The sequence below is a fragment of the Streptomyces sp. NPDC046866 genome, assembly GCF_040704625.1.
GTDB lineage: Bacteria > Actinomycetota > Actinomycetes > Streptomycetales > Streptomycetaceae > Streptomyces.
This window is the reverse complement of sequence record NZ_JBEYXN010000022.1, coordinates 1-57156: the sequence shown is the minus strand read 5'-3', so window position 1 is coordinate 57156 and position 57156 is coordinate 1. Positions and strand designations below refer to the sequence as shown.

The 57156-nt window shown below is 72.8% G+C and carries 54 protein-coding genes and 1 riboswitch (1 of these 55 only partly in view); of the genes, 41 read left to right on the top strand and 13 right to left on the bottom strand.

Annotation, left to right across the window (positions count from 1 at the left end; translation table 11 throughout):
- The 26 genes from AB0953_RS27185 to AB0953_RS27060 all read left to right on the top strand — a co-directional run.
- A protein-coding gene (locus AB0953_RS27185; RefSeq protein ID WP_366862197.1) for a nuclear transport factor 2 family protein crosses the window boundary here: on the top strand, positions 1–336 show its 3' portion. The gene continues 99 nt to the left of window position 1, outside the view; the window shows 336 of its 435 coding nt (coding positions 100–435); the start codon falls outside the window, past its left edge; it ends in the stop codon at positions 334–336.
- A gap of 73 nt (positions 337–409) precedes the next feature.
- Entirely contained in the window at positions 410–865 is a 456-nt protein-coding gene (locus AB0953_RS27180; protein ID WP_366862196.1) for a nuclear transport factor 2 family protein, read from the top strand.
- A gap of 13 nt (positions 866–878) precedes the next feature.
- Positions 879–1259 (top strand): nuclear transport factor 2 family protein, encoded by a 381-nt coding sequence (locus tag AB0953_RS27175; RefSeq protein ID WP_366862195.1) that lies wholly within the window; start codon positions 879–881, stop codon positions 1257–1259.
- 12 nt (positions 1260–1271) lie between these two features.
- On the top strand, positions 1272–2876 hold the full coding sequence (locus tag AB0953_RS27170; protein WP_366862194.1) for a GMC oxidoreductase: 1605 nt from the start codon (positions 1272–1274) through the stop codon (positions 2874–2876).
- Positions 2869–3480, top strand: coding sequence for a DJ-1/PfpI family protein (locus tag AB0953_RS27165; protein WP_366862193.1), 612 nt, complete (start codon positions 2869–2871; stop codon positions 3478–3480). Before AB0953_RS27170 ends, AB0953_RS27165 begins: the two co-directional genes overlap by 8 nt.
- Positions 3480–3911 carry a VOC family protein gene (locus AB0953_RS27160; protein ID WP_366862192.1) on the top strand — a complete coding sequence of 144 codons (432 nt, stop codon included), beginning with the start codon at positions 3480–3482 and terminating at the stop codon, positions 3909–3911. Before AB0953_RS27165 ends, AB0953_RS27160 begins: the two co-directional genes overlap by 1 nt.
- A 1-nt stretch (position 3912) precedes the next feature.
- Complete coding sequence (locus AB0953_RS27155) at positions 3913–5733, top strand: AGE family epimerase/isomerase (protein ID WP_366862191.1); 1821 nt, start codon at positions 3913–3915, stop codon at positions 5731–5733.
- 41 nt (positions 5734–5774) lie between these two features.
- A complete protein-coding gene (locus tag AB0953_RS27150; RefSeq protein WP_366862190.1) occupies positions 5775–6149 on the top strand; it encodes an STAS domain-containing protein in 375 nt (124 codons plus the stop codon).
- Positions 6146–8287, top strand: coding sequence for a glycogen debranching protein GlgX (gene glgX / locus AB0953_RS27145; protein ID WP_366862189.1), 2142 nt, complete (start codon positions 6146–6148; stop codon positions 8285–8287). Before AB0953_RS27150 ends, glgX begins: the two co-directional genes overlap by 4 nt.
- Before the next feature lies 1 nt (position 8288).
- Positions 8289–8600: an STAS domain-containing protein gene (locus tag AB0953_RS27140; RefSeq protein WP_266668944.1), complete on the top strand. Its 312-nt coding sequence runs from the start codon at positions 8289–8291 to the stop codon at positions 8598–8600.
- 5 nt (positions 8601–8605) lie between these two features.
- The gene (locus tag AB0953_RS27135; RefSeq protein WP_366862188.1) at positions 8606–9097 is read left to right on the top strand and encodes an anti-sigma regulatory factor; all 492 of its coding nucleotides are present in this window, start codon (positions 8606–8608) and stop codon (positions 9095–9097) included.
- Positions 9079–10359: a PP2C family protein-serine/threonine phosphatase gene (locus AB0953_RS27130; RefSeq protein ID WP_366862187.1), complete on the top strand. Its 1281-nt coding sequence runs from the start codon at positions 9079–9081 to the stop codon at positions 10357–10359. The genes AB0953_RS27135 and AB0953_RS27130 overlap by 19 nt, the downstream gene beginning before the upstream one ends.
- Positions 10359–11102: a MinD/ParA family protein gene (locus AB0953_RS27125; protein WP_366862186.1), complete on the top strand. Its 744-nt coding sequence runs from the start codon at positions 10359–10361 to the stop codon at positions 11100–11102. Before AB0953_RS27130 ends, AB0953_RS27125 begins: the two co-directional genes overlap by 1 nt.
- A gap of 73 nt (positions 11103–11175) precedes the next feature.
- Positions 11176–11916, top strand: a complete 741-nt coding sequence (locus tag AB0953_RS27120; RefSeq protein WP_366862185.1) for a type 1 glutamine amidotransferase domain-containing protein — start codon at positions 11176–11178, stop codon at positions 11914–11916.
- 30 nt (positions 11917–11946) lie between these two features.
- Positions 11947–13431: an aldehyde dehydrogenase family protein gene (locus tag AB0953_RS27115; RefSeq protein ID WP_366862184.1), complete on the top strand. Its 1485-nt coding sequence runs from the start codon at positions 11947–11949 to the stop codon at positions 13429–13431.
- 71 nt (positions 13432–13502) lie between these two features.
- A complete protein-coding gene (locus AB0953_RS27110; RefSeq protein ID WP_366862183.1) occupies positions 13503–14117 on the top strand; it encodes an NAD(P)-binding domain-containing protein in 615 nt (204 codons plus the stop codon).
- Positions 14102–14599: a (2Fe-2S)-binding protein gene (locus AB0953_RS27105; protein ID WP_366862182.1), complete on the top strand. Its 498-nt coding sequence runs from the start codon at positions 14102–14104 to the stop codon at positions 14597–14599. Before AB0953_RS27110 ends, AB0953_RS27105 begins: the two co-directional genes overlap by 16 nt.
- Positions 14600–14603: 4 nt before the next feature.
- Positions 14604–17012, top strand: a complete 2409-nt coding sequence (locus AB0953_RS27100) for a xanthine dehydrogenase family protein molybdopterin-binding subunit (protein WP_366862181.1) — start codon at positions 14604–14606, stop codon at positions 17010–17012.
- Positions 17009–17836 (top strand): FAD binding domain-containing protein, encoded by an 828-nt coding sequence (locus tag AB0953_RS27095; RefSeq protein ID WP_366862180.1) that lies wholly within the window; start codon positions 17009–17011, stop codon positions 17834–17836. The genes AB0953_RS27100 and AB0953_RS27095 overlap by 4 nt, the downstream gene beginning before the upstream one ends.
- 33 nt (positions 17837–17869) lie before the next feature.
- Positions 17870–19162 carry an MFS transporter gene (locus tag AB0953_RS27090; RefSeq protein ID WP_366862179.1) on the top strand — a complete coding sequence of 431 codons (1293 nt, stop codon included), beginning with the start codon at positions 17870–17872 and terminating at the stop codon, positions 19160–19162.
- The gene (locus tag AB0953_RS27085) at positions 19159–20673 is read left to right on the top strand and encodes an ATP-binding protein (RefSeq protein ID WP_366862178.1); all 1515 of its coding nucleotides are present in this window, start codon (positions 19159–19161) and stop codon (positions 20671–20673) included. Before AB0953_RS27090 ends, AB0953_RS27085 begins: the two co-directional genes overlap by 4 nt.
- Positions 20674–20685: 12 nt before the next feature.
- Positions 20686–21027 (top strand): nuclear transport factor 2 family protein, encoded by a 342-nt coding sequence (locus AB0953_RS27080; RefSeq protein WP_366862177.1) that lies wholly within the window; start codon positions 20686–20688, stop codon positions 21025–21027.
- A gap of 82 nt (positions 21028–21109) precedes the next feature.
- Complete coding sequence (locus AB0953_RS27075; protein WP_366862176.1) at positions 21110–21757, top strand: TMEM175 family protein; 648 nt, start codon at positions 21110–21112, stop codon at positions 21755–21757.
- Between the two features lie 73 nt (positions 21758–21830).
- The gene (locus tag AB0953_RS27070) at positions 21831–23189 is read left to right on the top strand and encodes a transposase (protein WP_366862175.1); all 1359 of its coding nucleotides are present in this window, start codon (positions 21831–21833) and stop codon (positions 23187–23189) included.
- Positions 23189–24391 (top strand): XdhC family protein, encoded by a 1203-nt coding sequence (locus AB0953_RS27065; RefSeq protein WP_366862174.1) that lies wholly within the window; start codon positions 23189–23191, stop codon positions 24389–24391. The genes AB0953_RS27070 and AB0953_RS27065 overlap by 1 nt, the downstream gene beginning before the upstream one ends.
- 146 nt (positions 24392–24537) lie before the next feature.
- Positions 24538–25980, top strand: a complete 1443-nt coding sequence (locus tag AB0953_RS27060) for a GuaB1 family IMP dehydrogenase-related protein (RefSeq protein WP_366862173.1) — start codon at positions 24538–24540, stop codon at positions 25978–25980.
- 281 nt (positions 25981–26261) lie between these two features.
- On the opposite strand, the gene AB0953_RS27055 is transcribed toward AB0953_RS27060, so the two are convergent.
- The 6 genes from AB0953_RS27055 to AB0953_RS27030 all read right to left on the bottom strand — a co-directional run bounded on the left by AB0953_RS27055 (position 26262) and on the right by AB0953_RS27030 (position 33036).
- Positions 26262–27527: a histidine kinase gene (locus AB0953_RS27055; RefSeq protein WP_366862172.1), complete on the bottom strand. Its 1266-nt coding sequence runs from the start codon at positions 27525–27527 to the stop codon at positions 26262–26264.
- Complete coding sequence (locus AB0953_RS27050; RefSeq protein ID WP_366862170.1) at positions 27524–29254, bottom strand: cation acetate symporter; 1731 nt, start codon at positions 29252–29254, stop codon at positions 27524–27526. The genes AB0953_RS27055 and AB0953_RS27050 overlap by 4 nt, the downstream gene beginning before the upstream one ends.
- 194 nt (positions 29255–29448) lie before the next feature.
- Positions 29449–29724, bottom strand: a complete 276-nt coding sequence (locus AB0953_RS27045; protein ID WP_366862169.1) for a hypothetical protein — start codon at positions 29722–29724, stop codon at positions 29449–29451.
- A gap of 173 nt (positions 29725–29897) precedes the next feature.
- Positions 29898–30731: a LytTR family DNA-binding domain-containing protein gene (locus AB0953_RS27040; protein ID WP_366862168.1), complete on the bottom strand. Its 834-nt coding sequence runs from the start codon at positions 30729–30731 to the stop codon at positions 29898–29900.
- A 164-nt stretch (positions 30732–30895) separates the two neighbouring features.
- The gene (locus AB0953_RS27035) at positions 30896–31909 is read right to left on the bottom strand and encodes an SCO0930 family lipoprotein (RefSeq protein WP_366862167.1); all 1014 of its coding nucleotides are present in this window, start codon (positions 31907–31909) and stop codon (positions 30896–30898) included.
- 131 nt (positions 31910–32040) lie between these two features.
- On the bottom strand, positions 32041–33036 hold the full coding sequence (locus AB0953_RS27030; protein ID WP_366862255.1) for a GDSL-type esterase/lipase family protein: 996 nt from the start codon (positions 33034–33036) through the stop codon (positions 32041–32043).
- Positions 33037–33364: 328 nt separating this feature from the next.
- Here AB0953_RS27030 and AB0953_RS27025 point away from each other — a divergent pair, with 328 nt between their 5' ends.
- Positions 33365–34834, top strand: coding sequence for an amino acid permease (locus AB0953_RS27025; protein WP_366862166.1), 1470 nt, complete (start codon positions 33365–33367; stop codon positions 34832–34834).
- A gap of 10 nt (positions 34835–34844) precedes the next feature.
- Positions 34845–35300, top strand: a complete 456-nt coding sequence (locus AB0953_RS27020) for an Lrp/AsnC family transcriptional regulator (protein WP_007262967.1) — start codon at positions 34845–34847, stop codon at positions 35298–35300.
- 120 nt (positions 35301–35420) lie between these two features.
- Here AB0953_RS27020 and AB0953_RS27015 read toward each other — a convergent pair whose 3' ends face one another.
- Positions 35421–36137, bottom strand: coding sequence for a GNAT family N-acetyltransferase (locus AB0953_RS27015; protein WP_366862165.1), 717 nt, complete (start codon positions 36135–36137; stop codon positions 35421–35423).
- A 423-nt stretch (positions 36138–36560) separates the two neighbouring features.
- On the opposite strand from AB0953_RS27015, the gene AB0953_RS27010 reads away from it, so the two are divergent.
- From AB0953_RS27010 to AB0953_RS27000, 3 genes are all read left to right on the top strand, one after another.
- A complete protein-coding gene (locus AB0953_RS27010) occupies positions 36561–36935 on the top strand; it encodes a hypothetical protein (RefSeq protein WP_366862164.1) in 375 nt (124 codons plus the stop codon).
- A 192-nt stretch (positions 36936–37127) separates the two neighbouring features.
- Positions 37128–37928: a carbon-nitrogen hydrolase family protein gene (locus AB0953_RS27005; protein ID WP_366862163.1), complete on the top strand. Its 801-nt coding sequence runs from the start codon at positions 37128–37130 to the stop codon at positions 37926–37928.
- Between the two features lie 62 nt (positions 37929–37990).
- Positions 37991–39688, top strand: coding sequence for an NAD(P)/FAD-dependent oxidoreductase (locus AB0953_RS27000; protein WP_366862162.1), 1698 nt, complete (start codon positions 37991–37993; stop codon positions 39686–39688).
- A gap of 145 nt (positions 39689–39833) precedes the next feature.
- Here AB0953_RS27000 and AB0953_RS26995 read toward each other — a convergent pair whose 3' ends face one another.
- The 6 genes from AB0953_RS26995 to AB0953_RS26970 form a co-directional block, all read right to left on the bottom strand.
- On the bottom strand, positions 39834–40475 hold the full coding sequence (locus AB0953_RS26995) for a DUF5995 family protein (RefSeq protein ID WP_366862161.1): 642 nt from the start codon (positions 40473–40475) through the stop codon (positions 39834–39836).
- A 76-nt stretch (positions 40476–40551) separates the two neighbouring features.
- Positions 40552–41991 (bottom strand): solute carrier family 23 protein, encoded by a 1440-nt coding sequence (locus AB0953_RS26990; protein WP_366862254.1) that lies wholly within the window; start codon positions 41989–41991, stop codon positions 40552–40554.
- 100 nt (positions 41992–42091) lie between these two features.
- Positions 42092–43327 carry an MFS transporter gene (locus AB0953_RS26985; protein ID WP_366862160.1) on the bottom strand — a complete coding sequence of 412 codons (1236 nt, stop codon included), beginning with the start codon at positions 43325–43327 and terminating at the stop codon, positions 42092–42094.
- 190 nt (positions 43328–43517) lie between these two features.
- Positions 43518–44255 (bottom strand): SDR family oxidoreductase, encoded by a 738-nt coding sequence (locus tag AB0953_RS26980; RefSeq protein ID WP_366862252.1) that lies wholly within the window; start codon positions 44253–44255, stop codon positions 43518–43520.
- A 34-nt stretch (positions 44256–44289) separates the two neighbouring features.
- Positions 44290–45219 (bottom strand): RNA polymerase sigma factor SigJ, encoded by a 930-nt coding sequence (sigJ, locus tag AB0953_RS26975; protein WP_366862159.1) that lies wholly within the window; start codon positions 45217–45219, stop codon positions 44290–44292.
- A gap of 66 nt (positions 45220–45285) precedes the next feature.
- A complete protein-coding gene (locus AB0953_RS26970; protein WP_366862158.1) occupies positions 45286–47643 on the bottom strand; it encodes a chitinase C-terminal domain-containing protein in 2358 nt (785 codons plus the stop codon).
- A gap of 270 nt (positions 47644–47913) precedes the next feature.
- Positions 47914–48043, top strand: a riboswitch (FMN riboswitch).
- A gap of 229 nt (positions 48044–48272) precedes the next feature.
- On the opposite strand from AB0953_RS26970, the gene ribD reads away from it, so the two are divergent.
- The 10 genes from ribD (at position 48273) to AB0953_RS26920 (ending at position 57026) form a co-directional block, all read left to right on the top strand.
- Positions 48273–49337 carry a bifunctional diaminohydroxyphosphoribosylaminopyrimidine deaminase/5-amino-6-(5-phosphoribosylamino)uracil reductase RibD gene (gene ribD / locus AB0953_RS26965; RefSeq protein WP_366862251.1) on the top strand — a complete coding sequence of 355 codons (1065 nt, stop codon included), beginning with the start codon at positions 48273–48275 and terminating at the stop codon, positions 49335–49337.
- Positions 49338–49976, top strand: coding sequence for a riboflavin synthase (locus AB0953_RS26960; protein ID WP_366862157.1), 639 nt, complete (start codon positions 49338–49340; stop codon positions 49974–49976).
- Complete coding sequence (locus tag AB0953_RS26955) at positions 49973–50626, top strand: nicotinamide mononucleotide transporter family protein (RefSeq protein ID WP_366862156.1); 654 nt, start codon at positions 49973–49975, stop codon at positions 50624–50626. The genes AB0953_RS26960 and AB0953_RS26955 overlap by 4 nt, the downstream gene beginning before the upstream one ends.
- Positions 50623–51921, top strand: a complete 1299-nt coding sequence (locus tag AB0953_RS26950) for a bifunctional 3,4-dihydroxy-2-butanone-4-phosphate synthase/GTP cyclohydrolase II (protein ID WP_366862155.1) — start codon at positions 50623–50625, stop codon at positions 51919–51921. The genes AB0953_RS26955 and AB0953_RS26950 overlap by 4 nt, the downstream gene beginning before the upstream one ends.
- 112 nt (positions 51922–52033) lie before the next feature.
- Entirely contained in the window at positions 52034–52519 is a 486-nt protein-coding gene (gene ribH / locus AB0953_RS26945) for a 6,7-dimethyl-8-ribityllumazine synthase (protein ID WP_366862154.1), read from the top strand.
- A 35-nt stretch (positions 52520–52554) separates the two neighbouring features.
- Positions 52555–52836, top strand: coding sequence for a phosphoribosyl-ATP diphosphatase (locus AB0953_RS26940; protein ID WP_361919451.1), 282 nt, complete (start codon positions 52555–52557; stop codon positions 52834–52836).
- A 139-nt stretch (positions 52837–52975) separates the two neighbouring features.
- Positions 52976–53824: an ATP phosphoribosyltransferase gene (hisG, locus tag AB0953_RS26935; protein WP_366862153.1), complete on the top strand. Its 849-nt coding sequence runs from the start codon at positions 52976–52978 to the stop codon at positions 53822–53824.
- 101 nt (positions 53825–53925) lie between these two features.
- Positions 53926–54390, top strand: a complete 465-nt coding sequence (locus AB0953_RS26930; RefSeq protein ID WP_366862152.1) for a PH domain-containing protein — start codon at positions 53926–53928, stop codon at positions 54388–54390.
- Between the two features lie 219 nt (positions 54391–54609).
- A complete protein-coding gene (locus AB0953_RS26925; RefSeq protein ID WP_366862151.1) occupies positions 54610–55962 on the top strand; it encodes a hemolysin family protein in 1353 nt (450 codons plus the stop codon).
- Positions 55959–57026 carry a hemolysin family protein gene (locus AB0953_RS26920; protein WP_366862150.1) on the top strand — a complete coding sequence of 356 codons (1068 nt, stop codon included), beginning with the start codon at positions 55959–55961 and terminating at the stop codon, positions 57024–57026. The genes AB0953_RS26925 and AB0953_RS26920 overlap by 4 nt, the downstream gene beginning before the upstream one ends.
- The last annotated feature ends 130 nt before the right edge of the window (positions 57027–57156 follow it).

Sequence of the window (57156 nt, the reverse complement as noted above, 5' to 3'; positions counted from 1 at the left end):
GCCCTGATCACCGAGGACCTGGAGTTCAAGGTCCCCGAGGACACCTTCCTCGGCCGGGAGGGCTTCGGCCGCTGGTACGAGGCGGTCACCCACCGGTTCTTCGACGAGGTGCACACGGTGACCAAGGTGGAGCCGGTCATCGAGGGCGACCGGGCCGTCGTCCGGGTCCTCGTCAACTGGCAGGCGAAGGTCTGGGACCCGCCGGCCGCGCGCAGCGTGTGGCTGGGTTTCGAGGCCGACCAGACCTGGACGGTCGTGGCCGGCCCGGACGGCCCGCTGATCAAGCAGTACACCGTCAACGAGCTGGCCCCGATGCCCGGTTCGGGCTCCCTGTGAGACGCCTGCCCGTCAGACCGCTGCCCGTGGGACCGCTCCGCACGGGGGCGGACGAGCAAGGAGCGACGAGACCATGACCGAAGTGACACGGGAGCGCGTGCAGGCGGCCTACCGCGCCCTCGGCTCGGGGGACCGGGCCCGCATCCTGGAGTACTACGCGCAGGACCTGCGCTGGCTGGTGCCGGGCAACCACCCGCTGGCCGGCTGGTACGAGGGCCTGGACGCCTTCCTGGAGCTGATGGGCCAGACCCACAAGCTCACGGGCGGCACCTTCCGGATGGACATCGAGGCGGTCCTGGTCGGCGAGGACTGCAGCGCCGACGTGTGCCGCAACACCGCCGTGCGCGACGGCGCCGACCCGGCGAGCGCGTCCCCGTACGAGCGGATGGACTACCCGGTCTTCCACTTCATGAGGTGGCGGGGCGGCCGGATCGTCGAGGGCCGCGACGGCCTCTTCGGGGACTCGGCCAGTGCCTTCAGCCAGTTCTGGGCGCCGTTCGCGCCGGACGGAACCCGCCGGGACCGATAGGGGGAGGAGCGCGATGAGCGCTGTGGACGCACGACAGATCCTTCAGAAGTACTACGAGTACGCGAACGCGGGGGACTGGGACCGCTGGTGCGACCTGTTCGCCGACGACCAGGTCATGGACGAGCAGCTGGCCGGCCACATCGAGGGCCTGGAGACGCTCCGCTCGATGATGAAGGGCATGGGCACCATGTACCGGGTCTTCCGGAACGAGCCCGTGCACTTCCTCGTCGACGGGGAGAAGGCCGCGGCCGTCTCCCACCTCAGCGCCGTCAGCGCCTCGGGCGAGTCCATCGAGGCCGAGGTCATGAACTTCTTCCGGATCGCGGACGGAAAGATCGCCTACATGGCGAACTACCACGACACCGTCCCCTTCCAGGTGCTGAGCCGGGGATGAGGGGGAGACGTCATGGCCGCGGATGAGTACGACTACGTCGTCGTCGGCTCCGGCACCGCCGGCAGCGTCCTGGCGAACCGCCTCAGCGAGGACCCGGACACCACCGTCCTGGTGCTGGAGGCCGGCGGCGACCGGATCCCGCCCGAGGTGGACGACCCGTCCTCCTGGTACAAGCTGCTCGGCGGGCCCGTCGACTGGGGCTACACCTCCGTCCCGCAGCCCGGCCTGGACGGCCGGCGGACGTACGAGCCGCGCGGGAAGGCGCCCGGCGGCAGCAGCAACCTGTACATCATGATGCACATCCGGGGCCACGCCTCGGACTTCGACAACTGGGCCTACCAGGGCGCCGCGGGCTGGGCGTACGAGGACGTGCTGCCGTACTTCGCGCTTCTGGAGGCGCAGGAGGACGCCACCGCCCCCACCACGGGCACCAAGGGCCCGCAGCGCATCACCCACGCCGGGCGCCACGGGCCCAACCCGGTGTCGCGGGCCTTCATCGACGCGGCGGTGGAGCTCGGCCACCAGGAGATCGCCGACTTCAACACCGACGGCCCGCGGCGCGGCCTGTTCGGTACCGGCTGGCACCACATCGACGTGGCCGACGGCCGCCGCCAGGGCGCCCTCGCCGCCTACCTGGAGCCGGCGCTGACCCGCCCGAACCTGACCCTGCGCACCAGCGCCCAGAGCACCCGGCTCCTCTTCGACGGGGACGCCTGCACGGGCGTGGAGTACGTCCAGCTCGCCCCGCCCGCCCCCGTCCCCGGCCGGACGGTCGCGGACGGGCACAGCACCGCCCCCGGGCCCGGGCTGCACACCGTACGGGCCCGCCGGGAGGTGATCGTGGCGGCCGGGGCGATCGAGTCCCCGAAGCTGCTGCTGCTCTCCGGCATCGGCCACCCGGATCACCTGCGGGCGCACGGCATCGACGTCACCGCGGCCGTGCCCGGCGTCGGCGAGAACTTCCACAACCACGTGCTGACCGGGCTGATGGCGGAGGTGACCCAGGAGCTGCCGCCGCCGGCGCAGAACCTGTCGGAGAGTGCGCTGTTCCTCTCCTCGCGCCCCGGGCTGCCCGCCCCGGACCTGCAGATCGCGTTCGTGCACGTGCCGTTCGACGTGATCGTCGGCAAGGACCACCCCAACACGGTGTCGATCCTGCCGGGTGTCGTACGGCCCGTCTCCCGCGGCTGGATCCGCCTCGCGAGCGCCGACCCGCTGGCCCACCCGCTGATCAACCCGAACTACCTGGGCGACCGGTGGGACCTGGAGCGGATGGTCCAGGGCGTGAAGCTGGCCCGGGAGATCTTCGCGACCTCGGCGTTCTCGCCCTGGTACAAGCAGGAGCTCCAGCCCGGCCCCGGCCTGGCCACCGACGACGAGCTGCGCACGTTCGTCAAGCAGAAGTCGGAGAGCTACCACCACCAGTCCGGCTCCTGCCGGATGGGCATCGACGACCTCGCCGTGGTCGACCCGGAACTTCGGGTGCACGGCGTGCGCAACCTGCGCGTGGTCGACGCGAGCGTGATGCCGGCGGTGCCGTCGGGCAACTGCCACACCGCGATCGCGATGATCGCCGAGCGAGCCGCGGACTTCCTCAAGGGGGCCAGCCGTGTCTGACACCGTGCTGCGCGACGGCGCACTCACCGGGACCCGCATCGCGGTCCTGGTCGAGAGCGACTTCTACGAGCCGGAGATCTTCTACTACCAGCGCCGGTTCGCCGAGGAGGGCGCCGAGGTCGACTTCCTGACCCGGCTGTGGGGCAACGACTCCCTCACCTTCAGCGGCCACGAGTACCGGGCCCCGTTCACCGTCTCGAAGTCCCTGGAGGGGCTGGACGACGAGCAGCTGCGCCGGTACGCGGCGCTCGTCGTGCCCTCGGGCATGGTCGCCGACCGGCTGCGCTACACCGAGGACGTCGACGTCCTCGCCCCGGCGACGGAGCTGCTGCGCCGGGCGTTCGACGAGCCGACGGTCCTGAAGGGGATCATCTGCCACGGCATGTGGCTGGCCTCCTCCATCCCGGACCGGGTCCGCGGCCGCAAGGTGGTCTGCCACAACAACCTGATCGGCGACGTGCGCAACATGGGCGCGGAGTACGTCGACGAGGACGTGGTCGTCGACGGCGACCTGGTCACCGGCCGCACCGGCGCCCACCACCACCTCTTCGCCCGCCGGATCATCGAGCTGCTCGCCTCCGGGCGGGGGCGGAGGGCCGACTGATGCCGCGGACGGCCTGGTCCCACGTGGGCCTGAACTGCCGGGACCAGAAGACCACGGAGGACTTCTACACCCGCCACTTCGGCTTCGCCCGCGCCCGCGTCGTCGACCTCGGCGAGTCCCAGATCGTGTTCCTGCGCAAGGGGGACGCGTACCTGGAGCTCTTCGCCTCCGACGCCGAGCCGGCCCGCCCGGCGCACGACGACGGCCCGGCGGCCCCGGGCCGGATGCGCCACCTGGCCTTCCAGACCGACAGCGTGGACGCGTTCCTGGCCGAACTGGGCGACGCGGCAGAAGTGACCCTGGGGCCGCTGGACTTCGACGACTTCATCTGCGGCTGGCGGACCGTGTGGGTCCGCGATCCCGACGGGGTGATCGTCGAGGTCAGCCAGGGATTCGAGGACGACCGCTCTCACGACAAGGACGGTGCATGACATGGCGGACGCCGTGAGCTTCTCCTTCTCCGACACGATCGCGGGCTATGTCGGACGCTTCGACTCCGAGTCCCGCGTGCTGCGGCTGAAGACCGCCGACGGCCGTGAGTTCGACGTCTCCCTCGCCTCCGGGCCCAGCGCCGAGCTGGTCCGCAACCTGGACGAGCCCTACATCGACGCCTCCGGGCACATCGACGAGATGCTCTCCCCGGGCCGCTTCCTCTTCGTCTACGGCATCCACTACCCCGAGCACGGCGGCCGCTTCGACGCCAAGCGCCTGGTCTTCCTGGGCCGCGGCGCGGAGGACTGGCGCTTCGAGGAGGCCGGCTGGTGGGTCCGCCAGATCGAGTCCCTCGCCGACTTCTACCGGCGCGCCCAGTTCGGCGACGGTCCCGTGGACTTCGCCGAGTACCGCACCGAGATCCGCCTCGGCGGCGACAAGACCGCCAGCCACGTCCAGGAGACCGACACCATCTCCCGCCTCGTCTACGGCATGGCCTCGGCCTACCTGCTGACCGGCAAGGACGAGTACCTGGAGGTCGCCGAGCGCGGCACCGAGTACCTGCGCAAGCACATGCGGGTCGTCGACAGCGAGGAGGACGTCGTCTACTGGTACCACGGCATCAGCGTCGACGGCGACAGCGAGCGCAAGCTGTTCACCTCGGAGTTCTCCGACGACTACGACGCGATCCCGATGTACGAGCAGATCTACGCCCTCGCCGGCCCGATCCAGACCTATCGGATCACCGGCGACGTCCGGATCAAGAACGACGCCGACGCCACCATCCGGCTGTTCGACAAGTTCTTCCTCGACCGCGAGCAGGGCGGCTACTTCTCGCACATCGACCCGATCCTGTTCAGCCCGGACCACGAGTCCCTCGGCGAGAACGCCGAGCGCAAGAACTGGAACTCCGTCGGCGACCACGCGCCCGCCTACCTGATCAACCTGTACCTGGCGACGGGCGAGCAGCGCTACGCCGACTTCCTCGAGTACACCTTCGACACCATCGCGGACAAGTTCCCGGACTACAAGAACAGCCCGTTCGTCCAGGAGCGCTTCTTCCGCGACTGGTCCCACGACACCGGGCACAGCTGGCAGCAGAACCGCGCGGTCGTCGGCCACAACCTGAAGATCGCCTGGAACCTCATGCGGATGAACTCGCTGAAGGCGAAGCCGGCCTACTCGGAGCTGGCGAAGAAGATCGGCGAGATCATGCCGCCGGTCGGCTCCGACCGGCAGCGCGGCGGCTGGTACGACGTCGTCGAGCGGCTGAAGGAGGGCGACCAGGAGGCGTACCGTTTCGCCTGGCACGACCGCAAGGCCTGGTGGCAGCAGGAGCAGGCGATCCTCGCCTACCTCATCCTGGGCGGCACCGTCGGCGGCGCGGACTTCCTGAAGGAGGCCCGCCAGGCCGAGGCCTTCTACAACACCTTCTTCCTCGACCACGACGAGGGAGCGGTCTACTTCAACGTGCTGGCCAGCGGGATGCCGTACCTGCTCGGCACCGAGCGGCTCAAGGGCAGCCACTCGATGTCCATGTACCACTCGGCGGAGCTGTGCTACCTGGCCGCCGTCTACAACAACCTGCTCATCAACGGCCGCGAGATGGACTTCCACTTCAAGCCCGACCCGACCGACCTGCCCGAACGCGTGCTGCGCGTCTCGCCCGACCTGCTGCCCGCGGGCTCGGTGCGGATCGCGTCCGTCGAGATCGACGAGAAGCCGTACCGGGACTTCGACGCCGACGGCCTCACCGTCCGGCTCCCCGACGTCCAGGGGCGGGTCAAGGTCAAGGTCCGGCTCCGGCCGGTGACGTCATAGCGCTCAACGGGGGGCGCCCCGACAGAAGGGGAAAGCAAGCAATGACTCTCAACGTGAAGGAACGCCGGAACAAGGCGGCCACCGTGGTCGTCGCCACCGGCGAGATCAACAGCGAGACCTCGCCGCAGCTGCTGGCCACGCTGCTGCCGCTGGTCCGCGAGGGCCGGCCGCTGCGCATCGACCTGACGGCCGTCACGTACGTCTCCAGCGCGGGCCTGCGCACGCTGCTGGTGGTCTACCGCGAGGCCCAGCACGCCGGTGTCGCCGTCACCCTGTACGGGGTGAGCGAGGAGGTCCGGTTCGTGATGTCCGCCACCGGCTTCCTCGACTTCTTCGCGACCGGCGAGGCGGCCCAGGCCGAGGCCAAGGCGAAGGCCGGGGGCAGGACCGCAGTGAAGAGCGCGGTCGCCCGATGACCGAGACCGCACCCGAGCAGGTCCTGCGGGTGGACGCGTACCCGACCCACGAAGTGGGCGGGTACCGCGTCCGCGCAGGCAAGCCCTTCCCGTTCGGGGCCAACGTGGTCCCCGGCGGGGTCAGCTTCTCCGTCTACTCCGACCAGGCCACCTCCATGACCCTGGTCATCTACAAGCGCGGAGAGCCCGAGCCGATGGCCGAACTGGAGTTCCCCGAGGAATTCCGCACCGGCAGCGTCTTCGCCATGACGGTCTTCGGCCTCGACCACGAGAACATCGAGTACGGCTACCGGGCCGACGGTCCCTTCGACCCCGTCAGCGGGCACCGCTTCGACGCCCGCCAGGTCCTCTCCGACCCCTACGCCCGGCTGATCGCCGGCCGCGACGTGTGGGGCGTGGAGCCGGACCGCAGCCGCGGCTACCAGTACCGCTCCCGCGTCTGCCTGCAGGACTTCGACTGGGGCGACGACACGCCGCTGGGGCTGCCCGCCGAGGACCTCGTGATCTACGAGGCCCATGTGCGCGGCTTCACCCGCCACCCGTCCTCGCAGGTCACCGCCCCCGGCACCTTCGCCGGGCTGCGGGAGAAGATCCCGTACCTGAAGGAGCTCGGGGTCAACTGCATCGAACTGCTCCCGGTGTTCGAGTTCGACGAGAGCGACAACCCGCGGACCAACCCGGAGACGGGCGAGCGGCTCTTCGACTACTGGGGCTACAACACCGTCTCGTTCTTCGCGCCGAAGGCCGGCTACGCGGCCACCGGACGCTACGGGATGCAGGGCGACGAGTTCCGCACCCTGATCAAGGACCTGCACGCGGCCGGCATCGAGGTCATCCTCGACGTGGTCTTCAACCACACCGCCGAGGGCAACGAGCAGGGCCCCACGATCTCCTTCAAGGGCCTGGACAACGCCACGTACTACATGCTCACGCCCGAGGGGTACTACTTCAACTTCAGCGGCACGGGCAACACCGTCAACTGCAACCACCCCGTCGTGCGCAACTACGTGCTCGACTGCCTGCGCCACTGGGTCGCCGACTACCACGTCGACGGCTTCCGCTTCGACCTCGCGGCCATCCTCGGCCGGTCCCCGGACGGCACCCCGCTGCCCAACCCGCCGCTGCTGGAGATGCTCGCCTACGACCCCGTCCTGCGGCACACCAAGCTCATCGCGGAGGCCTGGGACGCGGGCGGCCTGTACGAGGTCGGCAACTTCCCGGCGTACGGCCGCTGGGCGGAGTGGAACGGCAAGTACCGCGACACCGTGCGCCGCTTCCTCAAGGGCGACGCCGGGGTGACCGGCGAGCTCGCCACCCGCATCGCCGGCTCGCCCGACCTCTACGCGAGCCGCGGCACCGCCGCCTCGGTCAACTTCCTCACCGCCCACGACGGGTTCACCCTGGCCGACCTCGTCTCGTACAACGACAAGCACAACGAGGCGAACGGCGAGGGCAACAACGACGGGGCCAACGACAACAACAGCTGGAACTGCGGGGTCGAGGGACCGACCGACGACCCCGAGGTCAACGCGCTGCGGCTGCGGCAGATGAAGAACGCCCTGGCCATCCTCCTCACCAGCCAGGGCATCCCGATGCTGCTGGCCGGCGACGAGGTCGCGCGCACCCAGCAGGGCAACAACAACACCTACTGCCAGGACAACGAGCTCTCCTGGTTCGACTGGGAGCAGGTCGACGACAACGCCGAACTGCTCCGGTTCACCCGGGAGATGATCGCCTTCCGGGGCCGCCACCGGGAACTGCGCTCCACCTCCCACCCCACCGGGCGGATCCGCGAGAGCCTCGGCCTGCCCGACATCAGCTGGCACGGCGAGCGCGCCTGGCAGCCCGACTGGTCCGACGAGAGCCGGCTGCTGGCCGTGGCCCGCTGCGGCACCTCGGACGACGACGTGGTCTACGTGGCCATGAACGCGCACTGGGAGCCGCACGACCTGGAGCTGCCGGCCCTGCCCCACGGGCGCAGCTGGCACCTGTTCGCGGACACCGGGGCCGAGGCCCCGCACGACATCCGCACCCCGGGCACAGAGCCCGAACTGGACAACGCAGGCAAGTACCTGATCGGTCCGCGCTCGGTCGTGATCCTGGTCGGCCGTACGCCCGACCCCGACAAGGAGACCTGACATGCCGCTTTCCGTGTCCCTGAGCATCGAGGGCGACACCACCGTCATCGAGCTGGCGGGCGAGCTGGACGCCAAGACGGCCCCGGACTTCCACCAGACCATCGAGAAGGCCGCCGGGCACGGCACCGGCACCGTCGAGATCAGGATGGCCGGCGTCGGCTACATGGCCAGTGCCGGGCTGCGGTCCCTGGTCTTCGCCCAGCAGAAGGTCGCCGACCACGTCACCATCAAGGTCGTCGGCGCGATCGAGCCCGTCTCCCGGACGATCCGCACCGCCGGACTCGACCGCAGCATCGTGCTCTCGGACGAGTAAGGCCGATGGCCGACTCACTGCGCGACCTGGCCGAAGCGGCGGCGCCCTCCTGGCCGGAGGCGCCCGCCGAGCTGGAGGTGCCCGCCACGCTGGGGGCACTGGGCGAGATCGCCGCGTTCGTGCTGCGGCTGGCCGGCCGGGCGGGCCTGGACAAGAGGGCCTCGTACCGGATCCGGCTGGCCGTGGACGAGCTGGCCACGAACATCGTGATGCACGGCTACCGGGGCGGCCGCGGACGGATCACCGTCCGGGGCCGCTCCGGTCCCGGCCGGGTGCAGATCGTCCTCACGGACCGGGCACCCGCGTTCGACCCCGTCGCAGGCCGCCTCCCGCCCGCCGCCGGGACTCCCCCCGAGCGGCGCAGGATCGGCGGGCTCGGCATTCACCTGGCGCTGACCAGCGTGGACGAGTTCCGCTACGTACGCAGGGACGGCCGCAACATCAGCACCCTCACCGTCACAGCCGAGGGGACGGACGCATGCCCTCCACAACCGTGATCATCCTCGACGAGTACCCGCCGCCGCTCGAACTGCTCGACGCGCTGCGCCGGATGGACGCGGAGCTCGTCGGCCGCACGCTGCGGGACCTGCTGAGCGGCCCCCTGGACGCGCTGCCCGTCGCCGACGTGCTGCTCGCCCCGGCCGAGACCGAGGGGGAGGCGGTACGGCTCGCCGTGCGCCGGCTGCGCACCTGGGCCGGGGCGCCCCTGGTGGTCGTGTGGACGGTGACCGCCTTCGCCGCGCTGGAGGAGCACGTCCGGCTCGGCCACGACTACCTCGTCCCGCCCTTCCTCCCCGCGCTCGTCGCGGCCCGGCTGCACAGCTGCACGGAGCGCGCCGGGCTCGGCCGCACCCTGCGCGAGGCCGACGCGCGCGCCGAGCTCATGGGCTACGAGAAGGAGCTGGAGATCGGCCGGGAGATCCAGGCCGGGTTCCTGCCCGACGCGCTGCCGGTGCCGGAGGGCTGGGAGATCGACGTCCGCTTCCGGCCGGCCCGGCAGGTCGCGGGGGACTTCTACGACGTCTTCGAGATCTCCCGCGGGCGCAGACTGGCCTTCGTCGTCGCCGACGTCTGCGACAAGGGCGTCGGCGCCGCCCTGTTCATGGCGCTGATCCGCTCGCTGCTGCGGCACACCGCGGAGAACAGCGGACTGCAGCACCTCGTGGCCGCGGGCCGGGCCGGCGGCAGCCGGCGCATCCCGGTGGTGGGGGCCACCCCCCTGCTCAACGCCGTCACCGCCACCAACGGCTACCTCACCCGCAACCACCTGCGGCAGGGCTACTTCGCCACCCTGTTCTTCGGGGTCCTCGACCCGCAGACCGGAAGCCTCGTGTACATCAACGGGGGCCACAACCCGCCGCTGCTGCTGCGCGGCGACGGCGGGGAACCACAGGCCCTGGACGTCACCGGACCCGCCGTGGGGGTGCTGCCCGACTGCGTCTACACCCTCGGGTACGCCCAGCTCAACCACGGCGACACCCTCTTCGTGTTCACCGACGGAGTGCCGGAGGCCCGCTGCCCCGACGGCACCTTCCTCGGGGACGCGCGCATGCTGGAGCTGCTCTCCGGCCCACCGGGGAGCGGCAGTGAGGTGGTCGACCGTATGGACACCGCGGTGCGCGAGCACACCGGCACGGCCGAACAGCACGACGACGTCACGATGCTGGCCCTGCACCGGCCACGTGCGGCGCGGGGGCCGCACGGCGACCGGCCCGCAGCGGACCGCGCCGGGCGCGCGGACCGTACGGCGGTGGCCTGATGGCCCGGACGGTCGTGGTGCACTCGCACCGCGGCGGCACCGGGAAATCGTCCGTCCTGGCCAACCTCGCCCTGCTGATCGCGGGCGCGGGGCGCCGGGTGGGGGTGGTCGACACCGACATCCAGTCGCCCACCCTCGACCTGCTCTTCCGGCTCGGCCCGGGCCCCTCCCTGGCCGACTACCTGCTCGGGCGCTGCGAGATCGAGGCCGCGGCCCAGCAGGTCCGGCTGCCCGGGCTGTACGTGGTGCCCGCCCGGACCGGCACCGCGGCCCTGCGCGAGATCATGGCGAGCGGCTACGACGTCGGACTGCTGCCCGAGGGCTTCGAGCGGCTGGCCGCGCACCACGCGCTCGACGTCCTGCTCCTGGACACGCATGCAGGGCTGAACAACGAGTCGGTGGCGGCCATGGCCAGCGCCGACGTGCTGGTGATCATGGCACGGGCGGACTGCATCGACCTCTCCGGGGTCGAGGAGACCATCGCCCTCGCCGGGCGGCTGCCCTGTCGGCGGACGCTGGTGCTGAGCATGGCGCCGGTGGGCGTCGACCCGGACGCGGCCGGCCGGCGAGCGCAGGAGGTGTACGGCGCCCCCTTGGCCGGGATCCTCCCGTACGTGCCGGAAATGGCCGCCCTGTACGGCGAACGCATATTCGCCGAAGCCCATCCCGACCACCCCCTGGTCGGTGAATTCCGCACCATCATCTCTGCGTTGGATGCACGTGACGAAGTATCGCGCGCCTGACGCTCCCCCCTTACGCCCTCCGCCGAGCGGCGTGTTGAATCGGCAGCGATTCCTGAACAAGGAGAAATAAGTCATGAAGATTCTCGTCGTCATGACGGCCAAGGCGACCCTCCACCTGCTGGACGGCGAACAGCACCCCTCGGGATTCTGGGCCGAGGAATTCGTGGTCCCCTACACGCTGTTCACGGCCGCGGGCCACACCGTGGACGTGGCGACGGTCGGGGGCCAGGCCCCCACCGTCGACCTGACCAGCATCGACCCCGCCAACCTCCGGTACGTCCGCCCCCAGGGCTCACCGGACGAGGACGAAGCCAACGCCGCCGAGTACGTGAGAGTCATCGAGAACACCCCCCAGCTCAAGCACCCGATCGCCGTGGAGTCCCTGGGCGAGAAGGACATCGCCGGCTACGACGGCATCTACGTCAGCGGCGGCCACGGAGCCATCGGCGACCTGCCCAAGTCCGACGAGCTCGCCCAGGTCCTGCGCTGGGCCATCGCCCAGGACAAACCGCTGGCCACGGTCTGCCACGGCCACACCGCGCTCCTCGCCCTGCGCGACGGGGAGGGCCGCTGGCCGTTCGAGGGCTACCGGATGACGGCGTTCTCGCACGACGAGGAGCTCGTCACCAACATGGCCGGCCGGCTCCCGCTGATCCTCGAGGCCGAGCTCACCCGGCTCGGCGCCCGCTACGAGAAGGCCGAGGAGATCTGGGACTCGCACGTGGTCGTCGACCGCAGGCTCACCACGGGCCAGAACCCGTACTCCTCCAAGGCCCTGGCCGAGACGTTCCTGCAGGAGCTCGCCAAGGGCTAGCACCCCCGCATCCGACACCGGAAGGCAGCCATGACCAAGCGCGCGCTCAGCGACCAGCCCTTGGCCAACCCCGGGAAGCTGTTCATCGGCGGCACGTGGGTACCGGCCCGTGACGGCCGGACCGAGCCGGACATCAGTCCCGTGGACGGACAGGAGATCGTGCCGGTGGCCCAGGCCACCGCGGCCGACGCGGACGCGGCCGTGGCCGCCGCCCGCGCGGCGTACGAGGAGGGTCCCTGGAGCAGACTGTCCGCCCAGGAGCGCGCCCTGCGGCTGAACCGGGTCGGGGAGCTGATCGAGCGCGACCTGGAGGAGATCGCCCTGCTGGAGACGGTGGACATGGGCAAGCCGTTCGCCTTCTCCAGCACGGTCGACGCCCCCATGGCCGCGCAGCTCATGCACTACTACGCCGGAGCCGTCACCCGCGTCGACGGCTCCTCCCGGGCACCGGCCGGCGGGCAGCTCGCGTACACGCTGCGCGAGCCGCTCGGCGTGGTCTGCGCGATCACGCCCTTCAACTTCCCGCTGCTGCTGTCGATGACGAAGATCGCCCCGGCCCTGGCGGCGGGGAACACGGTCGTCCACAAACCCTCCCCGGCCACCCCGCTCACCGCCCTGAAGATCGCGGAGCTGTTCCAGGAGGCGGAGATCCCGGACGGGGTCCTCAACGTGATCACCGGTCCCGGCGTGGAGCTCGGCGAGACCCTCACCGACCACCCCGGCATCGACAAGATCGCCTTCACCGGCTCCACCGCCGTCGGCCAGTCGATCATCCGCAAGTCGGCCGGCACCCTGAAGAAGGTCACGATGGAGCTCGGCGGCAAGTCCGCCAACATCGTCTTCGCCGACGCCGACCTCGACGCCGCCGAGGAACTCGCCTTCTTCGGCATCTACTACAACAAGGGCGAGATCTGCACCGCCGGCTCCCGGCTGCTGCTCCAGCGGCCGGTCCACGACGAACTGGTCGAGCGCCTGGTCCGCCGGGCCGCCGCCCTCAAGCCCGGCGACCCGCGCGACCCCGAGACCCTCTTCGGACCGCTGGCCCACCGCGGCCAGTTCGAGAAGGTCAGCTCGTACATCGAGATCGGCGAGAAGGAAGGCGCCGTGCTGCGCACCGGCGGCACCGGCTGGACCCCCGAAGGGGCCTCCAGCCAGGGCCTGTACTTCCTGCCGACCGTCTTCACGGGCGTGGACAACTCCATGCGCATCGCCCAGGAGGAGATCTTCGGCCCGGTCCTGTCGATCATCCCCTTCGACACCGAGGAAGACGCCATCCGCATCGCCAACGACAGCGCCTACGGCCTCGCGGCCGGCGTCCACACCAAGGACCTGCGGCGCGCCCACCGCGTCGCCTCCCAGATCAAGGCCGGCACCGTCTGGGTCAACTGCTACAACCAGTACGACCCCTCGGTGCCCTACGGCGGCTACAAGGCCTCCGGCTACGGCCGCGAATGCGGACCGGAATCCCTCGAGAGCTACACCCAGACCAAGTCGGTCTGGATCGGCATGGACTGACGGCGACGGACCGCCGGGCCCCGCGGCCCGGCGGCCCCCGGTTCACCGACGACCAGAACGAGGAGCGGCACATGCGCACAGGCATCATCGGCACCGGGCGGATCGGCTCCACCCTCGCACGGATCCTGGTGGCCTCGGGCCACGAGGTCTTATTGGCCAACGCCCGCGGCCCGCAGTCCATCGGCCCGCTGCTGGCCGAACTGGGCCCGGCGGCCTCGGCGGCGCACCCCGCCGAGGTCGCCGAGCAGGCCGAACCCCTGGTGCTGATGGTGCCCTTCGCGAGCGTCCGGGGGCTGCTGCCGCCGGAGCTCGTCCGGGACCGGGTGCTGGTGGACGCCACCAACGCCTTCAACGGCCCCGGAAACCCCGCCGAGTTCGGCGGGCGTACCTCCAGCGAACTCGTCGCCGAGTGGTATCCCGGCGCGAGGGTGGTGAAATCCCTGAACACCATGCATTTCGCCACCCTCGCCGTCGCCGGCACCCGGCCGGGCGAGCGCCTGGCCCATTTCACGGCGGGCGACGACGAGAAAGCGAAGGAAATCGTCGCGGGAATCATCGCGGATCTCGGATTCGCCCCCGTGGACACCGGTTCGCTGCATGCCGGGGCCCTTCTCCAGCAGCCCGGCGGGCCCCTTTACAACCGTCCGCTCACGGAAGCGCAGGCGCAGGCATGGATCTCTCACTGAACGTGAACGGAAGACCCGAGCGGTTCGCGGCCCGGCCGAACGAACTGCTCGTGGAACGGCTCCGCGACGGCCTGGGCCTGACCGGCACCAAGGTCGGCTGCGACACCGGCCGGTGCGGCTCCTGCGTGGTCCGGCTCGACGGCCGGTCCGTCAAGAGCTGCCTGGTCCTGACCGCCTCGGCCGCCGGCTCCCGGGTGACGACCATCGAGGGCGTCACCGAGCGGGGCGGCGAACTCACCGGACTGCAGGAGGCCCTGCGCCAGGAGCACGGCACCCAGTGCGGCTTCTGCACGCCCGGCATGGTCATGGCCCTCGGCGAGCTCGTCGAGGCCGCCGCCGGCCGCGAGGCCCCCACCGAGCCCGAGATCCGCGAGTGGCTCACCGGCAACCTGTGCCGCTGCACCGGCTACCACAGCGTCGTCCGCGGAGTGCAGCGCGCCTGCGCCGCCGCCCCCGACGCCGCGTCCGGCCAGGAGGGGTGAGGACATGACCGCAGTGACGGGGGAGAGCACCCCGACGGCGGCCCCGCGCGTGCTCGGTGCCCCCCTCGACAGCCGCGAGGCCCCGCAGCTCCTGCGCGGCGAGGCCAGGTACGTCGCCGACATCGACCTGCCCGGCACCGCCCACATGGCCATCCTCGGCAGCCCGGTCGCCCACGCCCGGATCCTGTCCATCGAGACCAAGGCCGCCGAGCAGCTGCCCGGCGTGCTCAAGGTGGCCACCGCCGCCGACTTCGCCGACGTCATGCCGCTGCCCTGCATCTGGATACCCGGCGGCGTCGAGAGCCACTTCCCGCCCCACCCCTACGGGGTCCCCGGCGCCCGACCGGTGCTCAGCGGCGACACCGTCCGGCACGTGGGCGACCCGATCGCCGTGGTCGTCGCCGAGACCCCGCACCAGGCCGCCGCCGCCCTCGCCGCGATCGCCGTCGACTACGAGCCGCTGCCCGTGGTCACCCGCGCCGACCACGCCCTCGCCGACGGCGCCCCGCAGCTCCACGAAGCGGTCCCCGGCAACCTGAACGCGTACTGGACCTGCGGCGACAAGGACCGCACCGACGCGGCCATCGCCCGGGCCGAGGTCACCGTCGAGCTCGACCTCGTCAACCAGCGCACCATCAACAGCCCCATCGAGCCGCGCGGCGCGGTCGGCGACTACGACGCGGCCACCGGCGAGTACACCCTGTACGCCTCCACCCAGGGCCCGCACAACCACCGCTTCCTGCTGTCCGCGCTGGTCCTCGGCATCCCCTTCAACAAGCTCAGGGTGATCGCCCCGACCGTCGGCGGCAGCTTCGGCACCAAGGGCTACCTCTACCCCGACATGGCGCTGGTCCTGCTGCTGTCCAAGGCCCTGCGCCGCCCCGTGAAATGGGTCGACACCCGCACCGGGCTGATGAACTCCACCGTCCAGGGCCGCGACCACCGCCAGCACGTCGTCCTCGCCGGCACCCGCGACGGCCGCATCACCGCCGTGCGCTGCACCAGCTACGCCAACCTCGGCGCGTACCCCTCCACCATCGGCCCCGGCGTGGCCACCGCCCTGATGGGCCGCTCCATCACCGGGATGTACGAGATCCCCACCGCGTTCTGCGAGGTCTACGCCGCCTTCACCAACACCGTCCCGCTCGGCGCCCAGCGCGGCAGCGGGCGCGCCGAGGCCGCGTTCCTCATGGAGCGCCTCGTCGACCGGTACGCCGGGGAGATCGGCATGGACCCGGCGGAGGTCCGGCGCCGGAACCTGGTGCCGAAGGAGAAGTTCCCGTACGACAACGGCCTGGGCTGGACCTACGACTCCGGCGACTACCGGGTCAACTTCGACCGGGCCCTGGAGCTGGCCGGCTACGCGGACATGCCCGCCCGCAAGGCCGAGGCCCGCGCCCGCGGCAAGCGCCTCGGCGTCGGCCTGGCCACGTACGTCGCCGTGTGCGGGGTCGGCCCCTCCACCCGCATGTCCAAGGAGGGCATGCTGGGCGGCACCTGGGAGAGCGCCAACATCCGCGTGCACCCCACCGGCGAGGTCGCCGTCACGGTCGGCTCCGCCTCCACCGGGCAGAGCCACCACACCGTCTTCGCGCAGGTCGCCGCCGAGGAGCTGGGCATCGACCCCGCCGCCGTCCAGGTGTACCAGGGCGACACCCAGAAGGCCCCGTACGGCCAGGGCACGTACGGCTCGCGCTCCTACAGCATGGCCGCGCCCGCGGTCGCCCTCACCGCCCGGAAGATCAAGAACAAGCTGGTCAGGGCCGGCGCCGTCCTCCTCGGCGTGCACGAGGACCGGGTGGTCTACGAGGGCGGCGCGGTCCACGAGCAGGGCAACCCGCAGAACGCCAAGACCTTCGCCGAGCTGGCCATGGCCCTGTGGTACGGCTGGGGCCTGCCCCCGGAGATCGAGCCCGCCCTGGACGAGACCACCCACTTCGACCCGCCGGACTTCAACTACCCCTTCGGCACGCACGTGGCCGTCGTCGAGGTCGACGAACTCACCGGCGAGACCGAGGTCGTGGCCTACACCGCCGTGGACGACGCCGGCAACATCGGCAACCCGGCGATCGTGCGCGGCCAGATCGAGGGCAGCATCGTCCACGGCCTGGGCCAGGCGCTGATGGAGGCCGCCGTCTACGACGAGCAGGGCCTCCTGCTCACCTCCGACCTCGACACCTACGCCCTGCCGCGCGCCGCGGACGCCCCGTTCTTCACGCTCGACAAGACGGTCACGCCCACCCCGCACAACCCGCTGGGCGCCAAGGGGGCCGGCGAGATCGCCACCGTGCCGCCCGCCGCCGCCGTCGTCAACGCGGTCGTCGACGCCCTGTCCGACCTCGGAGTGACCCACATCGACATGCCGCTCACGCCCGAGAAGGTCTGGCGCCGCCTGCGAGGAGAAGCCCAGTGATCCTCACCGACTTCGACTACGTCCGGCCCGCCGACCTCGCCGAGGCCCTGGCCCTGCTCTCCGGGCGCCCCGGCGCCCGGGTGCTGGCCGGCGGGCAGAGCCTGCTGCCCGCGCTGCGCGCCGGGGAGGAGAGCGCCCGCCTGCTCGTCGACGTCCGCCGGCTGCCCGGGCTGCGGGGCATCGAGCGCACCGCCCGCGGCATCCGGATCGGCGCCCTCACCCCGCTCGCCGAGCTCGCCGCCAGCCCGCTGCTGCTGGCCGAGGCGCCCGAAATCGCCGCGGCCGCCCGCGCCAACGGCGACCCCCAGGTCCGCAACCTCGGCACCGCCGGCGGGAACCTCGCCGTCCGCGGCCGCCGCGCCACCGACCTGCCCGTCGCGGCCATCGCCGCCGACGCCGCCGTCGAGCTCGCCGGACCGGGCGGGCGCCGCAGCACCCTGCCCGCCGAGCGCCTCGCCGCCGCCGGGGCCGGCGGCGCCCTGATCACCGCCCTGGTGGTGCCCGCCGCCGGACCGGCCGCCGCCTTCGAGAAGACCGCGGACCGGGCCACGCGCCACCCGGTGTGCGCCGTCGCCGTCCGGCTGACCCCCGGCGGGCCGCGCATCGCGGTCACCGGGGCCACCGCCGGCGCGCTGAGGCTGCGCGGGGTCGAAGCCCGGCTGGGCGCGGGCCCGTACACCACGCAGGACGTGCTCGCGGCCTTCCGGGCCGAGCCGCGCGAGCTGTTCGTGCCCGGGCGCGGCACCTCGGCCGAATACCTCGGGCACCTGGCCGGTGTCCTGACCGCGCGCGCGTTGCAGAGGGCACACCGGGCCCTCGCCTGACCGCCCACCAGGGGAGTTGTTGCAGTGGCCGACTTGTCCAGGACGACCCCGGGGGCGGCGCCGCCCCGCCCGGAGACCCGGCCCGGCGCCGGGAGCGCAGGCTCCGGCTTCTGGGTGGTGGGCGCCGTCCTCGTCCTGCTGATGCTCTCCTCCTCCGTACCCTCCGCCCTGTACGTGCTCTACCAGCAGAGATGGGGGCTGTCCTCCGGGATGGTCACCGTCGTCTTCGCCCTGTACGCGGTCACCGTGCTGCTCGGGCTGCTGCTGTTCGGGTCCCTCTCGGACACCCTGGGCCGGCGCCCCGTGCTGGGCGCCGGCCTGGTCCTGGCGGTCGTCTCCATGGGCCTGTTCGCGGCGGCCCGCGGCCTCGGGCTGCTCCTCGCGGCCCGCGCCGTGCAGGGGCTCGCCGTCGGCGTGGCCACCGGGGCGATGGGGGCGGCCCTGCTCGAGCTCAGCCCCCGCTCGCGGCCCGCGCTCGGCGCCCAGGTCAACAGCGCGGGGCCGACGGTGGGGATCGGGCTGGGCGGGATCGGGGCCGGGCTGCTGGTGCAGTACGCCCCCGCCCCGACCGTGCTCAGCTACCTGCTGCTCGGCGCCGCCTTCCTGGTCGCCCTGGCCGGGGTGGTCCGGATGCGGGAGAGCGCACCCCTGGCCCCGGGAGACGCCCGGCGCACCGGCGGGGCGGGTGTGCGGCAAAGCGGGGTCCGGCGGATCGGGGTCCGTCGGATCGGGGTCCCGGCCGCCGTGCGCGGCCGCTTCGCCGTCCTCGTGCTCACCATCGTCGCCGTCTGGTCGGTCGGCGGCTTCTACCTCTCGCTGGGCCCGCACCTGGCCCTGTCGCTGCTGCACAGCAGCAACTACCTCCTCGGCGGGGCCACCGTGGCCCTGCTCGCCGGCGCCGCCACCGCCGCCCAGCTGCTGCTGGGCTCCACCGAGGCGCTGCGCACCGCCGTCCTCGGCCTGTGCGGGCTGCTGGCCGGGCTCGCCCTGGTCCTGCTCGCGCTGGGCCTGCGCTCGGCCCCCGTGTTCCTCGCGGGCACGGCGGTCCTGGGCAGCGGCTGGGGCGCGGCGTTCCTGGGCGCCTTCCGGGCGCTGAGCGCGCTCGCCGAGCCGGCGCACCGCGGCGGGCTGACCGCCGCCGTGTACGTCTTCGCGTACCTCGCCATGAGCGTCCCGGCGGTCCTCGCCGGGCTGCTGACCAACATCCACGGCCTGCAGCGCACCTCGGTCGGCTTCATGGCCGCCGTCGCCGCGGTGTGCGCACTGGCCCTGCTCGTCACGCTGCGGCTGGCCGCCCGCATCCGGGCCGAAGGGAGTACGGCATGAACGACGGCACGGAAGGCGGGGGCGGGCTGCGCGCGGCCCTGCGCGGACTGGAGATCTTCGCGGCGCTCACGGAGGAGCAGCTCGACTGGCTGGTCTCGGTCTCCCGGCCGCGGGTCCTCGCCGACGGGGAGGTGCTCTTCCGCGACGGCGAGGAGGCCACCGGCTTCCACGTCCTGCTCTCGGGGGGCCTGGTGGTCACCAAGGTCGTCGACGGCCGCGAGGAGGTGCTGACCCGGCACTCCACCGAGGAGGAGAGCGCCGCCGCCGAGGAGCACGACGGCAAGCCCTCGGCCGCCCACCGGTTCACCGGCGAGCTGCCGCTGCTGACCGACGGCGCGTACGTGGCCACCGCGTCCGCGAGCGGTCCCGCGACCACCGTCGTGGCCTACGCGAAGCCGGTGTTCTTCGAGATGCTGACCCGCTGCAACGGGGTGGCGGCCGTCCTGATCCCGGTGCTGGCCTGGCGGATCAAGTCCTCCGAGGTGCAGGCCCGCAAGCGGGCCACCGTCGAGGCGCTCGGCACCCTGGCCGCGGGCCTCGCGCACGAGCTGAACAACCCCGCGGCCGCGGTCGCCCGGGCCGCCCAGGAGCTCGCACCGGCCCTGGACCGGCTCACCCGCAGCGCGCACGCCTGGGGCGCCGCCGCCTCGGGCGCGGAGCGCGCCGTCCTGGACGGGCTGGCCGAGGAGCTGGACAAGCTGCCGCCGCCGGCGACCACGGACCCGCTCGCCCAGGCGGACGCCGAGGAGGAGGTCGCCGACTGGGCCGAGGAGGCGGGCGCCGAGCGCCCCGGGCTGCTCGGCGCGGGCGTCGCGGACCTCGGGCTGGAACTGGCCTGGCTGCTGGAGCGGCTGGAGGGGATCGGCGGCCCGGCCCTGCCGGCCGCCCTCGACCACCTCGCGGCCCTGCTGGAGATCCGGTCGCTGGCCGCGGAGCTGCGGGCGGCGGGCCCGAGGATCTCGCACCTGGTCGCCGCCACCCGCGATTACGCCAATCTCGACCGGGCGCCCGAGCAGCGCTTCTCGGTGCCCGACGGGCTGGAGAACACGCTGGTCGTGCTGCGTTCGAAGCTCTCCGGCATCACCATCGTGCGGGAGTACGAACCGGACCTGCCCGAACTGACGGGCTACCCGAGCGAGTTGAACCAGGTGTGGACCAACCTGGTGGACAACGCGGCCGAGGCCATGGAGGGCGCCGGGACCCTCACCCTGCGGGTGCGGGCCGAGGGCGCCTGCCTGGTGGTGGAGGTCGCCGACAGCGGTCGGGGCATCCCCGAGGAGTCCCTCCCGCGGATCTTCGAGCCCTTCTACACCACCAAGGACGTGGGCAAGGGCACGGGCCTGGGCCTGCACCTCAGCTACCGCATCGTGACCCAGCGCCACCGCGGCTCGCTCACGGCCCGCTCCCGTCCCGGGGAGACCCGGATGGTCGTCCGGCTGCCGCTCACCACGGCCGCCGCCTGCGCCGAACCACCTGCTGAAACCACCTCGCAACCCACCGCCACGAGTTGAGACGGAGTCGACATGGCCCAGTACGACATCTCCAAGCTGCACCCGGTCTTCGTGCGCCAGATGGAGGCGCTGGCCGCCCTGGACATCGAGGCGGTGATGAAGAACTACACCGACGACGCCGTGCTCCTGCGCTTCGAGGGGGCCTCCGTCGGCATCGACGCCGTGCGCGAGACCTTCACCGGCTACCTTGCGGTGAAGCCCACGCTCGTCGAACTCCAGGAGTACGTCGAGACCGACGACACGATCTTCTACCGGGCGATCATGAACCTGAACGGAGAGCCGGAGCACGCATTCGGGACACTGGTGGTCCGCGATGGCCGGATCTGGCGCCAGACGGCCGGCTTCGGGGGCTGACCGCGCTCATCTGGGTAGCGTGTGCGGGGAGGGCGGGGAAGCGCCCTCCCCGCACGTGCAAGGAATAGGCAAAGGGGAGGTCATGGAACGCGAAACCGGCAGGGTCGAGGCATTCAGTGACGGTGTTTTCGCCATCATCATCACGATCCTCGTTCTGGAGCTCAAGGTTCCGGAGGGAACCGGCTCCGATTTCTGGCACGGGGTCGGGGAACAATGGCCGCACTATGCGGCGTACGTGGTGAGTTTCCTCATCATCGGCGTGATGTGGGTGAATCACCACACCATCTTCAGCCACCTGAAGCGGGTGGACCGGCCGCTGTTGTTCCTGAATCTCCTGGTGCTGATGATGGTGTCGGTGATTCCGTACACCACCACCGTCCTCGCCGAGCACCTCGTCGAGGGCGGCAGCTCCGCCAACTCGGCCGCCGTCCTCTACAGTTCGGTCACCGTCGCCTATGCCTTGGCGTTCCTGGCCTTCTGGTGGTACGTCACCCGCGTGGGCCACCTGTTCCACGAGCGCGTGGACAAGGACGGCGCCCGAGCCACCCGGATGCGCTTCGGACTCGGCGCGATCGCCTACCCCCTGACCGTCATCCTGTCCCTCTTCTCCGCAACGCTCACTCTCGTCGCACACTTCCTGATTGCGCTCTACTATGCGGCGAACCAGATCCCGATCCCCCTCGTGGTAGAGGAAGAGCGGCTCGATTCTGTCAGCGACCTCAGGAAGTAGCCGCCGGGCCCTACGGCCGTTCTGCACGGTCAAGTAGGGTATTGGATCTAGTGGTCGCGGGGGAGGCCCAAAGATGGCTCGCGCAGTGCTGCCGGAGGAATCCGCCAAGGAAATCTCCGAATTGATCGACGTCCTGATCTCTCTTTTCTTCGAATCATTACCCAGGCGGGACCAGCGAAACTGGGCCCGCGTATACCTCAACGGCCTGGTGCGTACCAGCGGGAAGAAAACGATCCGCAACATCGCCGGAACCGGGGCGAGTTCCGTCGAGCAGAGCCTCCAGCAGTTCATCAGCAAGTCGCCGTGGGACTGGACCCCCGTACGGCGCTCGCTCGCCCAGTACCTCGAACGCACCTCCCAGCGCCCGCTGGCCTGGGTGGTCCGCCCCATGGTCATCGAGAAGGCGGGCGACCGCTCCGTCGGCGTCGGCCGGCAGTTCGTGCCCCAGCTCGGCCGCACCGCCAACTGCCAGCAGGCCAGCGGAATCTGGCTCGCCTCCAGCGAGGCCAGCTTCCCCGTCGAATGGACGCTCACCCTGCCCGCACCCTGGACCGGCGAACTCCTGCGCCGCCGCCGGGCCGGCATCCCCGACACGGCCCGCTCGCTCACACCCGCCCAGGACGCCGTCCACGCCGTCCAGCGCATGGCCGCCACCTGGCAGCTCCAGCGCCGGCCCGTGGTGATGGAGGTCGCCAACTCCGACATGGCGGCCTGCGTGGAGTCCTTCACCCTCCAGGACATCCCGTTCGTGTTCAAGGTCGACGGGTCGCTGCCCGTCTCCTTCGGCGGCGCCGGCCGGCAGCGGCCCGGACCGCACACCGCGCCCGCCCGCGAACTCATCGACTCCATGCGCTCCCAGCGCCGGGTCGTCGAATGGACCCGCCACGGCCGCGCCGAGGGTGCAGTGACCCTGCTGACCTCGGCCGCCATCCTCGCCGCCGGCGGCGAGGACCGACCCGTGCCGCTGCCGCCGACCCCGCTGCTCCTCGTCGGCGCCTGGACCGAGGCGGCCCTGCTGCCCTCCGAGTTCTGGATCACCAACATCGGCGACCGGCCCCTGGCGCAGCTGTTCCTGCTCGCCAAACTCACCGACCGGGTATCCCTCGATTTCACCGAGACCTGCGAACCCGTAGGCATCCGTGATTTCGAGGGCCGCTCCTTCCGTGGCTGGCACCACCACGCCACGCTCGCGAGTGTCGCCCACGCCTCGATGCTCCTCGGCGCCCGCGGCCGCGTGCCCGCCGGACACCCCGGCCCGGCCCGCGCCTCCCACATCCCCGCCCGCGCCACCGCCCTGCCCGTCCGGCCGGGCGCCACGGCCCCCGCCGGCACCGCACCCGCCGCCGCACCCGCCCGGACCGGCCCGCCGCCGGTCCTGCCGCCCCGGCCGCTGATCCCCGGCCAGAGCCCGAGACGCGAGTACATCCGCTGATGCTGGACATCGCCGAGGAACTCCGCGCGTGGTGCGCCGCGCACCGGGACTTCGCCCTGGCCACCGTGGTCGCCGTCACCGGCAGCGCACCGCGGGGCCCGGGCGCCTCCCTCGCCGTCGACGCCGACGGCACCGCGCTCGGCTCCCTGTCCGGAGGCTGCGTCGAGTCCGCGGTGCACGAGCTGTGCCTCGACGCGATCGCCTCCGGCCGGGGCGGCCTGCACCGCTTCGGCTACAGCGACGACGACGCCTTCGCCGTCGGTCTGACCTGCGGCGGGATCCTGGACGTCCTGGTCACGCCGGTCCGGGGGCAGGACCCGGTGCGCCCCGTGCTCGGCTCCGTCCTGGGGGCCTCCGCCCGCGGCGTCCGCGCCGCGCTGGCCCGGGTGGTCAGCGGGCCGCCGCCGCAGCTCGGCAGGGCCCTCGCCGTCCAGGCCGACGGCTCGTACGAGGGCGGCCTGGGCGGGGGCGAGGCCCTGGACCGGGCGGCCGCCGACCGGGTGCGCGCGCTGCTGCTCGCCGGGCGCACCGGCACCGCCGAGCTCGGCACTGCAGGCGGGCTGTGCGGGCAGCCGCTGACCCTGCTGGTCGAGTCGGCCGCCGAGCCGCCCCGGCTGATCGTCTACGGGGCCGTGGACTTCGCCGCGGCCCTGGCGCGGGTCGGGGCCTTCCTCGGCCACCGGGTCACCGTGTGCGACGCCCGCCCCGTCTTCGCCACGCCCGCCCGCTTCCCCGACGCCCACGAGGTCGTCGTGGACTGGCCGCACCGCCACCTGGCCGCGGAGGCCGAGGCCGGCCGGCTGGACTCCCGTACCGCGGTCTGCGTACTGACCCACGACGCCAAGTTCGACGTACCGCTGCTCGCGCTGGCCCTGCGGCTCCCGCTGGGGTACGTGGGCGCCATGGGCTCCGGGCGCACCCACGCCGACCGCGAGCGGCGGCTGCGCGCGCAGGGCGTCCCCGACGCCGCCCTGGCCCGGCTGCGCTCGCCCATCGGCCTCGACCTGGGCGGAGCCACCCCGGAGGAGACGGCCCTGGCGATCGCCGCGGAGCTCACCGCGGCCCGCCACGGCGCCACCGCCCGCCCCCTGACCGGCCGCAGCGCGCCGATCCACCGGCGACCGGCGGCGGGCGCCCCTGCCGGCACCGGTCTTCCCCCGCTCCCTCCCCTTGTCCGCCGGTCCGGGCCGAATGTCCCGTAGGAAGACACCACGGGGTCCGGTATGTCCTGGACGATCAGCCTGGGCGGCATTGATGCCAGGTCGTGGGAGAATGAAGTACGTGCGTTTCCTCGGCTGCCCTTCCTGGGTATGACGGGATCCTCCGACTCGACTGGGATGTTCTGCACGTGCGTTTCCTCAATGACCAGAAGCCGCCGTACGACCTGACGTACGACGACGTATTCATGGTGCCGAGCCGTTCCGCGGTCGGTTCCCGCCAGGGCGTGGACCTCGCGTCCCCCGACGGCACCGGCACCACCATTCCGCTCGTCGTGGCGAACATGACCGCCATCGCCGGACGCCGGATGGCCGAGACGGTCGCCCGCCGCGGCGGCATCGTGGTCATCCCGCAGGACATCCCGATCGAGGTCGTCACCGACGTCATCTCCTGGGTCAAGACCCGCCACCACGTGCTCGACACCCCGATCACGCTGGCGCCCACCCAGACCGTCGCCGACGCGCTCTCCCTGCTGCCCAAGCGGGCCCACGGCGCCGGCGTCGTCGTCGACGCCGACAACCGCCCGATCGGCGTGGTCACCGACCACGACCTGAACGGCGTGGACCGCTTCACCCAGCTCTCCGAGGTCATGTCGAAGGAGCTCCTGCTCATCGACGCCGACATCGACCCCCGCGAGGCCTTCAACCAGCTCGACGCCGGCCACCGCAAGCTGGCCCCGGCCGTCGACAAGGACGGCAGGCTCGTCGGCATCCTCACCCGCAAGGGCGCCCTGCGTGCGACCCTGTACACGCCGGCCACCGACGCCAAGGGCAACCTGCGCATCGCCGCCGCCATCGGCATCAACGGCGACTACGTGGGCAAGGCCAAGCAGCTGCTCGACGCGGGCGTGGACACGCTCGTCATCGACACGGCCCACGGCCACCAGGAGTCGATGATCACCGCGATCAAGGCCGTGCGCGCCCTGGACCCGCAGGTCCCGATCGTCGCGGGCAACATCGTCGCCGCCGAGGGCGTCAAGGACCTGATCGACGCCGGCGCCGACATCATCAAGGTCGGTGTGGGCCCCGGCGCCATGTGCACCACCCGCATGATGACCGGCGTGGGCCGCCCGCAGTTCTCCGCGGTGCTGGAGTGCGCGGCCGAGGCCAAGAAGTACGGCAAGCACGTCTGGGCCGACGGAGGCGTCCGCCACCCGCGCGACGTGGCGATGGCCCTGGCCGCCGGCGCGTCCAACGTGATGATCGGCTCCTGGTTCGCCGGTACGTACGAGTCCCCGGGCGACCTCCAGCAGGCCGCCGACGGGCGCCTGTACAAGGAGTCCTTCGGCATGGCCTCCGCCCGCGCCGTGCGCAACCGCACCTCGGAGGAGTCCGCCTACGACCGCGCCCGCAAGGCGCTGTTCGAGGAGGGCATCTCCACCTCGCGGATGTTCCTGGACCCGCAGCGCCCCGGCGTCGAGGACCTGATCGACTCGATCATCGCCGGTGTCCGCTCCTCCTGCACCTACGCGGGCGCGGGCTCCCTGGAGGAGTTCGCCGAGCGGGCCGTCGTCGGCGTCCAGTCGGCCGCGGGCTACGCCGAGGGCAAGCCGCTGCACGCCAGCTGGAGCTAGCCCCGACCGGGGCCCGGCCCCGGTCCCGCGGTGCGGCGCCGCTGCGGGGGCTCCGCCCCCGGGCCTCCGCGCCTCAATCGCCGGCGGGGCTGGATCTTCCCCGGTGGGGCTGGATCTTCCAGCCCGCGCGGCGTTTGAGCGCACCGGGCGCGGAGCGGCCGGGTTTTTCAGCCCCGCCGGCGCTTGAGGCGAGCGGGGTCCGGGGCCGCAGGCCACGGTTTCGGGAAGGGGCGGGTAGGGGAACGGCTCCGCGCAGCGGCAGCGCCCGCCCGCCCCGCCGGTCAGGACGCGGCGCCCCGCGGCCCGCTGCGATCGGGCCCGGCCGGACCGACGGGCGGCACCGAAGGATGGACGCCCGCCCGGTACTTCGGGATCCGGACGGTCACCTTCATCCCGGCACCGACCCCCGTTTCGATCACGAGCCCGTAGTCGTCCCCGTACACCTGCCGCATCCGCTCGTCCACGTTGGGCAGTCCTATGCCCGAGGACGACGCGGGCCGGTCCCCGGCCAGGATCCGCCGCAGCAGCGCCGGGTCCATCCCGACCCCGTTGTCCTCGATCGTGATCACCGCCTCCGCCCCCGCGTCCCGCGCCGCGATGGTGATCAGGCACTCGCCGGTGGAGTCCTCCACCCCGTGCTTGACCGCGTTCTCCACCAGCGGCTGCAGGCACAGGAACGGCAGCGCCACCGGCAGCACCTCCGGGGCCACCTGCAAGGTCACCTTCAGCCGGTCGCCGAAGCGCGCCCCGGCCAGCGCCAGGTACTGCTCGATGGAGCGCAGCTCCTCCGCCAGCGTGGTGAACTCGCCGTGCCGCCGGAAGGAGTAGCGCGTGAAGTCCGCGAACTCCAGCAGCAGGTCCCGGGCCCGCTCCGGATCGGTCCGCACGAACGAGGCGATCGCGGCGAGCGAGTTGAAGATGAAGTGCGGCGAGATCTGCGCCCTCAGCGCCTTGATCTCCGCCTCCATCAGCCGGGTCCGCGAGCGGTCCAGCTCGGACAGCTCCAACTGCACCGACACCCAGCGCGCCACCTCGGTCGCCGCCCGCACCAGCACCGCCGACTCGCGCGATCCGTACGCCACCAGCGCCCCCAGCACCCCGTCCTCACCCGTCAGCGGGGCGACCACGGCCCACTTCAGCGGGCAGTCGGGCCGCGGGCACTCCGTGCGCACGCTCTGGCTCCGCCCGGAGGCCAGCATGACCGCCACCCGGGCCATCGCCCGCCGCTGGTGGTGGTCGGCTCCCGGCCCGTCCCAGGCCAGCACCGCTTCCCGGTCCGTCAGGCACAGTGCCTCGGTCCCCAGCAGCGACCGCAGCCGCCGCGCCGCCTTGCGGGCCGCGTCCTCGGTCAGCCCGGCGCGCAGCGGGGGCGCGGCCAGCGACGCGGTGTGCAGGGTGTGGAACGTGGCCCGCTCCACCGGGGTCCCGAGGTCCAGCCCGGCCGTCCGCTCGCCGCGCCGCGCGTGCCACCGGCCGCCCGCCCAGCCCAGCCCCAGCAGCACCGGCGCGGCCGCCACCGCCCAGGCCGCGAGCACCGCCGCGGTCACGCGCCGACCCCCGGCGGGGCCCCGGTCACGGCCTCCGGCAGGTGCAGCCGGGCCAGGGTCGCCGCCGTCCCGGCCGGGATCCGCGAGCGGGTGGCCAGCGAGACCAGCACCATCGTCAGGAAGCCCAGCGGCACCGACCAGGCCGCCGGCCACGCCAGCAGCGCGTGCGGCCAGCCCGTCGGCGCCAGCCCGGCCCGCGTGGCCAGCACCGCGCCCAGCGCCGCGCCGCCGCCGGCGATCAGCCCGGCCACGGCGCCCGGCGGGGTCAGCCCGCGCCACCAGATGCCCAGCACCAGCAGCGGGCAGAACGACGAGGCCGACACCGCGAACGCCAGCCCCACCGCATCCGCCACCGGCACCTCGGCCAGCGCCATGCTCCCGCCCAGCGGCACCAGGACCGCCACCACCGCCGCGAAGCGGAACGTGCGCACCCCGCGCCGCGCCAGCACGTCCTGGTGGAGCACCCCGGCCACCGCCATCGTCAGCCCCGAGGCCGTCGACAGGAACGCCGCGAACGCGCCCCCGGCCAGCAGCGCCCCCAGCAGCTCGCCGAGCACCCCGCCGAGCATCCGCTCCGGCAGCACCAGCACGGCCGCGTCCGCGTCCCCGGTCAGGGCGAGTTCGGGCACGTAGGTCCGGCCGAGGACCCCGTACACCGGGGGCAGCAGGTAGAAGCAGCCGAGCAGGGCGAGCACGGCCAGCGTGGTGCGGCGCGCGGCCGGCCCGTTGGGGCTGGTGTAGAAGCGCACCGCGACGTGCGGCAGGCCCATGGTGCCGAGGAAGGTGGCCACGATCAGCCCGTACGTCGCGTACAGGGCGAACTCCGGCCGGTCCCCGCCCGGCGGCTGCGACCAGCGCGACGGCCCCGGCCCGGCTGCGGGCCGGGACTGCGGCACCCGGCTGTCCGCGAGGAACTCCAGCCGGGTCCCGGCCCGGACCAGGTGCTCCCCGGGGTCCAGCAGCAGCGGGGCCGCGTCGTACGACCGGCCGTCGACCCGCCCGCTCACGGTCAGCCCGACCGGCCCGTCCAGGTCCAGCCGTACGTCCTCGGCCACCGTGACCGCGGTGCGCTCGCGGAAGACGGCCGGCGCGTCGAACGAGGCCCGCGGCGCGCCGTCCCCGGCCCACGCGGCCAGCAGGAAGAAGGCGGGCACCAGCAGCGCGGTGAGCTTCAGCCAGTACTGGAAGGCCTGGACGAAGGTGATGCTCCGCATCCCGCCGGCGGCCACGGCCCCGGTCACCACGACGGCGACGACGACCCCGCCCGCCCAGTGCGGCGCCCCGGTCAGGATCTCCAGGGTCAGCCCGGCGCCCTGCAACTGCGGCAGGAGGTACAGCCAGCCGACCCCCACCACGAACAGCACCGCGATGCGGCGCACGCCCTGCGACTCCAGGCGGGCCTCGGCGAAGTCGGGCAGCGTGTACGCACCCGAGCGCCGCAGCGGGGCCGCCACCAGCGCCAGCAGCACCAGGTAGCCGGCGGTGTAGCCCAGCGGGTACCAGAGCATCTCGGGCCCCTTGAGCATCACCAGTCCCGCGACCCCCATGAAGGAGGCTGCGGAGAGGTACTCCCCGCTGATGGCGGCGGCGTTCAGCCGGGGCCCCACGGTGCGCGAGGCGACGTAGAAGTCCGAGGTGGTCCGCGATATCCGCAACCCCAGCGCACCGACGGAGACGGTGGCCAGGACGACGACGGTGACCGCGGTCAGCGCGTACGTCTGGTTCACCGGAGGTCCTTCGGCCGGGGAGGGGAGGAGTGACCGGAGTCTACGCAGGGTATCGGAGCGGCAACAGGCAGGATCCAGGCGCGATCCCGGCGCGATCCAGGCGCGATCCCGCGGGATCAGAGCACGGCGGCCGGCTTTGGACCGGGCCCGGCCGAGGGGGCGCGCGGCTCCCCGCCCCCCGCACACGGGCCGGGTCACACCGCGGGGTCGCGGTGCTCCGTGCAGTCCCTCAGCGCGATCTCCAGCTCCACGTACGAGTCCTCGGCGCGCCGGAACGCCAGCCGCAGCGCGGCCTCCGCCCGCGGCGGCAGCTGCCGCCGGGCCCCCTCGTTCGCCTCGTAGAGCACGTCGGCCCAGCGGGCGGCGGCACTGCGCAGCCCGGCGAGGAGCACCTCGGCCTCCGCGGGCCCGGCGGGCCGGGTGCCGGGCAGCTCGGCCACCGCGTCGAGCAGCGCCTGGATCTCGGCCATCCGCACCCCCCGTGCTCCCTCATGACCCGCGGGTCAACGATAGGTGCGGCCGCCGATTTCGCCGCCCGGCGTACCCCGCCCTGCGACCGACGGCACCGCTGGCGCGCCGTACGCCCCCCGCGGCGCGACGAACGGCATCTCCGCGCGCCGGACGGTCGGCCCCGCGGGCCCGGTCAGCCCGTCGCCTGCTGCATCAGCAGGTCGCGCAGCTGGCGGGCGTGGCGGCGGCTGACCTGGAGTTCGGCCGTGCCGATGCGGACGCTGGTGGTGCCGGCGTCGAGCCGGAGCTCGTCGATCCGGCGCAGGGCCACCAGGTGCCGGCGGTGGATGCGCACGAACCCGCGCGCGGCCCAGCGCTCCTCCAGGGTGGACAGCGGGATGCGGACGAGGTGGCTGCCGGCGTCGGTGTGCAGGCGGGCGTAGTCGCCCTGGGCCTCGACGTAGGCGATGTCGGCGATCGCCACGAACCGGGTGACGCCGCCGAGTTCGACGGCGATCTGGTCCGGTCCGCGGTCGGCGCCGGCGCGGGCCCCGGCCGCCGCTGCCGGGGCGGGGGCCGGGCCGGGGGCGGGGTGGCGCTGGGCCGGGACCGCCGGCTGCCCGGCGGCGGCGGACCGGTCGAGCTGGGCGCAGGCCCGGCGGACGGCCTCGGCCAGCCGCTCCGGGCGCACGGGCTTCAGTACGTAGTCGACGGCCTTGAGGTCGAAGGCCTGGACGGCGAAGCCCTCGTGGGCGGTGACGAAGACGACCAGCGGCGGCTGCGCGAACCCGGCCAGCAGGCGGGCGATGTCCAGGCCGGTCAGCCCGGCCATGTGGATGTCGAGGAAGACCACGTCGATGCCGTCGGGCCCGTCCGGGCCTGTCTCCAGCGCCCGGGTGATCCGGCGCAGGGCCCCGGTGGCGTCCGAGGCGCCCTCGGCGCTGGTCACGCGCGGGTCGGAGCGCAGCAGATACAGGAGTTCCTCGAGGAGCGGCTTCTCGTCGTCCACGGCCAGTACGCGCAGCATGCGAGGGAGTCTAGGGAGCGGCGCGCCCGGGTGGAACGGTGCGCGGCCCGCCCGCCGGGGGGAGGGGGAGGCGGGGGGCCGCGCGGTCCGAGGTGGGGGAGGGGTGGGCGGAGGAGGAGCAGGAGGAGCAGGAGGAGCAGGAGGAGGAGTGGAGGAAGGGGCGGTTACGAGGTCGTGATCAGCTTGCCGTCCGGCGAGACGGCGTACCAGGTGCCGCCGACGCCCTGGCCGTTGATGTCGCCCGGCTTCTTGTCGCCGGTGAAGGTGTAGACGGGCCAGCAGTCGATGCTCTGCTGCTTCTTGCCGTCGGGCCGGTCGAGCACCGAGAAGCCCTTCTCCACGATGCCCTTGGCGTTGGCCTTGTCCACCGGGGGCACCACCGGCCACTTGGCCACGCAGTCGCCGGTGCAGTTGGACGCCATCGGCCAGGCGGTGTCCTTCTTGAAGCGGTAGACGGTCATGCCGTTGCCGTCGACGATGTGGTCGCCGAGCTTGGGGTCCTTGGCGACGGACAGCGCGCCCTGGGCCGGCTGGGCCCCCGCCCCGGAGCCGTAACCGGCCCCCGATCCCGAACCCGACCCCGCGTCCGAGCCGGAGCCCCCGCCCGCCGGCTTCGCCGCCTTCTTGCCGTCGGGTGCGAACGCGAACCAGGTGCCGCCGACGCCCTGTCCGTTCACGTCGCCCGCCTTGGTGTCCTTGGCGTAGCGGTACACGGGCCAGCCGGCCACGGTCAGCTGCTTGCTGCCGTCGGTGCGGACCACCTCGCCGAGCAGCGAGGCGTCCATCCCGGTGGCGGCGGTGGCGTCGCCGGCCGCGACCACGGGCCAGGCCTTGGCGCAGTCGCCGTCGCAGTTGGACTTCGGCGGCTTCGCGGTGTCCTTGTCGAAGCGGTACAGGGTGAAGCCGGCGCTGTCGGTGAGGACCTGCCCCACCTGCTCGTTCTGGGCGACGGCCAGCTGTCCGGCCGGCTTGGCGCCGCTGTCGGCCGCCGCGCCGCCGCCCGCGGGGGCGGCCGAGCCCGCGCCGTAGTCGGAGCCGTAGCCGGATCCCGCGGCCTGGGCGGCGGCCCCGGCGGGCTTGGCGGCGCCGGCCTTGGTGTCGTCCCCGCCGCAGGCCGTGGCGGTCAGTGCGACGGCGACTGCCACGGCGGCCAGGGTGGTTCCGCGCTTGATGCCCATCGTGATCTCTCCCGTGTGCTGTGTCCGTGTCGTGTCCGGCGGCGCCGCGTCCGCGGTGCGCCGGCAACTGTGCAAAGGACACGCCGGGGGAGGCCCGGTCTGTTCAAGCCGATCGGTGTGGGCTGTCTCACTCAGCCCGCGTCGAACCCGGCCCGCCGCAGGGCCGTGGCCACAGCAAGGCCCAGAACCCGGTGTCCGGCGTCGTTGGGGTGCAGTCCGTCCGCCAGGTGCTCGGGTCCCAGCAGGTCACGGCCCGGCAGCAGGACCAGCCGGCCGTCTCCGGCGGCGATCCGCTCCCGGACGGCCCGCTCCATCGCGTCGCGCAGGGCGCCCAGGGTGGCGCCCAGCCGGTTCGGGGTCCGCTCGGCGTCGGGCCGCAGTACGGGCGAGAGCAGCAGCAGCGGCGTCTGCGGATGCCCCTGCCGGATCAGGTCGAGGAAGGCGCGCGTGGTCTCGTACAGCAGGGGCGCAGAATGCGGCACCCGGGTCCAGCAGTTGGTGCCGAAGGCGAGGGTGAGCGCGTCGGCGGGCAGGTCCGCGAGCTGTTCGGCGGTGGCCAGCTCCCCGCGCGCGGCGCCCGCGTACCCGAGGTTCACGGTGTCCCAGCCGAGCGCCCGCCCGGCGACGGCGGGCCAGCCGTGCGCGGGCCGGGTGGACCACCAGCCCTCGGTGATGGAGTCGCCGTGCACCACCCAGCGCGGGGCAGGCGGGGCCGGGGCGATGCTCCCGCCGATGGAGCGCAGCCCCAGGACCAGCGGCGACTGTGCCTCGGGCGGGTGGACGGTGAAGGGCCCGGGCCCGCCGGGCAGGTCGATGCGCACGACGGCCTCGGGGGCGGGGTCGGTCCACACCTCGCGGATCACCCCGTGGCGGTCCCACAGCGCGAAGCCGTGCGCGAGGTCGTGCAGGGCGTCCGTGGGGCCGGGGACGGTCGCGCGGTAGCGGATCTCCACCGCCTGCGCCCCGGCCGCGGTGAACTCCAGCCGCACCCCGATCGGCAGCGTCGCCCGCTCCCCGGTGTCCCAGGGCAGCCGCATGGTGTCGGCGGGGTCGGCGCGCACCGGCCGGCGGGACGGGTCGAGCCAGGCGACCCCGCGCAGGAACGGCCCCGGATCGAGCCAGGTCATGGCCGTGTGGTCGGCATCCATGGCGGCACGCTGCGGCAATTCTGACGGGCTGTCAAGAACGGCGGGCAGGGGCGGTCGGCGCACCGATCGATCATCTGTGTGCAACAAAGGGCCATGCAGGACAGATCCGCGCAACGATCGTGCGCCAATGTGCAAGGATGGTGCATTACGGGCGGTATCTCTCAGCTCGTAGGCTCACTCGCTGTACGTGGAGTGGCGCGGACCGCCTGCTCGGCGGTTCCCCATGCCCAGACTCTTGTCTGTGTCCTGCCCGGACCGCTGCGGTCGATGCCTCAGTCCCCATCCGCAGTGTCAAAGGAGTCCCCTCGTGCTCGATCAGGGCCAGGCACCCCCGCTCTCCCAGGAGACGCGCAAGCCCGCGAACCCGCTGCTCCGCCGCAAGCCGGTCGAGCAGCTTGTCTCCGAGGGCGGGCAGGGCGAGGGCGGCACGCTGCGCCGCTCGCTCACCATGTGGCAGCTGACCATGATCAGCATCGGTGCCACCCTCGGCACCGGCATCTTCGTCGTCCTCGGCACCGCCGCCCCCAAGGCCGGCCCCGCCGTGACGATCTCCTTCATCCTCGCGGGCCTGACCGCCCTGTTCTCGGCCCTCTCCTACGCCGAGCTGGCGGGCTCCGTCCCGGTCTCCGGCTCCTCGTACTCCTACGCGTACGCCACCATGGGCGAGCTCATCGCCTGGATCTGCGGCTGGTGCCTGGTCCTGGAGTACGCCGTCTCCGTCGCCGCCGTGGCCGTCGGCTGGGGCCAGTACCTCAACGAGTTCCTCGACGGGACCATAGGCGTCACCATCCCCGACTCGGTCTCCGCGCCGCTGGGCGACGGCGGGTTCATCAACCTCCCGGCCCTGCTCGTCGTCCTGCTCTCCATGGTCTTCCTGATGCGCGGCGCCAAGGAGAGCGCCACCGTCAACTCGATCATGGTCGGCGTGAAGATCGTCACCCTGCTGCTCTTCATCGGCATCGGCGTCATGGGCATCAAGGCCGGCAACTACGCCCCGCTCGCCCCCCTCGGCATGAGCGGCATCGCCGCCGGCGCCTCCACCCTCTTCTTCTCCTACATCGGCTTCGACGCCGCCTCCACCGCCGGTGAGGAAGCCAAGGACCCGAAGAAGGACCTGCCGCGCGCGATCATGCTGTCGCTGGCCATCGTCACCGTCCTCTACGTCCTGGTCGCCTTCGTCGCCGTCGGCGCCATGCCCTGGAAGGACTTCGAGGGCACCGAGGCCGCGCTCGCCCAGATCATGACCGACGTCACCGGCACCAGCGTCTGGGGCGTCGTCCTCGCCGCCGGCGCCATCGTCGCGATCTTCTCCGTCGTCTTCGCCGTCCTCTACGGCCAGACCCGCATCCTCTTCGCGATGTCCCGCGACGGCCTCGTCCCCAAGGTCTTCGCCAAGGTCGACGACAAGACCGGCGCCCCCCGCGCCAACGTGGTCATCGTCTCCCTCTTCTGCGGCGTCCTCGCGGCCTTCATCCCGCTCGGCAAGCTCGCCGACGCCACCAGCATCGGCACCCTCTTCGCCTTCGGCCTGGTCAACGTCGCCGTGGTCATCCTGCGCAGGACCCGCCCCGACATGCCGCGCACCTTCAAGGTGGCGCTCTTCCCCGTCACCCCGATCCTCGGCGCCCTCGCCTGCGGCTACATGATGTTCGAGCTCGACAGCGCCACCTGGATGGTCTTCGGTGGCTGGATGATCGTGGGCCTCGTGTTCTACTTCCTGTACGGCATCCGCCGCTCCCGACTGGCCACGGAAGAAGTGGCCACAGCAGAGAAGTGATCCACCCGCAGTGCGATTGAACGATCTCGACGAACGCATCGTGCACGCCCTCGCCGAGGACGCCCGCCGCTCCTACGCGGACATCGGCTCCGAGGTCGGCCTCTCCGCCCCCGCCGTCAAGCGGCGCGTGGACCGGCTGCGCGCGGAGGGAGCCATCACCGGCTTCACCGTCCGGGTCGACCCCGCCGCCATGGGCTGGGAGACCGAGGGCTTCATCGAGATCTACTGCCGCCACAACACCTCGCCGGACGACATCCGGCGGGGGTTGGAGCGGTACCCCGAGGTGGTGTCCGCGTCGACCGTCACCGGCGACGCGGACGCCCTCGTCCAGGTCTTCGCCTCCGACATGCGGCACTTCGAGCGGGTCCTGGAACGCATCGCGGGCGAACCCTTCGTGGAGCGCACCAAGTCGGTCCTGGTCCTCTCCCCCCTCCTCCGCCGCTTCACCTCCGGCGCCCCGGCATAGCCCGCCATCCCTGCGAAGCAGGGGCTCGCCTCCCGGCCCACCTCCCGAAGCGGGGGTGGGCTTTCGTCAGCCCCGCGCCGCCGGCGTTCAAGGCGGCGGGCGGCGCTCGGCGGGGTGGTTTCAGGGGCGGGGTGCAGGGGTGCGCAGACCGAGGAAGTCCGGGCGGCGGCGGTGGGTGAAGCCCATCGACTCGTAGAGGGCGATGGCGCCCTCGTTGTCCGCCGCCGCGTGCAGGAACGGCCGCTCGCCGCGGGACCGGATCGCCGCCGCCACCGCGCGGATCAGCCGGGCCGCGAGGCCGCGGCCGCGGTGGTCCGGGTGGGTGCACACCGCGCTGATCTCCGACCAGCCCGGCGGCCGCATCCGCTCGCCCGCCATCGCCACCAGCCGCCCGCCCTCCCGGATCCCCAGGTACGTGCCCAGCTCGACCGTGCGCGTCAGGAACGGCCCCGGCCGCGTCAGCTCCACCAGCTCCAGCATCTCCGGCACGTCCGCCGTGCCCAGCCGCACCGCCTCCGGCGCCGCCTGCGCCCGCACGGCGGTGCCGTCCAGCTGCACGCCCGGGATCGTCGCCACGGTCGTCCAGCCCTCCGGCGGCCTCAGCAGCCCCGTCACCCACACCGGCGCATCCGGACCCGCCAGCGCCGCCAGGTCCGCCCACGCGCGGGGGTCCTGCGGATCGGCCAGCGCCGCGAACGGCGAGGCGTCCTCGACGTAGCGCGCCGCGAGCCCCGCCGGCCCGGTCTCGGTGAAACCCCCGTGCGGGCCGGTCAGGGCGGCCCACACCGGGTTGTCGAGGACGTGGACGACTGCGGCCGCGGCGGATTCGGGCGACATGGAAGGACGGGCTCCTCTCGGTCGGGCCGGCGCCGCGGGGCCTCCACACCTTCTTGACGGCCCTGCGCACCGCCGTGAAACTGCTGGGGACGACGCTCGGGAAGGTCAGCGTCCGTCGCGGGCCTCTTTATGCCCGAGAAAGCCCCGAGAGCAGGACGGAGCCGGTGGACGTGGCCACAGCAGCAGTCGCGGAGGCGCAGACCCTCCGCCGCTGGTGGCTGACCCGGCGCCTGCACATCGACCTCCTGCGCGTCTGCAGCGCCTTCCGCTCCCGCGCCTGACCCGCCGTACGCCGCGCCCGGCCCCCCAGGAGGCACCGCCGCGCTGCCCACGGCCCTCCTCCCGCACGGCCCCCTGCGACCCGCTGCGCCCCCACCGCCGCCGGGACCTCCGCCACGCCCTCGCGCCCGCCCCAGGAGAGTCATGCTTCCCATGGTCCTGCCCCGCACCGGCCCGGCCCCCGCCCTGCGCGGCCGCATCGGATCCGGCTTCTCGCCCGTACCGCACCGCTACCGCCTCTACCTGTCCGCCGACTGTCCGCGCTCCGCACGCGTCGCCGCCGCGCTGCGCGCGCTGGGCCTGGACCACGCCGTCGCCACCACGCTGCTCGGCTCCCCGGCCTCGTACGCCGCCCTGCGCTGCGCCTACGAGGCCGCCGGCCACCACTACGACGGCACCCTGACCGTCCCCGCCCTCTGCGACACCTGGAGCGGCCGCATCATCGGCAACCACACGCCCGATATCCTCGAGGACCTGCGGCGCCTCGGCGCCCACCCGGCCTTCCGGACCGCGCCCTAGCCGGGGCCCGCGCCCGCATCGTTGCGCGGGGGGCGGGGAAAGCGCCGCCCCCCGCGCAACGAATCACCGCCCCGCCGCCGAAACGCGCAACGAATCGATGCTCGCAGCGCAACGGTCACGGCTTGTCCGGGTCGAACACGGAAACGTACCTTCGTAGGACACCCGCACCCCTCCTGCCCCAGAGGTACGCCCATGCCCCCGCTGCGCACCGCCCTCCTCCAGAGCTCCGGCCGGCTCGGCGACACCGCCGAGAACCTCAAGGCGCTCGACGAGGCCGCGGCGCGCGCCGCGCAGGCGGGTGCCGGGCTCCTGGTGACCTCCGAGATGTTCCTCACCGGCTACGCCCTGCCGGTCGAGGAGATCGCCGCCCTCTCCGAGGCCGCCGACGGCATGTCGGCCCGCGCCATCGGCGACATCGCCCGCCGCCACGGCGTGGCCGTCCTGTACGGCTACCCCGAGCGCGACGGCGAGACGGTCTACAACTCGGCGCAGCTCGTCGGACCGGACGGGGCCCGGCTGGCGAACTACCGCAAGACCCATCTCTTCGGCTGCTTCGAGCAGGAGGCCTTCACGCCCGGCGACACCCCCGTCGTCCAGGCGGACCTCGGCGGCCTCCGCATCGGCATCATGATCTGCTACGACGTGGAGTTCCCGGAGAACGTCCGGGCCCACGCGCTGGCCGGCACCGACCTCCTCCTGGTGCCGACCGCGCAGATGCACCCGTTCCAGTTCGTGGCCGAACAGCTCGTCCCCGTACGGGCCTTCGAGAACCAGATGTACATCGCGTACGTCAACCGCACCGGCCCGGAGGGCGAGTTCGAGTTCGTCGGACTCAGCTGCCTGGCCGCCCCCGACGGGGCCACCCGCACCCGGGCCGGCCGCGGCGAGGAGACGGTGATCGGCGAGGTCGATCCCGAGCTGCTGCGGGCCTCGCGCGAGAACAACCCGTACCTGCGCGACCGCCGCCCCGGGCTCTACACCTCCCTCGTCTGAGCCAGGCCCCCCGCGCCCCCCGAGCCCCTCCCCCAGCCCCACCCTGCAAGGAGTCGTACCCCATGACGTCCACGGTGCCCACGACCGCCGTTCCGCACAGCGACGGCCAGCCGCCGATCACCATGTTCGGCCCGGACTTCCCGTACGCCTACGACGACTTCCTCGCGCACCCCGCGGGTCTGGGCCAGATACCGGCGACCGAGCACGGCACCGAGGTCGCCGTCATCGGCGGCGGCCTGTCCGGCATCATCTCCGCCTACGAGCTGATGAAGATGGGCCTCAAGCCCGTCGTCTACGAGGCCGACCAGATCGGCGGCCGCCTGCGCACCGTCGGCTTCGAGGGTCCCGGCACCGAGGGCCTCACCGCCGAGATGGGCGCCATGCGCTTCCCGCCCTCCTCCACGGCCCTGCAGCACTACATCGACCTCGTGGGCCTGCAGACCCAGCCCTTCCCGAACCCGCTCGCCGAGGCCACCCCCTCCACGGTCGTCGACCTCAAGGGCGAGACCCACTACGCCGAGACCATCGCCGACCTGCCGCAGATCTACCGCGACGTCGCCGAGGCGTGGAACGCGTGCCTGGACGAGGGCGCCGACTTCTCCGACATGAACACCGCGATGCGCGAGCGGGACGTCCCGCGCATCCGCGAGATCTGGGCCAAGCTCGTCGAGAAGCTCGACAACCAGACCTTCTACGGCTTCCTGTGCGAGTCGGAGGCCTTCAAGTCCTTCCGCAAGCGCGAGATCTTCGGCCAGGTCGGCTTCGGCACCGGCGGCTGGGACACCGACTTCCCGAACTCCATCCTGGAGATCCTGCGCGTCGTCTACACCGAGGCCGACGACCACCACCGCGGCATCGTCGGCGGCTCGCAGCAGCTGCCGCTGCGCCTGTGGGAGCGCGAGCCGGAGAAGATCGTCCACTGGGCCCAGGGCACGTCGCTGTCCTCCCTGCACGACGGCGCCCCGCGCCCGGCGGTCACCCGCCTGCACCGCACCGCCGGCAACCGCATCACGGTGACCGACGCCGACGGCGACATCCGCACCTACCGCGCCGCGATCTTCACGGCGCAGTCGTGGATGCTCCTGTCGAAGATCGAGTGCGATGACACGCTCTTCCCGATCGACCACTGGACGGCGATCGAGCGCACCCACTACATGGAGTCCTCGAAGCTCTTCATCCCGGTGGACCGCCCGTTCTGGCTGGACAAGGACGAGGAGACCGGCCGCGACGTCATGTCGATGACGCTGACGGACCGGATGACCCGCGGCACCTACCTCCTGGACAACGGCCCCGACCAGCCGGCCGTGATCTGCCTGTCCTACACCTGGTGCGACGACAGCCTGAAGTGGCTGCCGCTGTCCGCGAGCGAGCGGATGGAGGTCATGCTGAAGTCCCTCGGGGAGATCTACCCGAAGGTCGACATCCGCCGCCACATCATCGGCAACCCGGTGACGGTGTCCTGGGAGAACGAGCCGTACTTCATGGGCGCGTTCAAGGCCAACCTGCCGGGCCACTACCGCTACCAGCGGCGCCTGTTCACGCACTTCATGCAGGACCGCCTGCCGGAGGACAAGCGCGGCATCTTCCTCGCCGGCGACGACATCTCCTGGACGGCCGGCTGGGCCGAGGGCGCCGTGCAGACGGCGCTGAACGCGGTCTGGGGCGTCATGCACCACCTGGGCGGCGCCACCGACGCCACCAACCCGGGTCCGGGCGACGTCTACGACGAGATCGCCCCGGTCGAGCTCCCGGAGGACTGACCCGCCGGGTCCCCGACTGACGGGCCGCCGCCGCGCACGGACGCGGCGGCGGCCCGTTCCGCCATCCCCGCCTGGGGGCCGCCTCCGGAAGCCCAGCCGGCGGGGCTGGATCGACCCCGCGTCTCAAGCGCCGGAGGGGGTCCGGTCAGGCCGTGGGCGTCAGGAGGCAGCGGCCCACCAGGCCCACTCCCGCGTCGAGGGACTCGGCGAACTCCTCCGCCAGGTCGGGCGAGCGGCGCAGCCCCCACAGCAGGCGGGCCGCCGACCACGCAGCCCCCCGCGCCCGCTCCAGGCTCCACGACCCCAGCAGGTGCGTCAGCGGATCGGCGACCTCCAGCAGGTCGGGGCCCGGCATCAGGTCCTCCCGGATGCGCTCCTCCAGGCAGACCAGGGTGTCGCCGACCCGGTCGAAGTCCGCCTCCAGGGCCCCCGGCTCGCACTCCAGCGCCCGGCACGTGGAGACCACCGCCAGCGCCAGGTCGTGGCCGATGTGCGCGTTGATCCCGGCCAGCGCGTACTGCAGCGGCCGCACCCCGGGGTGCCGCCGGTACTGCAGCAGCGGCCGCCAGCACGCCGGCGCCCGCTCCGCCTCCACCGCCGCGAGGTACCGCTCGGCGAACCGCACGCTCAGCGCCTCCGCCCGCCGCGGCGCGGGGAAGCCGCCGCTGCGGATGCCCTCGTACAGGGTCTCCGTCACCGTCAGGTACACCCGGTTGAAGACGGCGACCCCGTCCCGCGCCGGGAGCCGCTCGTCCAGGGCGCGCATGCGCGCGAGCACCGCTTCCATGCCCGGCAGCCTCCCAGGCGGCGGTGCGGATGCGGGGAACTTGGCCGCGCGCTTCGCCGGTTCGGGCGAACCGGGCTCACGAACGCGTGTCGGTCCCGCACGCGCCGCCCGCCGGGCCCTGCGCCGTGTCCTCGGCCCCGCCGTCCTCCGTGTCGTACGCGGAGGTGCCCGCGTCCAGCAGCGGCTCCTGCTCCTTCAGGTGGGCGGGGGCGAAGAACCGCAGCGCGTGGTAGCCCGTGATGACCACGAGCGTGCCGAGGGCGATCCCGCCGAGCTCGAAGCTGTCGGTCAGCTGCAGCTTCACGCCGCCGACGCCGATGATGATGCCCGCCGCGGCCGGCACCAGGTTCAGCGGATTGCGCAGGTCCACCCGCCCATTGAGCCAGATCTGCGCGCCGAGCAGGCCGATCATGCCGTAGAGGATGACGGTGATGCCGCCGAGCACCCCGCCGGGGATCGCGGCGACGACCGCGCCGAACTTCGGGCACAGGCCGAAGAGGAGCGCGAAGCCGGCCGCCGCCCAGTACGCCGCCGTCGAGTAGACCCGGGTGGCCGCCATGACGCCGATGTTCTCGGAGTACGTGGTGTTGGGCGGCCCGCCGACCGCCGTGGACAGCATGGAGGCGGCGCCGTCCGCGGCGATGGCCGTGCCGAGGGTGTCGTCGAGCGGGTCGCCGGTCATCTCGCCGACGGCCTTGATGTGCCCGGCGTTCTCGGCGATCAGCGCGATCACCACCGGCAGCGCGATCAGGATCGCCGACCACTCGAACTGCGGGGCGTGGAAGGACGGCAGGCCGATCCAGTCCGCCTTGGCGACCCCGGAGAGGTCGAGGCGCCAGTGGTCGACGGCCTCCGGCCCGCCCACCGTCGAGTGGATCTTGCCGAAGAGCAGGTCGAAGAGGGCGGAGACCCCGTACCCGAAGATCAGGCCCAGGAAGATCGCGATGCGCGACCAGAACCCGCGCAGGCACACCACGGCCAGCCCGGTGAACAGCATCGTCAGCAGCGCCGTCCACTGGTCCTGCGGCCAGTACGTCGAGGCCGTCACCGGCGCCAGGTTGAAGCCGATCAGCATCACCACCGCGCCCGTCACCACCGGCGGCATCGCCGCGTGGATGATCCGCGCCCCGAACCGCTGCACGGCCAGCCCGGCCGCGAACAGGGCCGCCCCGACCGTGAACACGGCGCCGGTGACCACCGCGCTGTCCCCGCCCGAGGCGCGGATCGCCGCCGCCACGCCCACGAACGACAGCGAGCAGCCCAGGTACGAGGGCACCCGGCCGCGGGTGGCCAGCAGGAAGACGATCGTGGCGATGCCGGACATCATGATGGCGAGGTTGGGGTCCAGGCCCATCAGGACCGGCGCGACGAAGCTCGCGCCGAACATCGCCACGACGTGCTGGGCGCCGAGCCCTGCCGTGCGCGGCCACGACAGCCGCTCGTCCGGCCGCACCACCGCGCCGGGGGCGGGGGTCCGCCCGTCTCCGTGCAGGGTCCAGCGCACGCCGAAGCCCATGTTCTTCCACCACTTCCGTCGAGCCGATTGATCGAGCATGCTGGCCGCAGCCGCACCGCCGGGGCCCGCGGGCCGGGGCGGGCGCAGGGCCAGCGTTATATTACGGCCGGGTACCGGTGGTTTCGTCCCGATTGTCGGCAGCCTGCCCGACCGCCGGCAGCGGCCGCTGCCGCAGCACCGCCGCGCCCGCGGTCAGCCCGAGCGCCAGCAGCGTGACCAGGGCGAAGGAGCCGACCAGCGAGGTCGCGTCGGCCACCGCGCCGATGGCCGAGGGGGCGATCAGCCCCGAGGTGTACGTGATCGTCGCGACCCCGGCGATCGCCTGCGCGGGCGCGGGCCCGCTGCGCGCCGCCGCCGCGAACGCCAGCGGCACCACCACCGCGACCCCGAGCCCGATCAGCCCGAAGCCCGCGACGGCCGCCGCGGGGTGCCGGGCCGTCGCCACGAGCAGCCCGCCGGCCGTGGCGACCGCACCGCCCGCCCGCACCGCGTGCACCGGCCCGAACCGGTCCACCACCCGGTCCCCGGCCAGGCGGGCGAGGGCCATGGTCAGGGCGAAGGCGGTGGTGCAGGCGGCGGCGAGGTCGGCGTCCGTGCCGAGCACGTCCCGCAGGTAGACCGCGGACCAGTCCAGGCTCGCGCCCTCCGCGAAGACCGCGCAGAACCCGACCGCGCCGATCAGCACGGCGGAGCGCGGCGGCACGGCGAAGTGCGGCGGCGCCTCGGCCTGCGGCGGGCTGCGCAGGTCCAGTACCCCGCGTACGGCTGCCAGCCCGGCGGCGGTCAGGACGAGCGCGGCCATGACGTGGTGGAGCCGGGCGTCGGCCCCGGCGTGCGCCGCGGCGGTCCCGGCCGCCGAGCCGAGCAGCGCGCCCGCGCTCCACATGCCGTGCAGCGAGGACATGATCGAACGGCCGAGCCGGTTCTCGGTCTCGACGCCGAGGGCGTTCATGGCCACGTCGGACAGGCCGGAGGCGGCCCCGTAGACGAAGAGGGCGCCGCACAGCGCAGGCAGGTCCGGGGCGAAGCCCGGCAGCACGAGGGAGAGCGTCCACAGCGCCAGCAGGACGCGCAGCGCGGCGCGGGCCCCGAGCCGGTGGTTGATCCGCCCGGCGAGCGGCATGGCGGCCGCCGCCCCCAGGGCGGGGAAGGCCAACGCCAGCCCGAGGCTTCCCGCGCCGAGGCCGGCATGGTCCTGGATCCATGGGATCCGGGTGGCGAAGGAGCCGGTGACGGCCCCGTGCACACAGAAAACGGCGGCCATGGCGACGCGGGCGCGGCGCAGCCGCCCGGCGCCGGGCGCGGCGGTGGATCCGTCTTCCCCGGGCGGCCTCATCCCACCACGCTAGCCGCACCACGCCCGCTCCGGACCACCCCGGCCCGCAGTCCGCGGCCCCGACCGGCCTCGCGACCGCTGCTTTCGGTGCCGGGGCCGGGAGGTTCGGCCTCGCCGGCTTTCGAGGCGCGGGGTGTGCGGGTGCGGCGCCCCCGGAACGGCGCCGCACCGGCAGGTGCCCGGCCGGGCGTCAGGGGCGGTGGGCCGCGAAGGCGGTGCGGCCGACAGCGTGGGCCGGGGCCAGGTGGCCGCCGCGGCGGAAGGCCGCGTAGGCCTTGCCCGCCAGCGGGATCTCCACCACCCGGCGCCGCCGCCCCGTGGCGGCCAGGCGCATCCGGGCCAGGTCCGCCAGCCCGCGGATCTCCGGCCCGCCCATGTCGGCGACCCGCCCCGCCGCCTCCGGCACGGCCAGCCCGGCCAGCCGGTCCGCGACCTCCGCCACGTCGATCGGCTGCACCCGCACCCCCTTCGGCACCGGAACCGGCAGCGGCGCCGGCACCTTCGCCGCCGCGTCCACCACCCCCGCCACCAGGTCGTGGAACTGCGTGGTCCGCAGGATGGTCACCCCGAGCCCCGACTCCAGCAGCATCCGCTCGACCTTGTGCTTGACCGTGTAGTAGCCGAGCGGCACCACGTCCACTCCGACGATCGAGATGTAGACGATGTTCGTGACGGTCCCGGCCCGCCGGGCCGCCTCGATCAGGTGGCCGGCGGCCACGTCGTCCCCGCCGCGCGGCGTGCTCGCGCAGTGCACGACCACCTGCGCCCCGGCCACCGCCGCATCCAGTCCGCTGCCGTCGCGCAGGTCGACCGGGTGGTCCGGGGAGCGCCGGCTCAGCACCCGTACGTCCTGGCCGGCCGCCCGCAGCCGGTCGACGACGAGACTGCCCAGGTTCCCGGTGCCTCCGGTGACGAGGATGGTGCTCATGGTCATGGTGTCCGTTCCCTTGCTCGGCGGTGTGTCACCGGCTGGGATTGGACAGCCCTGCGGAACGTGACAGCTGCCGCCGGAGGAATTCCAGCTTCTGCGGATTGACCACGGTCCGCAGCCCGAGGACCAGGCCGTCCTCCCCGACCTCCACCACCAGCACGGAGGCCGCGTCGCCCACCACGAGGCCCGGCTCACCGTTGACCAGGGCGAAGCCGAACGGCAGCCCGGCCGCGTACTTGTGCAGCGCGCCCACCAGGAACCGGGCCACCTTCGCGCGGCCGAGGACGGGCCGCCGGGCCGTGTTGACCACCCCGCCGCCGTCCGCCACGTACCGCACCTCGTCGGCGAGCATGCCCTCCAGCCTGCCGAGGTCCCCGTCCCGGGCCGCCGCCAGGAAGGTCTCCAGGAGCTCCTGCCACCGCCCGGGGTCCGCCGTGAACCGCCTGCCCGCCGTCCCGGCGCGCCCCTCGGCCACCCGCCCCGCCGCCCGCCGGTACAGCTGCCGGCAGTTGGCCTCGGACAGGTCCAGCAGCCCGGCGATCTCCCGGTGCCCGTGGGCGAAGGCCTCGCGCAGCACGTACACCGCCCGCTCCACGGGCGTGAGCCGTTCCAGCAGCACCAGCAGGGCCATCGAGACGCCGTCGCGCTGCTCCGCGGACTCCAGCGGCCCGAGGAGCCCGTCTGCGGTGAGGACCGGCTCCGGCAGCCACGCACCGACGTACTGCTCGCGCCGGGCCCGGGCCGAGGTCAGCCGGTTCAGGCAGAGATGGGTGACGGCCTTGGCGAGCCACGCGCCGGGGTGCGCGACGTCGCCGCGGTCGTCGGCGCTCCAGCGCAGCCAGGCGTCCTGGACGGCGTCCTCGGCCTCGGCGGCGGAGCCGAGCATGCGGTAGGCGATGCCGAACATCCGGGGGCGGTGCTCCTCGAACTCCGCGGCGCCGGCGGGGGAACCAGTGATCACCGCAGCAGCGTACGCGCGGGGACCCGGTGGCCGCCGGGCCGCCGGGTCCCCGCACGGTCCGCGGGGTCAGCAGGCGCCCAGGTCCTTCCAGACGCCCCAGTCGCCGGTGGTTCCCGGTTCCTCGTTCTGGGTCCACCACTGGGCCTTCCAGTTGCGGCCCTTGTGCGAGACGACGGTCCCGCCGGTGTAGACCGTCCCCGCGACGTACGCCGGGTTGGTGCACGCACCCCCCGGGGGCGTGGTCGGCGGGGTCGTCGGGGGAGTGGTGGGCGGGGTCGTCGGCGGGGTCGTCGGCGGCTGGGTGCCGCCCGGCTCCACCACGGCGGTGCCGCGCGCCAGGTCGCCGGCGAGGGCGTACGTCGTGCCCCCGACGGTCACGGTCCAGTTGGAGGGGGTGGACACCGGGAGGTAGTAGTTGAAGGCCAGGTCGACGGAGGCGCCCGGGGCGAGCGACTGCCAGGCCGGCAGCTTCAGCGACACCCGCTGGAAGTCGCCCTTGAGCCCGCCGACGTTGGGTCCGGTGTGCCCGCTGCTGATCACCTTCGTGCCGAAGCCGGACTGGTCCGAGGCGTTGTCCGGGGCCGAGGTGCCGTAGTCGAACCGGAACTCGGTGCCGCCGGGGAGGGTGGCCTTGGTGTTGTTGGTGATCCGGAGCTTCGGGGTGATCGGGTAGTTGGAGTCGCCGAGCTTGAAGTCGGTGAACTCCGCCCTGACGTCCACGGCCTGCGCCGGCAGCGCGCCGCCCGCCTTCTTCGCCCCGTACGGCGCGGCCGCCTTGAACTTGTCGTACATCAGCGAGGTGAGGGTGTCACCGGGCTCGTACTGGCCCTTGGCCGCGTTGAAGGAGTAGTCGCCCGCGAGCTCCCACACCATGGTCCCGCCGATGCCGCGGTCGACGACGTAGTCCGCCTTGGCGCCGACCGACTGCTCGTCCTCGGTGGACAGGAAGACCTTCTTCTGCGCGTTCCACAGCCACGGCGCCACCAGGGTGGAGTCGTACTTGCGGGCGTAGGTGCCGGTCAGCGTGGTGTTCGCCGGGAAGCCGTACCGGGTGACGTAGTCGCCGACGACGCCCTTCTCCAGGTTCTTCGCGTGCCACATCGGGTTGGAGCCGGCCGGGGACTCCTGGCCGCTGGTGTCCTTGTCGTGCCACAGGTTGTCGATGCCGACCGCGCCGTCGCCGCACTTGGTCAGGCCCGAGCCGGCCGGGCAGGCGGTGGCGGCGGCCTTGCCCCACAGGCCGTCGGTGCCGCCCTGGACGTTCTTGAAGCCGCGGGTGTAGTAGGGCAGGCCGATGTTGATCCGGCCGGCCGGCATGGAGCCGCGGAAGTAGTGGTAGGCCCAGTCGGCGTTGAGGTAGCCGATGCCGCCGTACTGCTGGCTGCCGTAGACCCCGGCCGCGGCCAGTTCGGCGTCCTTGCCGTCGTCGAAGAGGGAGGCGTTGGGGCCGACGTACTCGTTCCACGCGCCGTGCAGGTCGTAGGACATGATGTTGACGTAGTCCAGGTACTGCTGCATCTGGAAGGTCTCCATGCCGCGCAGCAGGTAGCCGGAGGACGGGGCGGCCACGGTCAGCAGGTAGTGCCTGCCGTCGGCGGCGCCCGCGCGGTCCAGCTTCTCGCGCAGGGTCTTCATCAGGGCGGCGTAGCCCTTGACGAGACCGGCGCGGCGGGCGTTGGCGAGCTGCCAGTCCAGCGGGTTGCCGGCGTCCTTCATGGTCGTCGGGTACTCGTAGTCGATGTCGACGCCGTTGAACCCGTACTTCTTGACGAAGGCGACCGTGGAGTCGGCGAAGGTGTCGATGCCCGCCTGGTTGACGGAGCCGTCGGCGTGGGTGGCCATCGCGTAGAAGCCGCCGGAGTTCACGCGGGCGCCGCTGTCGTCGAAGTAGCCGCCGGTCTCGGCCCAGCCGCCGACGGAGACGAGGGTCTTGACGTTCGGGTACTGCTTCTTGAACTTGTTCAACAGATTGAAGTGGCCCTTGTAGGGGAGGGCGGGGTCCATCTCGGCTCCCGCGACGCCCGGCCAGGTCATGCCGGTGGCGGCGTTCTCGGGGCCGTCCGCGCCGACGGAGATCCTGTTGTCGGAGCCGACGTGGGCGAAGGCGTAGTTCAGATGGGTGACCTTGGACCACGGGATGTTGTTGGCGAGGTAGGCGGGGGTGCCGTCCTTGCCGGTCCGCCAGCCGGTGAAGTACCCGATGACGCGCCGCTGGTGGTCGGCGCCCATCTTCTCGCGGCCCTCGGAGTCGTAGACCGAGCAGTAGGGGACGTCGACGCCGGCCGTCCTGTAGAGCCCGTCCGGCCGACAGCTCTCGTTGTCGGCCGCGTGGGAGATGCCCGCCGAGAGTCCGCCGGCCAGCAGCGCGGCGATCGCCGCGCCGGAGGCCAGGAGGAGTGCTCTCGTACGCGTGGGGGACAGCATGGTGCCTCCTGGGGAGGGGAGGGATGTGCAGGACACAACAGGCAGGAACGTGGTGCGTGTTGGCCCGTGACGTGCGCACATCTGACGGGCTGTCTCCCGGGGAGGTGAAGGGAACGTTAAGAGGACTAGACCAAGCCGTCAATAGGTCTGGACCAATGCCCGGCGTACTTGACGGACTTCCGCGAAAGCGCCCCCCTGTGACTCAGGCCACAGTACTCCGCCTGCATGGCCCCCGATCACCCGTGGCAAACTGGCAGGAGTACCAGTAAGCAGCGCACTCCGGGGTCGGTGTAATTCCGAACCGGCGGTATAGTCCGCGACCCGTCCGCAGCCAGCGGCCGGTTGACCAGGTGAAATTCCTGGACCGACGGTGAAAGTCCGGATGGGAGGCAGTGCGCGGCGGGCAGTCACACCGGTACGCCGCCGTCGGCGGTCGCCGTGCACCTCCGCACCCGTGCGGACGGGCATCGAGCGGACCGTTCCTCCGGCCTCGGCGTTCCCCCGTGCCTGTACCGCTCACTCTGTCGTATTCCGACAGGCCCCGGAGTCCGTGCCCGACGAGGCAGGAGGACCCGGTGGCATCCCACGACGCCGCACCCCAGGCACCGCACGACGCGGACGCCCGTGCCATGCGCCGCGCCATCGCGCTCGCCTCCCGCGGACTCGGCTCCACCAGCCCCAACCCCGTCGTCGGCTGCGTCATCACCGACTCCGACGGCACCGTCGTCGGCGAGGGCTGGCACCAGCGCGCCGGCGGCCCCCACGCCGAGGTCCACGCCCTGCGCGCGGCCGGCGACGCCGCCCGCGGAGCCACCGCCTACGTCACCCTCGAACCCTGCAACCACACCGGCCGCACCGGCCCCTGCTCCCAGGCCCTGATCGAGGCCGGCATCACCCGCGTGGTCTACGCCGTCCCCGACCCGAACCCGCAGGCCAGCGGCGGCGCCGACACCCTGCGCGCCGCCGGGGTCACCGCCGAGTCCGGGCTCCTGCAGGCCGAGGCCGAGGCCGGCAACGCCGCCTGGCTCACCTCCGTGCGCCTCGGCCGCCCCCACGTCACCTGGAAGTACGCCGCCACCCTGGACGGCCGCAGCGCCGCCGCCGACGGCAGCAGCCGCTGGATCACCTGCCCCGAGTCCCGCGCCGACGTCCACCGGCTGCGCGCCGAGGCCGACGCCGTCCTCGTCGGGACCGGCACCCTGCGCACCGACGACCCCCACCTCGCCGTCCGCGGGATCGACGGCGCCACCCAGCCCCTGCGCGTCGCCGTCGACACCCGCGCCGGCCTCCTGCCGACCGCCCGCATCCTCGACGACGCCGCGCCCACCCTGCTCGTCACCGGCGAGGACGCCGACACCCGGCACCTGCCCGGCCGCGACGTGCTCCGCCTGCCCCTGCACGACGGCCGCATCGCCGTCCACGACCTGCTCACCGCCCTGTACGCCCGCGGCGTGCGCTCCGTCCTCCTCGAAGGCGGCCCCACCCTGGCCGGAGCCTTCCTCGAAGCCGGCGCCGTCGACCGCGTCATCGGCTACCTCGCCCCGGCCCTCCTCGGCGCCGGCCCCGCCGCCCTCGCCGGCGCCGGGATCACGAACATCGCCCACGCGGTCCGCCTCGAGATCACCGAGGCCGGCCGCACCGGCACCGACCTGCGCATCACCGCCGTCCCCACCACCGCCCCCAAGGAGCACTGAGTGTTCACCGGAATCGTCGAAGAACTGGGCGAGGTCACCGCCATCGAGCAGCTCTCGGAGGCCTCCCGCTTCCGCCTGCGCGGCCCCGTCGTCACCGACGGCGCGAAGCACGGCGACTCCATCGCCGTCAACGGCGTCTGCCTGACCGTCGTCGAGACCGCCGACGGCGAGTTCACCGCCGACGTCATGCAGGAGACCCTCAAGCGCTCCAGCCTCGGCGCCCTGCACACCGGCTCCCGCGTCAACCTGGAGCGCCCCATGGCCCTCGGCGGACGGCTCGGCGGCCACCTCGTCCAGGGCCACGTGGACGGCACCGGCGAGATCCTCTCCCGCACCCCCTCCGAGCACTGGGAGCTCGTCAAGATCTCCCTGCCGGAGAACCTCGCACGGTACGTCGTGGAAAAGGGCTCCATCACCGTCGACGGCGTCAGCCTCACCGTGGTCGAGGCCGCCGCCGACTACTTCACCATCAGCCTCATCCCCACCACGCTCGCGCTGACCACGCTCGGCATCAAGCAGCCCGGCGACCCGGTCAACCTCGAGGTCGACGTCCTCGCCAAGTACGTCGAACGCCTGCTCGCCGCCGGCGTGGACCCCCTGGCCGCGACCGCCGACGAGGGCAAGGAGACGCACCGGTGAACGCCCTGACCTGGCTCAACGCGGAGGCCTTCACCGTCTTCGGGCAGAAGGTCATCTGGTCCGACATGATCGGCAACCTGATGGGCCTGGCCGCCCTCGCCCTCGGCTGGCGCCGCTCCCTGTGGACCTGGCCCGCCCAGCTGCTGTCCGGCCTGATCCTCATCGCCGCGTACGCCTCCGCCCACCTCGCCGGCGGCGTCGGCAAGCAGCTCCTCGTCATCGGCGTCGCCGCCTGGGGCTGGCGCGCCTGGCAGCTCGGCAGGAGGCAGGCCCAGGACGGCTCCATCGCGGTGCGCACCGCCACCTGGACCGAGCGCGCACTGCTGCTCGCCGGCGCGGCCCTCGGCACCCTCGCCGTCGGCGGACTGTTCACCCTCTACCCGAACCTGTCCTGGAACCCGTGGGCCGACGCCTACATCTTCGTCGGCACCATCGTCGCCATGACCGCCCAGGCCCGCGGCCTGGTCGAGTTCTGGCTCGCCTGGCTCCTGGTCGACCTGGTCGGCGTCCCCCTCGCCTTCACCGGCGGGCTGGCCTTCTCCGGCCTGGTCTACGTCGTCTACTTCGCGCTCGTCGTATGGGGCGCCCACGACTGGTACCAGCGCTCGCGCACCACCTCCGCCCCGGCCCTGGAAGGAGCAACGGCATGACCCCCCTCAAGCCCGTCCCCGACTTCGACGCCCTCCTCGAGGAATCCTTCCGGCTCGACCCCGTCGAGCAGGCCATCCGCGACATCGCGGCCGGGCGGCCGGTCGTCGTCGTCGACGACGAGGACCGCGAGAACGAGGGCGACCTCGTCGTCGCCGCCGAGAAGATCACCCCCGAGATCGTCGCGTTCATGATGAGCGAGTGCCGCGGCCTGATCTGCGCCCCCATGGAGGGCCCCGAGCTGGACCGGCTCGAGCTGCCCCAGATGGTCCAGCACAACACCGAGTCGATGAAGACCGCCTTCACCGTCTCCGTCGACGCGAGCGCCGCCCACGGCGTGACCACCGGCATCTCCGCCGCCGACCGCGCCACGACCCTGCGCATGCTCGCCGACGGCGTCTCCGAGCCCACGGACTTCGTCCGCCCCGGCCACATCTTCCCGCTGCGCGCCAAGTCCGGCGGCGTCCTGGTCCGCAACGGCCACACCGAGGCCGCCGTCGACCTCGCCCGCCTCGCGGGCCTGCGCCCCGTCGGCGCGATCGTGGAGATCGCCGGCGAGGACGGCGTCATGCTGCGCCTGCCCGAGCTGATCCCCTTCGCCCGCAAGCACGGCCTGACGATCATCTCCATCGAGGACCTGATCGCCTACCGCCGCTCCGCCGAGCCCACGGTCCGCCGCGAGGCCGAGGTCAACCTGCCGACCTCCTTCGGCGAGTTCACCGCGTACGGCTACCGCTCCACCGTCGACGGCGTCGAGCACGTCGCCCTCGTCCACGGCGAGATCGGCGACGGCTCCGACATTCTGGTCCGGGTCCACTCCGAGTGCCTGACCGGCGACATCTTCCACTCCCTGCGCTGCGACTGCGGCCCCCAGCTGCACGCCTCCATGGCCCGCATCACCGAAGAGGGCCGCGGCGTGGTCGTCTACCTGCGCGGCCACGAGGGACGCGGCATCGGACTGGTCTCCAAGCTGCGCGCGTACGAGCTCCAGGAGCGCGGCCGCGACACCCTCGACGCCAACCTGGAGCTCGGCCTGCCCGCCGACGCCCGGGACTACGGCGCCGGCGCGCAGATCCTCGCCGACCTCGGCGTCCGCAGCGTCCGCCTGCTGACCAACAACCCCGACAAGTCCGCGGCCCTGGTCCGCCACGGCATCGCCGTGGGCGCCCGGGAGCCCATGCCGGTCGAGGCCGGCGAGCACAATCTGCGGTACCTGCGCACCAAGCGGGACCGGATGGGCCACGACCTGCCCTGGCTGGGCGAGCCCGTCCCCGTTTCGACCTGCGGCAACCAGTAGCGGCGGCCCGGCCCGCACGGCACCCCGGCAGCACCACCCGCACCACCGGGCACCAACCACCACGCACCACCACCCAGAAGACCGGCACCACGAACCACCGAGGAGTACAGCAGTGAGCGGCAAGGGCGCACCCGAACTGAGCGTGAGGAACTGCGGAGACCTGCGGGTCGCCGTCATCGCGGCACAGTGGCACGAGAAGATCATGGACGGCCTCGTCGACGGCGCCCTGCGCGCCCTGCACGAGCTGGGCATCGACGAGCCCACCCTGCTGCGCGTCCCCGGCAGCTTCGAGCTCCCGGTGGTGGCAAAGGTACTCGCCGGTCGCGGTTACGATGCCGTAGTCGCCCTCGGAGTGGTCATCCGCGGCGGCACCCCGCACTTCGACTACGTCTGCCAGGGCGTCACCCAGGGCCTGGTACAGGTGTCGATCGACACCGGAGTCCCCATCGGCTTCGGTGTCCTGACCTGCGACAACGAGGAACAGGCGCTCGACCGCGCCGGCCTCGAGGGCTCGAACGAGGACAAGGGGCACGAAGCGGTCATCGCCGCCGTCTCCACCGCAGCCACCCTGCGGTCCGTCAGCGAACCCTGGCGCTGATCGGCAGCGGAGAACCCCTTATTCTGAGGACCATCATGGCGAACGAACCCACCAAGAGCTTCGAAGAGCTCTTCGCAGAGCTCCAGCTCAAGGCCGCTGAAGGCGACCCCGCCACCTCCCGTACCGCCGAGCTGGTCGCCAAGGGCGTCCATGCCATCGGCAAGAAGGTCGTCGAGGAGGCCGCCGAGGTCTGGATGGCCGCCGAGTACGAGGGCAAGGAAGCCGCCGCCGAGGAGATCTCCCAGCTGCTGTACCACGTCCAGGTGATGATGGTGGCCCGCGGCATCTCCCTCGACGAGGTCTACAAGCACCTCTAGGCCCGCAGGCCACCACCAGGCCCGCCGGCCGACCGCCCGCCGGTCCGCAGAAACACCGGGGTCCTCCGCGGCCCCGCCGCCCGTCCGCGCACGAACCACCACCGACCCCACCGCGTCCCGCAGTGAAGGAAGAAGACTCATGCTCCGCATCGCCGTCCCCAACAAGGGCTCACTCTCCGGAGCGGCGTCGGCGATGCTCCATGAGGCCGGCTACCGCCAGCGCAAGGAATCCAAGGAACTCGTGGTCGTCGACCTCGAGAACGAGGTGGAGTTCTTCTACCTCCGCCCCAAGGACATCGCGATCTACGTGGCCTCGGGCCGGCTCGACATCGGCATCACCGGCCGCGACCTGCTGCTCGACTCGGGTGCCAACGCCGAGGAGATCCTGCCGCTCGCATTCGGCCGGTCCACCTTCCGCTACGCGACCCGCCCCGGCACCGCCAAGGGCCCCGAGGACTTCCACGGGATGACGATCGCGACCTCGTACGAGGGAATCGTCGCCAAGCACCTCGCCGACCACGGCATCGACGCCTCCGTCGTCCACCTCGACGGCGCGGTCGAGACCGCCATCCAGCTCGGCGTCGCCGAGGTCATCGCCGACGTCGTCGAGACCGGCACCAGCCTGCGCAACGCCGGGCTGGAGGTCATCGGCGAGCCGATCATGACCTCCGAGGCCGTCGTCATCCGCCGCAGCGGCGCCGAGACCGACAACCCGCAGGTCCAGCAGTTCCTGCGGCGCCTCCAGGGCGTCCTGGTCGCCCGCAGCTACGTGATGATGGACTACGACTGCCGCGCCGAGCACCTGGAGCGCGCGGTCGCCCTCACCCCGGGCCTGGAGTCCCCGACGGTCTCCCCGCTGCACAACGAGGGCTGGGTCGCCGTCCGCGCGATGGTCCCCGCCAAGGAGGCCCAGCGGATCATGGACGACCTGTACGAGCTCGGCGCGCGTGCGATCCTCACCACCTCGATCCACGCCTGCCGCCTGTGACCCACCGCCCGCGGGCCGTACCCCGGCCCGCGGGCGCGCCCCAGTGACCCGTACGCGGGCAACCGACCCGTACGCCACCTGAAGAAGGCAACACCAGCATCATGGCCGAGTCCGCCGAACAGCCCGCCCCGCCCGCCCTGCCGGTCACCTTCCGGCCGACCCGCACGCGGGTGGTCCTGCTGAGCGTCGGGCTCGCCATGTTCGTGACGATCACCGCGATCGCCTTCCTGCTGGAGAACCTCAGCCCGGGCGAGCGGGTCAGCTTCGTCTTCACCGCCGCCCTCATGACCTCCGTCCTCGTCCTGCTCAGCCGCCCCAAGGTGGTCGCGGACGAGGACGGCGTCACCGTCGTCAACCTGACCACCACCCGCCGCCTGGAGTGGGCGCAGATCCTGCGCGTCAACCTCCGCCCGGGCGACCCGTGGGTGTTCCTGGACCTCAACGACGGCACCAGCCTGCCCGCCCTCGGCATCCAGCCGGGTGTCGCCAAGCAGCAGGCCATCGGCGACGCGCGCGCCCTGCGCGCACTCGCCGAGACCCGGGGAACCGGGCAGCACGACCACTGAGCGGGGCGCCGGGCCGCCCGCCCGGCCCAAGCCGACCGCTGCGTCCCATTGCGGCGACGATCTCAGTGACTACCCTGGTGGCGGGGCGCAGCCGTGCGCCCCCCACCGGCCCCGGGACCCCGAGGCCCGTGGGCACCTGCGACTTGAGGAGTGACTCCCTCCAGCAATGGACGGACCGTCCGGTAGTACCCGCGCCGCCCTCCCCGCGGAGGCGGCGGCATGACCATCCCGCTACTCCTGCTCCTGGCGGCTTTCGCCCTGATCCTCGCCAACGGCTTCTTCGTGGCGGCCGAGTTCGGCCTCGTCACCGTGGAACGGCCCGAGGCCGAACGCGCCGCAGCCGACGGCGACCGCCGTGCCCGCACGGTGGTCGAGGCCCTGCGGGAGCTGTCCTTCCAGCTCTCCGGCACCCAGCTCGGCATCACCATCACCTCCCTCGTGGTCGGCATGCTCGCCGAACCGGCCCTCGCCGCCCTGCTGGCCGGGCCGCTCACGGCCACCGGCCTGCCCGCGGGGGCCGTCTCCGGCGCCGCCGTGTCCATCGGCATGCTGCTCGCCTCCGCCGTCCAGATGGTCGTCGGCGAGCTCGTCCCGAAGAACTGGGCGGTCTCCCGGCCGCTCCAGGTGGCCCGGTTCGTGGCCGGCCCGCAAGCGCTGTTCTCCCGCGCCTTCCGGCCGGTCATCGCCGGCCTGAACGCCGTCGCCAACCGAATGGTCCGGGCGCTCGGCGTGGAACCCGCCGAGGAGATGGCCTCCGCCCGCACCCCCGGCGAACTGGTCTCCCTGGTCCGCCATTCGGCGCAGGCCGGCGCCCTCGAACAGGACACCGCCGACCTCTTCGTACGGACCCTGTCGCTGGGCGAGCTCACCGCCCAGCACGTCATGACGCCCCGGGTGAAGGTCAGCGCCCTCCAGCACACGGCCACCGCCGCCGACGTGCTCAACCTGACCCGCGCCACCGGGCTGTCCCGCTTCCCGGTCTACCGCGAGCGCATCGACGAGGTCGCCGGCGTCGTCCACCTCAAGGACGCCCTCGCCGTGCCCGAAGCCGAACGCGCCCGCACCACGGTCGGCCGCATCTGCGTCGCCCCCCTGCTGGTGCCCGGCTCCCTGCCGGTGCAGCCGCTGCTGGAGCGGCTGCGCAGCGAACAGCCGATGGCCGTGGTCGTCGACGAGTACGGCGGCACCGCCGGCGTGGTCACCCTGGAGGACATCGTGGAAGAGCTCGTGGGCGAGGTCCGCGACGAGCACGACTTCGCCGAGGACGACAGCCCCGAACTGGCCGCCGTCCCCGCCGAGGACGGCCGCCCCTCGTGGGAGGCCGACGGCAGCTGCCGCGTGCACACCCTGCGCCGGATAGGCCTGGAGGTACCCGAAGGCCCGTACGAGACCGTCGCCGGCCTCGTCGCGGACCTGCTCGGCCGGATCCCCGCCCCCGGGGACCGCGCCGAACTGCCCGGCTGGAAGCTGTCCGTCCGCCAGGTCGGCCGCTACCGGGCCGAGCGGGTCCGCCTGGTGCGCACCGCGGCCGGTCCGGCCGTCCCCGCCGAGCTCGAGGCGGCCGGCCGGTGAACGTGCTCCAGCTCCTCTTCGCCCTGCTCCTGGTCCTGGCCAACGGCTTCTTCGTCGGCGCCGAGTTCGCCCTCGTCTCCGTACGCCGCAGCCAGATCGAGCCCCTCGCCGCCGGCTCCAAGCGGGCCCGGCAGGTCCTGCACGGCCTGGAGAACCTGCCGCGGATGATGGCCGCCGCCCAGTTCGGCATCACCCTGTGCTCGCTCACCCTCGGCGCGGTCGCCGAACCCACCGTGGCCCGGCTGCTGGAACCCGTCTTCCACGCCGCCCACGTACCGGCCGGGCTGGTCCACCCGCTCGGCTACGCGGTGGCGCTCGCCGCCGTGGTCTTCCTCCACCTGGTCATCGGGGAGATGGTCCCGAAGAACCTCGCCATGGCCGCGCCCGAGAAGACCGCCCTGTGGTTCAGCCCCGGACTGGTCGCCTTCGCCCGCCTGTGCGGGCCGGTCACGACCTTCCTGGGAGCCTGTGCGGCGCTGGTCCTGCGCCTGTTCAAGGTCGAGCCCAAGGACGAGGTCGAAGCCGTCTACACCAGTGCGCAGCTCGGCCGGCTGGTCGAGGACTCGCGGCAGGCCGGGCTGCTGGAGCCCGGCGAGCAGGAGCGCCTGGAAGACGCCCTCGAACTGGGCAGCCGCCTCGTCACCGACGTGCTGCTGGCCCGGGACCGGCTGGTCACGGTCGCGCCGTCGGCGACGCCGCGGCAGATCGAGCAGCTGACGGTCCGGACCGGGTACTCCCGCTTCCCGGTCCGCTCCGAAGGCGGCGCCTTCATGGGCTACCTGCACGTCAAGGACGTCCTCGACCTGGAGGACCGGGAGCGGGCGGTCCCGCAGCGCGTCTGGCGGCGCATGCCGACGCTGTCCTCCACGCTCCCGTTGGACGACGCGCTGACCGTCATGCGGCACGACGCCACCCACCTGGCCCAGGTGGCCGATCCGGCCGGACGGATCCTGGGCCTGGTGGCCCTGGAGGACGTCCTGCAGATGCTGGTCGGGGAGGCCCGCGACCCGTCCCACCGCATCCCGGCCCGCCGCCCCCCGAGAGAATCAGCCCTGACGGCCTGACCCGGCCGCTGCCGCTGCGCGGAGCTGTTCCCCTCCCCGCCCCTTCCCGGGTCCGGGGCTGACGCCCCCGGCCCCGGTGCGGGGGGGGGGGGCCCCCGGGGGGGAGGGATGGGGACACGCGTGAAATCAC

Excerpts from the sequence above, each read along its gene's own strand:
- AB0953_RS27180 (WP_366862196.1), top strand. The coding sequence starts at position 410 with ATGACCGAAGTGACACGGGAGCGCGTGCAGGCGGCCTACCGCGCCCTC.
- AB0953_RS27175 (WP_366862195.1), top strand. The coding sequence starts at position 879 with ATGAGCGCTGTGGACGCACGACAGATCCTTCAGAAGTACTACGAGTAC.
- AB0953_RS27170 (WP_366862194.1), top strand. The coding sequence starts at position 1,272 with ATGGCCGCGGATGAGTACGACTACGTCGTCGTCGGCTCCGGCACCGCC.
- AB0953_RS27160 (WP_366862192.1), top strand. The coding sequence starts at position 3,480 with ATGCCGCGGACGGCCTGGTCCCACGTGGGCCTGAACTGCCGGGACCAG.
- AB0953_RS27155 (WP_366862191.1), top strand. The coding sequence starts at position 3,913 with ATGGCGGACGCCGTGAGCTTCTCCTTCTCCGACACGATCGCGGGCTAT.
- AB0953_RS27150 (WP_366862190.1), top strand. The coding sequence starts at position 5,775 with ATGACTCTCAACGTGAAGGAACGCCGGAACAAGGCGGCCACCGTGGTC.
- glgX (WP_366862189.1), top strand. The coding sequence starts at position 6,146 with ATGACCGAGACCGCACCCGAGCAGGTCCTGCGGGTGGACGCGTACCCG.
- AB0953_RS27140 (WP_266668944.1), top strand. The coding sequence starts at position 8,289 with ATGCCGCTTTCCGTGTCCCTGAGCATCGAGGGCGACACCACCGTCATC.
- AB0953_RS27135 (WP_366862188.1), top strand. The coding sequence starts at position 8,606 with ATGGCCGACTCACTGCGCGACCTGGCCGAAGCGGCGGCGCCCTCCTGG.
- AB0953_RS27130 (WP_366862187.1), top strand. The coding sequence starts at position 9,079 with ATGCCCTCCACAACCGTGATCATCCTCGACGAGTACCCGCCGCCGCTC.
- AB0953_RS27125 (WP_366862186.1), top strand. The coding sequence starts at position 10,359 with ATGGCCCGGACGGTCGTGGTGCACTCGCACCGCGGCGGCACCGGGAAA.
- AB0953_RS27120 (WP_366862185.1), top strand. The coding sequence starts at position 11,176 with ATGAAGATTCTCGTCGTCATGACGGCCAAGGCGACCCTCCACCTGCTG.
- AB0953_RS27115 (WP_366862184.1), top strand. The coding sequence starts at position 11,947 with ATGACCAAGCGCGCGCTCAGCGACCAGCCCTTGGCCAACCCCGGGAAG.
- AB0953_RS27110 (WP_366862183.1), top strand. The coding sequence starts at position 13,503 with ATGCGCACAGGCATCATCGGCACCGGGCGGATCGGCTCCACCCTCGCA.
- AB0953_RS27105 (WP_366862182.1), top strand. The coding sequence starts at position 14,102 with ATGGATCTCTCACTGAACGTGAACGGAAGACCCGAGCGGTTCGCGGCC.
- AB0953_RS27100 (WP_366862181.1), top strand. The coding sequence starts at position 14,604 with ATGACCGCAGTGACGGGGGAGAGCACCCCGACGGCGGCCCCGCGCGTG.
- AB0953_RS27085 (WP_366862178.1), top strand. The coding sequence starts at position 19,159 with ATGAACGACGGCACGGAAGGCGGGGGCGGGCTGCGCGCGGCCCTGCGC.
- AB0953_RS27080 (WP_366862177.1), top strand. The coding sequence starts at position 20,686 with ATGGCCCAGTACGACATCTCCAAGCTGCACCCGGTCTTCGTGCGCCAG.
- AB0953_RS27075 (WP_366862176.1), top strand. The coding sequence starts at position 21,110 with ATGGAACGCGAAACCGGCAGGGTCGAGGCATTCAGTGACGGTGTTTTC.
- AB0953_RS27070 (WP_366862175.1), top strand. The coding sequence starts at position 21,831 with ATGGCTCGCGCAGTGCTGCCGGAGGAATCCGCCAAGGAAATCTCCGAA.
- AB0953_RS27065 (WP_366862174.1), top strand. The coding sequence starts at position 23,189 with ATGCTGGACATCGCCGAGGAACTCCGCGCGTGGTGCGCCGCGCACCGG.
- AB0953_RS27045 (WP_366862169.1), bottom strand. The coding sequence starts at position 29,724 with ATGGCCGAGATCCAGGCGCTGCTCGACGCGGTGGCCGAGCTGCCCGGC.
- AB0953_RS27040 (WP_366862168.1), bottom strand. The coding sequence starts at position 30,731 with ATGCTGCGCGTACTGGCCGTGGACGACGAGAAGCCGCTCCTCGAGGAA.
- AB0953_RS27035 (WP_366862167.1), bottom strand. The coding sequence starts at position 31,909 with ATGGGCATCAAGCGCGGAACCACCCTGGCCGCCGTGGCAGTCGCCGTC.
- AB0953_RS27030 (WP_366862255.1), bottom strand. The coding sequence starts at position 33,036 with ATGACCTGGCTCGATCCGGGGCCGTTCCTGCGCGGGGTCGCCTGGCTC.
- AB0953_RS27015 (WP_366862165.1), bottom strand. The coding sequence starts at position 36,137 with ATGTCGCCCGAATCCGCCGCGGCCGCAGTCGTCCACGTCCTCGACAAC.
- AB0953_RS27010 (WP_366862164.1), top strand. The coding sequence starts at position 36,561 with ATGCTTCCCATGGTCCTGCCCCGCACCGGCCCGGCCCCCGCCCTGCGC.
- AB0953_RS27005 (WP_366862163.1), top strand. The coding sequence starts at position 37,128 with ATGCCCCCGCTGCGCACCGCCCTCCTCCAGAGCTCCGGCCGGCTCGGC.
- AB0953_RS27000 (WP_366862162.1), top strand. The coding sequence starts at position 37,991 with ATGACGTCCACGGTGCCCACGACCGCCGTTCCGCACAGCGACGGCCAG.
- AB0953_RS26995 (WP_366862161.1), bottom strand. The coding sequence starts at position 40,475 with ATGGAAGCGGTGCTCGCGCGCATGCGCGCCCTGGACGAGCGGCTCCCG.
- AB0953_RS26990 (WP_366862254.1), bottom strand. The coding sequence starts at position 41,991 with ATGGGCTTCGGCGTGCGCTGGACCCTGCACGGAGACGGGCGGACCCCC.
- AB0953_RS26985 (WP_366862160.1), bottom strand. The coding sequence starts at position 43,327 with ATGAGGCCGCCCGGGGAAGACGGATCCACCGCCGCGCCCGGCGCCGGG.
- AB0953_RS26980 (WP_366862252.1), bottom strand. The coding sequence starts at position 44,255 with ATGAGCACCATCCTCGTCACCGGAGGCACCGGGAACCTGGGCAGTCTC.
- AB0953_RS26970 (WP_366862158.1), bottom strand. The coding sequence starts at position 47,643 with ATGCTGTCCCCCACGCGTACGAGAGCACTCCTCCTGGCCTCCGGCGCG.
- ribD (WP_366862251.1), top strand. The coding sequence starts at position 48,273 with ATGCGCCGCGCCATCGCGCTCGCCTCCCGCGGACTCGGCTCCACCAGC.
- AB0953_RS26950 (WP_366862155.1), top strand. The coding sequence starts at position 50,623 with ATGACCCCCCTCAAGCCCGTCCCCGACTTCGACGCCCTCCTCGAGGAA.
- AB0953_RS26940 (WP_361919451.1), top strand. The coding sequence starts at position 52,555 with ATGGCGAACGAACCCACCAAGAGCTTCGAAGAGCTCTTCGCAGAGCTC.
- hisG (WP_366862153.1), top strand. The coding sequence starts at position 52,976 with ATGCTCCGCATCGCCGTCCCCAACAAGGGCTCACTCTCCGGAGCGGCG.
- AB0953_RS26930 (WP_366862152.1), top strand. The coding sequence starts at position 53,926 with ATGGCCGAGTCCGCCGAACAGCCCGCCCCGCCCGCCCTGCCGGTCACC.
- AB0953_RS26925 (WP_366862151.1), top strand. The coding sequence starts at position 54,610 with ATGACCATCCCGCTACTCCTGCTCCTGGCGGCTTTCGCCCTGATCCTC.